The organism is Amycolatopsis roodepoortensis (genome assembly GCF_014873915.1).
GTDB classification, from domain to species: Bacteria; Actinomycetota; Actinomycetes; order Mycobacteriales; family Pseudonocardiaceae; genus Amycolatopsis; species Amycolatopsis roodepoortensis.
Genome location: NZ_JADBEJ010000001.1, coordinates 1,250,935 through 1,308,605, shown reverse-complemented (window position 1 = coordinate 1,308,605; position 57,671 = coordinate 1,250,935). Strand labels below are relative to the sequence as shown.

44 protein-coding genes and 2 tRNA genes (2 of these 46 only partly in view) are annotated in these 57,671 nt (G+C 70.2%); 15 read left to right on the top strand and 31 right to left on the bottom strand.

Features of this window, described 5'->3' with window-relative positions; genetic code table 11:
* Positions 1-965, bottom strand: the 5' portion of a protein-coding gene (locus tag H4W30_RS06075) for a TerC/Alx family metal homeostasis membrane protein (RefSeq protein WP_192741873.1). The gene continues 19 nt to the left of window position 1, outside the view; only the first 965 of its 984 coding nucleotides appear in the window; its start codon is at positions 963-965; its stop codon lies off the left edge, out of view.
* Positions 966-1,367: 402 nt separating this feature from the next.
* On the opposite strand from H4W30_RS06075, the gene H4W30_RS06070 reads away from it, so the two are divergent.
* Entirely contained in the window at positions 1,368-1,820 is a 453-nt protein-coding gene (locus tag H4W30_RS06070; protein WP_192741872.1) for an SRPBCC family protein, read from the top strand.
* Here the strand turns inward: H4W30_RS06070 and H4W30_RS06065 are convergent.
* Genes H4W30_RS06065 through H4W30_RS06045 form a run of 5 tightly spaced genes read right to left on the bottom strand, consistent with a single transcriptional unit; the run spans position 1,777 to position 5,716 of the window.
* Complete coding sequence (locus H4W30_RS06065; protein WP_192741871.1) at positions 1,777-2,217, bottom strand: MarR family winged helix-turn-helix transcriptional regulator; 441 nt, start codon at positions 2,215-2,217, stop codon at positions 1,777-1,779. The genes H4W30_RS06070 and H4W30_RS06065 overlap by 44 nt on opposite strands.
* Entirely contained in the window at positions 2,214-2,588 is a 375-nt protein-coding gene (locus H4W30_RS06060) for a hypothetical protein (RefSeq protein ID WP_192741870.1), read from the bottom strand. Before H4W30_RS06060 ends, H4W30_RS06065 begins: the two co-directional genes overlap by 4 nt.
* Positions 2,589-2,616: 28 nt before the next feature.
* The gene (locus tag H4W30_RS06055) at positions 2,617-3,843 is read right to left on the bottom strand and encodes a glycosyltransferase (protein WP_192741869.1); all 1,227 of its coding nucleotides are present in this window, start codon (positions 3,841-3,843) and stop codon (positions 2,617-2,619) included.
* Positions 3,840-4,673, bottom strand: a complete 834-nt coding sequence (locus tag H4W30_RS06050; RefSeq protein ID WP_192741868.1) for an SDR family NAD(P)-dependent oxidoreductase — start codon at positions 4,671-4,673, stop codon at positions 3,840-3,842. Before H4W30_RS06050 ends, H4W30_RS06055 begins: the two co-directional genes overlap by 4 nt.
* Entirely contained in the window at positions 4,670-5,716 is a 1,047-nt protein-coding gene (locus H4W30_RS06045) for an alpha/beta hydrolase (RefSeq protein ID WP_192741867.1), read from the bottom strand. The genes H4W30_RS06050 and H4W30_RS06045 overlap by 4 nt, the downstream gene beginning before the upstream one ends.
* A 447-nt stretch (positions 5,717-6,163) precedes the next feature.
* On the opposite strand from H4W30_RS06045, the gene H4W30_RS06040 reads away from it, so the two are divergent.
* Genes H4W30_RS06040 through H4W30_RS06025 form a run of 4 tightly spaced genes read left to right on the top strand, consistent with a single transcriptional unit; the run spans position 6,164 to position 14,253 of the window.
* Positions 6,164-6,814: a hypothetical protein gene (locus H4W30_RS06040; RefSeq protein WP_192741866.1), complete on the top strand. Its 651-nt coding sequence runs from the start codon at positions 6,164-6,166 to the stop codon at positions 6,812-6,814.
* A gap of 37 nt (positions 6,815-6,851) precedes the next feature.
* Positions 6,852-8,573 carry a fatty acyl-AMP ligase gene (locus H4W30_RS06035; protein WP_192741865.1) on the top strand — a complete coding sequence of 574 codons (1,722 nt, stop codon included), beginning with the start codon at positions 6,852-6,854 and terminating at the stop codon, positions 8,571-8,573.
* Entirely contained in the window at positions 8,570-12,766 is a 4,197-nt protein-coding gene (locus H4W30_RS06030; RefSeq protein WP_192741864.1) for a type I polyketide synthase, read from the top strand. Before H4W30_RS06035 ends, H4W30_RS06030 begins: the two co-directional genes overlap by 4 nt.
* Complete coding sequence (locus H4W30_RS06025; protein WP_192741863.1) at positions 12,763-14,253, top strand: MFS transporter; 1,491 nt, start codon at positions 12,763-12,765, stop codon at positions 14,251-14,253. Before H4W30_RS06030 ends, H4W30_RS06025 begins: the two co-directional genes overlap by 4 nt.
* Here the strand turns inward: H4W30_RS06025 and H4W30_RS06020 are convergent.
* Positions 14,228-14,647 (bottom strand): VOC family protein, encoded by a 420-nt coding sequence (locus H4W30_RS06020; RefSeq protein ID WP_192741862.1) that lies wholly within the window; start codon positions 14,645-14,647, stop codon positions 14,228-14,230. The two genes, H4W30_RS06025 and H4W30_RS06020, sit on opposite strands and share 26 nt — an antisense overlap.
* Positions 14,648-14,735: 88 nt before the next feature.
* Here H4W30_RS06020 and H4W30_RS06015 point away from each other — a divergent pair, with 88 nt between their 5' ends.
* Complete coding sequence (locus H4W30_RS06015; RefSeq protein WP_192741861.1) at positions 14,736-15,338, top strand: TetR/AcrR family transcriptional regulator; 603 nt, start codon at positions 14,736-14,738, stop codon at positions 15,336-15,338.
* A 352-nt stretch (positions 15,339-15,690) separates the two neighbouring features.
* On the opposite strand, the gene H4W30_RS06010 is transcribed toward H4W30_RS06015, so the two are convergent.
* The 7 genes from H4W30_RS06010 to H4W30_RS05980 form a co-directional block, all read right to left on the bottom strand.
* A tRNA-Val gene (locus tag H4W30_RS06010) sits at positions 15,691-15,762 on the bottom strand.
* A gap of 35 nt (positions 15,763-15,797) precedes the next feature.
* Positions 15,798-15,872, bottom strand: a tRNA-Val gene (locus tag H4W30_RS06005).
* Positions 15,873-15,951: 79 nt separating this feature from the next.
* The gene (locus tag H4W30_RS06000; RefSeq protein ID WP_192741860.1) at positions 15,952-17,796 is read right to left on the bottom strand and encodes a serine/threonine-protein kinase; all 1,845 of its coding nucleotides are present in this window, start codon (positions 17,794-17,796) and stop codon (positions 15,952-15,954) included.
* Between the two features lie 9 nt (positions 17,797-17,805).
* Positions 17,806-19,689, bottom strand: coding sequence for a serine/threonine-protein kinase (locus H4W30_RS05995; RefSeq protein WP_192741859.1), 1,884 nt, complete (start codon positions 19,687-19,689; stop codon positions 17,806-17,808).
* Between the two features lie 50 nt (positions 19,690-19,739).
* Positions 19,740-21,956: a heavy metal translocating P-type ATPase gene (locus H4W30_RS05990; RefSeq protein WP_192741858.1), complete on the bottom strand. Its 2,217-nt coding sequence runs from the start codon at positions 21,954-21,956 to the stop codon at positions 19,740-19,742.
* Positions 21,957-22,300: 344 nt separating this feature from the next.
* Complete coding sequence (locus H4W30_RS05985) at positions 22,301-23,422, bottom strand: DUF6801 domain-containing protein (RefSeq protein WP_192741857.1); 1,122 nt, start codon at positions 23,420-23,422, stop codon at positions 22,301-22,303.
* 73 nt (positions 23,423-23,495) lie between these two features.
* Positions 23,496-24,725 (bottom strand): DUF6801 domain-containing protein, encoded by a 1,230-nt coding sequence (locus H4W30_RS05980; RefSeq protein WP_192741856.1) that lies wholly within the window; start codon positions 24,723-24,725, stop codon positions 23,496-23,498.
* A 488-nt stretch (positions 24,726-25,213) separates the two neighbouring features.
* On the opposite strand from H4W30_RS05980, the gene H4W30_RS05975 reads away from it, so the two are divergent.
* The 3 genes from H4W30_RS05975 to H4W30_RS05965 all read left to right on the top strand — a co-directional run bounded on the left by H4W30_RS05975 (position 25,214) and on the right by H4W30_RS05965 (position 27,671).
* The gene (locus H4W30_RS05975) at positions 25,214-25,786 is read left to right on the top strand and encodes a hypothetical protein (RefSeq protein ID WP_192741855.1); all 573 of its coding nucleotides are present in this window, start codon (positions 25,214-25,216) and stop codon (positions 25,784-25,786) included.
* Positions 25,787-25,909: 123 nt separating this feature from the next.
* Complete coding sequence (locus H4W30_RS05970) at positions 25,910-27,124, top strand: lipase family protein (protein WP_192741854.1); 1,215 nt, start codon at positions 25,910-25,912, stop codon at positions 27,122-27,124.
* Positions 27,125-27,131: 7 nt separating this feature from the next.
* Positions 27,132-27,671 carry a GtrA family protein gene (locus tag H4W30_RS05965; RefSeq protein WP_318780534.1) on the top strand — a complete coding sequence of 180 codons (540 nt, stop codon included), beginning with the start codon at positions 27,132-27,134 and terminating at the stop codon, positions 27,669-27,671.
* Here H4W30_RS05965 and H4W30_RS05960 read toward each other — a convergent pair.
* A complete protein-coding gene (locus H4W30_RS05960; RefSeq protein ID WP_192741853.1) occupies positions 27,611-28,807 on the bottom strand; it encodes a helix-turn-helix domain-containing protein in 1,197 nt (398 codons plus the stop codon). The genes H4W30_RS05965 and H4W30_RS05960 overlap by 61 nt on opposite strands.
* A gap of 313 nt (positions 28,808-29,120) precedes the next feature.
* Between H4W30_RS05960 and H4W30_RS05955 the strand changes: the two genes are divergently transcribed.
* From H4W30_RS05955 to H4W30_RS05940, 4 genes are all read left to right on the top strand, one after another.
* Complete coding sequence (locus tag H4W30_RS05955) at positions 29,121-30,341, top strand: helix-turn-helix domain-containing protein (RefSeq protein WP_192741852.1); 1,221 nt, start codon at positions 29,121-29,123, stop codon at positions 30,339-30,341.
* A gap of 338 nt (positions 30,342-30,679) precedes the next feature.
* Positions 30,680-31,669: an alpha/beta fold hydrolase gene (locus H4W30_RS05950; RefSeq protein WP_192741851.1), complete on the top strand. Its 990-nt coding sequence runs from the start codon at positions 30,680-30,682 to the stop codon at positions 31,667-31,669.
* A 338-nt stretch (positions 31,670-32,007) separates the two neighbouring features.
* Positions 32,008-33,198 (top strand): helix-turn-helix domain-containing protein, encoded by a 1,191-nt coding sequence (locus H4W30_RS05945; RefSeq protein WP_192742450.1) that lies wholly within the window; start codon positions 32,008-32,010, stop codon positions 33,196-33,198.
* A 36-nt stretch (positions 33,199-33,234) separates the two neighbouring features.
* Complete coding sequence (locus H4W30_RS05940; protein WP_192741850.1) at positions 33,235-34,479, top strand: helix-turn-helix domain-containing protein; 1,245 nt, start codon at positions 33,235-33,237, stop codon at positions 34,477-34,479.
* A gap of 385 nt (positions 34,480-34,864) precedes the next feature.
* Here H4W30_RS05940 and H4W30_RS05935 read toward each other — a convergent pair whose 3' ends face one another.
* The 11 genes from H4W30_RS05935 to H4W30_RS05885 are packed head-to-tail and all read right to left on the bottom strand — an operon-like array spanning position 34,865 to position 44,771.
* Positions 34,865-35,506, bottom strand: a complete 642-nt coding sequence (locus H4W30_RS05935; RefSeq protein ID WP_192741849.1) for a hypothetical protein — start codon at positions 35,504-35,506, stop codon at positions 34,865-34,867.
* Positions 35,507-35,517: 11 nt separating this feature from the next.
* Positions 35,518-36,021: a hypothetical protein gene (locus H4W30_RS05930; RefSeq protein ID WP_192741848.1), complete on the bottom strand. Its 504-nt coding sequence runs from the start codon at positions 36,019-36,021 to the stop codon at positions 35,518-35,520.
* 5 nt (positions 36,022-36,026) lie between these two features.
* Positions 36,027-37,127 carry an MCE family protein gene (locus H4W30_RS05925; RefSeq protein ID WP_192741847.1) on the bottom strand — a complete coding sequence of 367 codons (1,101 nt, stop codon included), beginning with the start codon at positions 37,125-37,127 and terminating at the stop codon, positions 36,027-36,029.
* The gene (locus H4W30_RS05920) at positions 37,127-38,104 is read right to left on the bottom strand and encodes an MCE family protein (RefSeq protein ID WP_192741846.1); all 978 of its coding nucleotides are present in this window, start codon (positions 38,102-38,104) and stop codon (positions 37,127-37,129) included. The genes H4W30_RS05925 and H4W30_RS05920 overlap by 1 nt, the downstream gene beginning before the upstream one ends.
* Positions 38,101-39,105 (bottom strand): MCE family protein, encoded by a 1,005-nt coding sequence (locus H4W30_RS05915; protein ID WP_192741845.1) that lies wholly within the window; start codon positions 39,103-39,105, stop codon positions 38,101-38,103. Before H4W30_RS05915 ends, H4W30_RS05920 begins: the two co-directional genes overlap by 4 nt.
* Entirely contained in the window at positions 39,105-40,115 is a 1,011-nt protein-coding gene (locus H4W30_RS05910) for an MCE family protein (protein WP_318780533.1), read from the bottom strand. The genes H4W30_RS05915 and H4W30_RS05910 overlap by 1 nt, the downstream gene beginning before the upstream one ends.
* On the bottom strand, positions 40,112-41,125 hold the full coding sequence (locus H4W30_RS05905) for an MCE family protein (RefSeq protein WP_126734319.1): 1,014 nt from the start codon (positions 41,123-41,125) through the stop codon (positions 40,112-40,114). The genes H4W30_RS05910 and H4W30_RS05905 overlap by 4 nt, the downstream gene beginning before the upstream one ends.
* Positions 41,122-42,345 carry an MCE family protein gene (locus H4W30_RS05900; RefSeq protein ID WP_192741844.1) on the bottom strand — a complete coding sequence of 408 codons (1,224 nt, stop codon included), beginning with the start codon at positions 42,343-42,345 and terminating at the stop codon, positions 41,122-41,124. The genes H4W30_RS05905 and H4W30_RS05900 overlap by 4 nt, the downstream gene beginning before the upstream one ends.
* Entirely contained in the window at positions 42,342-43,181 is an 840-nt protein-coding gene (locus H4W30_RS05895) for an MlaE family ABC transporter permease (RefSeq protein ID WP_192741843.1), read from the bottom strand. The genes H4W30_RS05900 and H4W30_RS05895 overlap by 4 nt, the downstream gene beginning before the upstream one ends.
* A 4-nt stretch (positions 43,182-43,185) precedes the next feature.
* Positions 43,186-43,989 (bottom strand): MlaE family ABC transporter permease, encoded by an 804-nt coding sequence (locus H4W30_RS05890; RefSeq protein ID WP_125796979.1) that lies wholly within the window; start codon positions 43,987-43,989, stop codon positions 43,186-43,188.
* 2 nt (positions 43,990-43,991) lie between these two features.
* Entirely contained in the window at positions 43,992-44,771 is a 780-nt protein-coding gene (locus H4W30_RS05885) for a hypothetical protein (protein ID WP_192741842.1), read from the bottom strand.
* Between the two features lie 238 nt (positions 44,772-45,009).
* Here H4W30_RS05885 and H4W30_RS05880 point away from each other — a divergent pair, with 238 nt between their 5' ends.
* Complete coding sequence (locus tag H4W30_RS05880; RefSeq protein ID WP_192741841.1) at positions 45,010-45,954, top strand: ATP-binding cassette domain-containing protein; 945 nt, start codon at positions 45,010-45,012, stop codon at positions 45,952-45,954.
* A complete protein-coding gene (locus H4W30_RS05875) occupies positions 45,951-46,805 on the top strand; it encodes an ABC transporter permease (RefSeq protein WP_192741840.1) in 855 nt (284 codons plus the stop codon). Before H4W30_RS05880 ends, H4W30_RS05875 begins: the two co-directional genes overlap by 4 nt.
* Before the next feature lie 129 nt (positions 46,806-46,934).
* On the opposite strand, the gene H4W30_RS05870 is transcribed toward H4W30_RS05875, so the two are convergent.
* The 5 genes in view from H4W30_RS05870 to H4W30_RS05850 are tightly spaced (at most 17 nt apart) and all read right to left on the bottom strand, a layout consistent with a single transcriptional unit that may run on beyond the window.
* Positions 46,935-48,065, bottom strand: coding sequence for a glycosyltransferase (locus H4W30_RS05870; RefSeq protein ID WP_192741839.1), 1,131 nt, complete (start codon positions 48,063-48,065; stop codon positions 46,935-46,937).
* Positions 48,062-48,847, bottom strand: coding sequence for an alpha/beta fold hydrolase (locus tag H4W30_RS05865; protein WP_192741838.1), 786 nt, complete (start codon positions 48,845-48,847; stop codon positions 48,062-48,064). The genes H4W30_RS05870 and H4W30_RS05865 overlap by 4 nt, the downstream gene beginning before the upstream one ends.
* 4 nt (positions 48,848-48,851) lie before the next feature.
* On the bottom strand, positions 48,852-49,151 hold the full coding sequence (locus H4W30_RS05860; protein ID WP_126734326.1) for a phosphopantetheine-binding protein: 300 nt from the start codon (positions 49,149-49,151) through the stop codon (positions 48,852-48,854).
* Positions 49,152-49,168: 17 nt separating this feature from the next.
* Positions 49,169-53,191, bottom strand: coding sequence for a beta-ketoacyl synthase N-terminal-like domain-containing protein (locus H4W30_RS44465; RefSeq protein WP_192742448.1), 4,023 nt, complete (start codon positions 53,189-53,191; stop codon positions 49,169-49,171).
* On the bottom strand, positions 53,188-57,671 hold the 3' portion of the coding sequence (locus H4W30_RS05850; RefSeq protein WP_192741837.1) for a type I polyketide synthase. The gene runs 1,804 nt beyond the window's last position; only the last 4,484 of its 6,288 coding nucleotides appear in the window; the start codon falls outside the window, past its right edge; its stop codon occupies positions 53,188-53,190. The genes H4W30_RS44465 and H4W30_RS05850 overlap by 4 nt, the downstream gene beginning before the upstream one ends.

Genomic DNA, 57,671 nt, shown 5'->3' with positions numbered 1-57,671 from the left:
GCGGCTTCACGGCGGCGCGCGTACAGGCTGGTGAACGACACCGTGACCAGGACGGCGACGATCACGCCCAGCGAGGCCGGGGTCGGGACCTGCGGCACCGACGGCCAGATCCCGTGTGCCCAGTGCAGGACCAGTTTCACCCCGATGAACGCGAGGATGATGGCGAGGCCGTGGTTCAGGTGGACCAGCTTCGCGAGCGCCGTGTGGAGCACGAAGTACAAGGCGCGCAAGCCCATCAGTGCGAAGGCGTTGGTGGCGAACACGAGGTACGGGTCTTCGGTGATGCCGTAGACCGCGGGCACCGAATCGACCGCGAACACCACGTCGGTGGCGAACACCGCGACGACGACGACCGCCAGCGGGGTGAGCGCGCGGCGGCCGTGTTCACGCACGGTGAGCCGGGTGCCGCGATAGTCGTCGGTGACCGGCATCAGCCGTCGCAGGAGCCGGACCGACCGCAGTTTCGACAGATCCAACTCGTCCTTGCCGCCGGACATGGCCTCGCGCAGGATCTTGAGCGCCGAGACGAACAGGATCACGCCGAACACGAGGAACGCCCAGGTGCCAGCCGACAGCATCGCGGCACCGGCCGCGATGAACACACCGCGAAGCACCAGCGCGCCCACGATGCCGTAGAGCAGCACCCGCTGCTGCACTTCCGCGGGAACCGCGAAGGCGGCGAGCAGCAGCATGAAGACGAACAGGTTGTCGACCGACAGGGACTTCTCGACGACGAAGCCCGTCATGAACTCCAGCGCCTGGCCGCCCCCGTACTCGAGCCACAGCCAGAGCCCGAACACGACCGGGAGCGCGAGGTAGAAGGCCGACCAGCCGGCGGCCTCCCGCATCGACACCTCGTGCGGGCGACGGGTCACGGCGAAATCGGCGACGAGCAGCGCGAGCAGGACGGCGATGCTGATCGCCCACAACCCCGGCGATCCCACGGTTGCCACGGACTCGGGCATGGAGCCTCCTCGAACTCGAAGTTCGAGGTCTCCTTCACCCCTGCGGGGCGGTCTCCCGGGGACACCAGCGGAGCGTCCGTATTGACCGGGCAGACCCTTGGGAAGTACTCCCCTCGCCGGTCCAGTATCGCACTTGGTAAAGAGTTATTAAAGGTTGGGTCAAGCCAGGCCCTCCTCGACACTCCGCGATCCCGTCATGCGCCAAGCCGCAACTCGCGTGCTTCCAGGCGTAACTCGCGTGATTGGAGGCGTAACTCGTCCGCCGGCGCGTGTTACGCCTCCAATCACGCGAGTTACGCCTTCAATCACGCGAGTCGCGCCTTACGGCTTGACACGGCCACTACAGTTCAACCAGTACGTTGATTAACCTCTTGGTTGATTGCCCCTGCGGAAGAGAATTCGATGACCGACCTGACGATCACCCGCGTCCTCGACGCTCCCCGCGAGCTTGTTTTCCGTATGTGGACCGACCCGGACCACCTCGCGCACTGGTGGGGCCCGGTCGGGTTCACCGCCACGTCCTGCACCGTCAACCTCGCCGAGGGCGGCAAGTGGCGCACGTGCATGAGCGACGGCGAAACGGAGTTCTGGGCCTCGGGTGTCTATCACGAGATCGTCCCGCCGGAACGGCTCGTCTTCAGCTTCGCGTGGGAGGAACCGGAAGGCTCCCGCGGGCACGACACCCTCGTCACGGTCGTCCTCTCCGATCTCGACGGCAAGACCGAAATGGCGTTTCACCAGGCGATCTTCGAGACCGTGGCGGAACGCGACAGCCACAGCGAAGGTTGGCAGTCCTGTTTCGGCCGCCTCGTCACCCACCTCGGGGAGCATGCATCCGATGGGAGCGGTCGATGAGATCGCCCATGGCCGCCTGAAACTCGCTTCGCCGCTTCTCGCTCCACCCGGCGGTGAGCTGATCGAAAACCTGTTCCTGCCAACGGTGGGCCTGGTCGAGCATGGACCGGCCCGCCGCGGTCAATGACACCTCGCGCCGGCGCCCATCGTTCCGCGAGGCCTCCATGGACAGGTAACCCGCCTCGATCGCGGCCTTGACCAGCCGCGATGCGCCGCTCTGGTCGAGGCCGATCTCGACGGCGATCGCGTTCACCGTCGTCTCGGTCCCGTGCTCGGCGAGGGAGTGGACCGCCTCGCCGACGAGGACGAGACGGCCCTGGTCCGCGACGGCCGCCGTCCGGCGCGACCAGTGCCGCACGAAGGCGAACAGGGCCTGCCCCGGACCTTGGGCGCTCATTCGGTGGCCGCCATCTCACGGCAGATGCAGGCCAGTTCGAGCGCGGACTTCAGATCGGACAGCCGGAGCGCCGCGGTGACCTTGCCGCCGCCCACTCGGAACACGGTCGCCACCCGGGTCGATCCCGCGCTTTCGGGCCAGGTCGCGTCCTCCTCCACCACCATCAGGCGATCGCTGACCGGATGCCACGAGCGCGGCTTCAGCTTGATCCCCGAGCGATCCACCCAGTCGGCGAACTGCGCGGACGTGATCGGCCCGGCACCCTTCGGCCCGAGGACCACGACAGGATCCCCGACGGCGTCCGCCGATCGCCTCAGGTCACCTTCGTTGACGCTCTCGTGCCATTCGTTGATCGCCGCCTCGAGTTCCATGACTCAACTATATGCAAATCGCATAGACTTAGCCCACCGATCGCAGCACCTGCCGCGCCCGCGCGACCCCGTCCTCCTCCCGCAGCCGCCCGGCGACGTACTGGGCACCGCGCCGGAACAGCAGGTTGCCGGACAGTTCCAGCAGGCGCGCGGTCAATGAGTCCGCCGTGAGATCCCGCAGCGGCAACGGCCGCGGCCCCGCACCGAGCCGGAACACCCGGTCACCCCAGTACGGCTGATCGGAGAAAACCGGGCAGATCAGCGAAGGCGCGCCCGCGCGCAACGCGGCCGCGGTCGTGCCCGCGCCGCCGTGGTGCACCACCGCCGCCGTGCGCGGGAACAGCCACGCGTGCGGAACGTCCCCGATCGTCAGCAGGTCGTCGTCCTCGGCCGCGGCATCGGTACCGAGCAGGCCGCGCAACCCCGCCCGCCGCAGCGCCGTGCGGACGGCGGCGAACGTCCGTTCCGTCTCCGACGGCCGCATGCTGCCGAAGCCGACGTACACCGGAGGCGGCCCGGACGCGAGGAAATCCCGCAGTCGCGGGTCCGGCCGCCACGCGGCGGGCGTGTCGAGAAACCAGTACCCGGTGACGTGCACCCTCGACGGCCAATCCTTCGGCCGCGGCACGATCGCGTCGGAAAAACCGCACAGTACGGGGGTTTCCGATCGCCGCGGCCCACGGAGGCCGGCCGCGGGCAGGCTCAGTGACCGCTCGCGCCACCGGTCCACCTCCGGCCTCAGCACCTGCCACGCGACGGTGTCGACGGCGTGGAAACTCAGCCACCTGCCGCACGGCCCGGCCTTGGCGGCCCACGGCGCCAGCGGATGCGCGAACGCCCGCGTCGGCACGCTGGGCTGGTAGTGCAGTTCGACGTCGGGGACGCCGAGCGAGGCACCCAGGTGCGCGCCGAGGAAGCCGAGCGTCGGAGCGAGAACGAGGTCGGCGCCGGCCGCTCCCTCGTGGACGTCGGCGAGCAGACGCTCCATCACCGGGGCCAGCGCGCCGCGCAGCCCGCGCAGGAAGGCCGCGGGTGTGCGTCCCTCGGTCCATTCGCGGCCACCGGCCGAGCCGAGGATCTCGCTCGGGTCGGCGGAAAGCGGCGCGAAATCCAGGCCGTGCGAGGTCACCAGCGTCCGGAACCGCTCGGCCGCCAGCACGCGGACCCGATCACCGTCGAGACCGCGCCCCAATGCGATACATGGCTGGACATCGCCGCGAGAACCCGGAGCGACGATCACGACGAGCCGGGTCATCGCTTCGCCGCCGTCAACCGGTAGCGAAGGCGGAACGGCAACTTCGCCAGAACCGCCGCGACATGCGCGTCCCTCCCGACCAGGTACCGCGGCGCGACCCGCCGGGCGGTCAGCGCGTGGACGACGATTCGCGCCGCCCGCTCGGGCGGCAGACCGTTCCGCGCGGACCGCTCCGCACTGCGTTCGGCCTCGTCCAGTTGCGCCGCATACCTTTCCCGCGCGGCTTCCGGCAGGGCGGCACGCACCTCTTCGGCGGCGACGCGGGCGCGCGGCCAGATCGACGTGGCGACGGCACCGGGCTCGACGAGGACGACGCCGATCCCCGACGGCGCCAGCTCGGCGCGCAGGCTGTCGGTCAAACCGACCAGGGCGAACTTCGACGTGTGATACGGCCCGACCATCGGCCCGGCGATCCGCCCGCCCATCGACCCGACCGTCACCACCCTGGCGGCGGACGCGGCACGCAGCGCGGGCAACATCGCCTGGGTGACGGCCAGCTGGCCGGTGACGTTGACCTCCAGCTGCTGCCGGAAATCCTCGAGCGGGACGTGTTCCAGCGGTCCCGGCCGGGCCATCCCCGCGTTGTTCACCAGACCGCGCAGCGGGCCCGCCGCCGCGACCTTCTCCCCGCACGCCGCGATCGACGCCACGTCGCGGAGATCCATGCGCAGCACGGTGACCGCTTCGCCGAAAGTGCGCACGAGGTCCGTTTCGTCCGCGTCGGTGCGCACACCGGCCCAGACGTGGGAGCCCCGCCGGACGAGTTCGGCCACGCACGCCCGGCCGATCCCGCTCGAGGCCCCGGTGACCACAAAGGACGGACGGGTCACGACGCCTCCCCGGCTTTCACCGGCGCCGAAAGCGCCCTCAGCATCCTCGGCCAGGTCTTGTGCAACTGGTCCTGCCAATACGCCCAGTGGTGCGTGCCCGGGCCGTAGAAGTCCGTCATGACCGGGACGCCCAGCCGGTTCAGCCGGTCCGCCATCGCGGTGGTCTGGCCGGAGCACAGGAATTCGAGCAGCATCGCGCCGGGCAGCACGTCGATCGGGAGTTTCCCGTCGAACGGCCCCGGCAGGCCGTTGCCCGTGGACAGATACAACTCGGTGCCGCGGAGGCGGTCGGCGTTCACCAGGGGATCGTGGGCGTCCCAGCGGGACGACTCGCGCCGCCGGTCGCCCCAGAGCGCTTCGGGGTCTTGCCGGGCCGAGGCGACGATCGCGCTGGTCAGCAGCTCGCCGTACGGGCCGGTGGGATTGAGATTGCCGCTGAACGACCCGGCGAACCGGAACACCCCTGGCCGCCGGGCGGCGAGTTCCACCGCGCCGTACCCGCCGAGCGAGAGCCCCGCCGCGACCCGCCGCCCATCCCCTCGATAACCACGGTCGATCAGCTGCGGGATCTCGAACGCGGTGAACGTCTCCCACTGGTTGAGCACGACGTCCTTGCCGTAATTCCACCAGTCGGAAAAGAACCCGGCGGATCCGGAGCCCGGCATCACCACCAGCGCTCCGGCGTCGTCGGCGAGTTTCCGGATGTCGGTGTTGGCGGTCCAGCCGCGGTAGTCCTGGAGGCGCGTCTCCCCGGCGAGCAGGTACACCGCCGGCCACTTCCGCTCCGGTTCGGCTTCCCACCGCGACGGCAGGATCAACCGGACCATCGCATAGCTCCCGACGCCGACCGAGCGCACGGTGAGATCCAGCATCCGCGGGTCACCGTCCACAGTGGTCTGGGCGACGACGTGCGAGCCGTCGTCGGCACGGACGTCCGGGACGCCACTCTCGGCCCGCGCGGGTGCCGAGACGACGCTCGGCAGCAAGCCCGCCGCGACCGCCAGCGACGCGACGGCGCTCAGCCGCCTCGAAGTAGTGCGCATACGTAATCCTTTGTCCCGGTCGTTCGATCGAATTCGAAAATGTGACGGCGATTACCCGAGAAAGAAAGTCGGAGGTGGCGACACGTTAAGCGGACGGACCCCTTCCGCGCAATTGTCCTGCCCACAATCCGGGAGGACAATATGAATGCCAGGGAAACAAGAAATGCCTCCACCTCCCCCATCAGGGTGACCCGTCGCTCACGGACAGTGAAGAACTGTGGCACGGGAGTACCAGACCTGCGCGCACACCAGCGGAAAGTCCGAAACTCCCAGGTCACACCCTGTACACGAAGGACATTTACGTTCTCTTGACACCTTCCGGTATTCGATTTCCCGTCGTAGCCTTCGTCGTGCCGCCCGGGTTCGGCGTTCCCTGACGCGACCCCGGCGCCCGCGTCCCACCGAAGGGACCACACCTCCCCACGGACCCTTCCGAAAGGGCTATTCATGACTGCCCGAATTCGCGCACTCGTCGTGTCCGCCGCAGCGGTCGCGACCATTTCCGGTGCTCCCGGAGAATCGATTCAGGCGGCGCCCGCTTCCACTGTTCCGCCCGCCGCCCTGCTGCCTCCGGAAACCGTCCCGGCCGCGTCGACGCGTGACGGATTCGACGTGGCCTCCGCACTGTCCACCCCGGGCCGCCGAGAGAGCAGGGTCGACGTCGGTGGTTGCGAGGACGTCGTCCACGGCAGGCTGGTCGGCGACGGCGCCGCCGGCCAGGGCTTCCAGTCCGCCGTTCCCGGCGGCCAGGTCTCCGAACTGGTCGCCCGCATGACGAACCCGCCCGATCTGGCGGCGTGGGCCGCACAGGCCGGGCGGTGCTCGAAGGTGACGGTCGACGACGCGGCCGGTACCGCGGTGTCGACCGTCACCGTCCACCCCGCTCCCGCCGTTCCGGGAGCGAAAACCCTTTCCTACGAACAACTTCTGACGCTTCCCGGCCAGCCCCCCGAGCTGCCGGGGCTGCGTCTGCGCACCGTCGCCATCGCCGCCGACGACGTGCTGGTCGTGCTTCGTGACGCCGGAACGACCGGCCTCGATCTCGACGCCCTCGCCGTCGACGCCTGGCGGCACGCCGCCGGTCCGCTCGGCCGCTGATCCACCGCACCTCCCGCCGAACCCCCGAGGAGACGTCATGTCCCTGGCCCCCGGAAACACCCTCCCCGCCTGCCTCCGGCATTGGGCGGACACCGACGGCGACCGGCCCGCGCTGACCTTCGCCGACTTCTCGGCCGATCGCGCCGGACGCCGGAAGACGCTGAGCTGGAAGCAACTCCAGGAGCGTGTCGACGCCGTCGCGGCGGCGCTGCCCGTCCGGCCCGGTGACCGGGTGGCGGTGCTGTGCCCGCAGAGCGCCGACTACGTCGTCGCGTTCCTCGGTGCGATCACCGCGGGCGCGATCGCCGTGCCGCTGTTCGATCCCGGGCTGCCCGGGCACGCCGGACGGCTCGCCGCGGTGCTGACCGACTGCTCCCCCACCGCGGTGATCACCACCGCCGCGGCCGAGGACGCGGTCCGCGAGTTCCTGGCGGGCCTGCCCGGCGGCGAGCGCGTCGCCGTGGTCACGGCCGACAAGCCCACCGCGGGCCCCGGCCGCGCCTGGCCCGCCCCGGCTCCAGCACCGGACGACGTGGCGTACTTGCAGTACACGTCCGGTTCGACCCGCAGTCCGGCCGGAGTGGTGCTGACCCACGCGAACGTGCTCGCCAACGTCGGTCAGGCGGTGCGAGGCCTCGGCATCGACCCGTCGGGGACCACCGTCTCGTGGTTGCCGCTGTTCCACGACATGGGTCTCGTGCTCGGCCTGATCACCCCGCTGGCCATGGGCATGCGGTCGGTGCTGATGGACCCGCTGGCCTTCATCGAGCGCCCGGTCCGCTGGCTGGAGTTGCTCGGCGACCACAACGCGAGCTGGAGCGCCGCACCGAACTTCGCGTTCCACTACGCCGCGAGCCGGGTGCGCGAGGAGGACCGCGCCAAGCTCCGTCTCGACCGCGTCGCCGCGATCGTCAACGGCGCCGAGCCGATCAACCCCGGAGTGCTCGACCGGTTCCACGACACCTTCGCCGAGGTCGGATACACCCCGGACAAGACGCGGCCCGCGTATGGGCTGGCCGAGGCGACCGTCTTCGTCACCACCGGCCCCGGCGTCCCTCCGCGGGTGACCACGTTCGACCGCGCCGCGCTGGGGGCGGGAACGGCGCGGCAGGCGGAAAACGGTCTCCGGCTGGTCGCCTGCGGAGTCCCGGTGGGGCAGCACGTCGCGCTGGTCGACCCGGAAACCGGTGTCGCGCTCGAAGACGGCGCGGTCGGCGAGATCTGGGTCCACGGCCCCAACGTCGGCACCGGCTACTGGCAGAAACCCTTGGAGAGCACCGAAACCTTCGGCGCCCGGCTGACCGGTGACCACGGGGAACTGCCGACGGGTCCCTGGCTGCGCACCGGTGACCTCGGCGTCCGGTACGACGGCGAGGTCTACATCGCGGGCCGGATCAAGGATCTGCTCATCGTCGACGGCCGCAACCACTACCCGCAGGACGTCGAAGCGACCGCGGCTTCCGCCGATCGCGACATCCGCCCCGGCAGTGTCGCCGCGTTCGCCGTCGAAGGCACCGACACCGAATCCGCGGTCGTCGTCGCCGAGCACCGCGGACACGGCACGCTGACCGCGGAGGACGAACGGGCACTCGAAGCATCGATCCGGCGGCTCGTTTCCGACGCGCACGGCCTCGCGCTGCGTGACGTCGTACTCGTCCCGGCGGGCCTGGTCCCGCGGACCTCCAGCGGGAAGATCGCGCGGAGCGCCTGCCGCGACCGCTACCTCGCCGGTGATTACGGAAAGGCCTTGGTGCGATGAGAAACCCGACGTTCGACGCCCCGGCGCTGCGCCGCTGGCTGCTCGACACCGTCGCCGGGCACACCGGCGTCGACGCGGCCCGGCTCGAAGCCGACCGCCCGCTCAGCGACTACGGCCTGTCCTCCCGTCAGGCCGTCGGTATCGCCGCCGACCTCGAAGATCTGCTCGGCACCCCGCTCCCGGCCACCCTGCTGTGGGAAAGCCCGACCATCGACCACCTGGCCCGCTCGCTCACCGGCGGCACGGAGCCCGAACCGGAGCGGACGGGCACGGACCGTCGCCGGACCGACCCGATCGCCGTCGTCGGCCTCGGCTGCCGCTGGCCGGGCGCGGACGGTCTCGACGAGTTCTGGGATCTGCTCCGCAGCGGACGGGACGCCGTCCGGACCGCGCCGCCGGGCCGGTGGGACGCCGAGGCGGCCCCGATCGTGGGCGGATTCCTCGACGACGTCGCCGGTTTCGACGCCGACCACTTCGGCATCACTCCACGCGAAGCGTCCACAATGGACCCGCAACAGCGGATGCTGCTGGAGGTCGCCTGGGCAGCGCTCGAACACGCCGGCATCGCCCCGGCCTCCCTGCGCGGCAGCCGGACCGGCGTGTTCACCGGGATCTCGACCCACGACTACGGGCATCTCACGATGGCGAGCGGCGGCGTCGACCTCTGGACCGCCACCGGCGCGGCCGGGAGTATCGCGGCCAACCGGCTCTCCTACGTCTACGACCTGCGCGGGCCGAGCATGGCGGTGGACACCGCCTGCTCGTCGTCACTGGTCGCGGTGCACCACGCGATGCGCGCGCTGCGCGACGGCGAGGCGGATCTGGCCTTGGCGGGCGGGGTGAACCTCATGCTGCTGCCCGGGCCGACCGCCGCGTTCGCCGCCGCCGGACTGCTCGCCGGGGACGGGCGGTGCAAGACGTTCGCCGCGGAGGCCGACGGCATCGCGCGTGCCGAGGGCTGCGGCGTCGTCGTGCTCAAACGGCTGACGGACGCCGAGTACGACGGTGACCGGGTGCTGGCGGTGATCCGCTCCACCGCGGTGAACTCCGACGGCCGGTCACAGGGCATGGCGGCGCCGAACCCCATCGCCCAGCAGGACATGCTGCGCACGGCGTACCACGGCGCCCGGCTCGATCCGTCCACTGTGGACTACGTGGAGGCGCACGGCACCGGCACGTTGCTCGGCGACCCGATCGAGGCGCGCTCGCTCGGCGCCGTGCTGGGCAAGGACCGCCCGGCCGACGCCCCGCTGCTGATCGGCTCGGTGAAGACGAACATCGCGCACGCGGAGGCGGCCGCGGGGATCGCCGGGCTGATCAAGGTCGTCCTCGCGATGACCAGGGACGAATTGCCGCCCCAGCTGCACTTCTCCGCCCCCAATCCGCACATCCCGTTCGACGACCTGCGTCTGAAGGTGGTGACCGAGCCGACGCCGTGGCCGCGCCGGTCCGGTCGCGCCACGGCCGGCGTGTCCGCGTTCGGCTTCGGCGGGACCAACGCGCACGTCGTCCTCGAACAGGCGCCGCCGTTGGAACCGGCGCCGGACCGCGCCGACGTCCGGATCGGGCTGCTGTCCGCCCGCACCCGCGACCGACTCGCCGAACGCGCGACTCAGCTGGCGGACTGGCTGGAATCCATGCCGTCGCTTTCCCTGGCCGACGTCACCCACACGTTGTCCCGGCGCGACAACGGCGGGCCACATCGCGCCGCCGTCGTCGCCGGTGACACCACCGAACTGGCGGCACTGCTGCGGGCCATCGGTTCCGGTGCCGATCCACTTCCCGCGGGCGCCGTCACCGGCACCACCGTGAGCACCGACGGGCCGGTCTTCGTGTTCTCCGGTCACGGCTCGCAGTGGCCGGGCATGGGGCAAGGGTTGTTGCGCGCCGAACCCGCGTTCGCCGCGCAGGTCGACAAGCTGCACGACCTGTTCACCGAGCACACCGGCCGCTCGCTGCGCGCACTGCTCACCAGCGGGGATCCCTTGTCCCTGCCGGAAACCCAGACGGCCATCTTCGGGACGCAGATCGCGCTGGCCGCCCAGTGGGAGGCACTCGGGGTCCGGCCCTCGGCCATCGTCGGGCACTCGCTCGGGTCCGCGGCCGCCGCCGTCGTGAGCGGCGTGCTCACCCCCGACGAGGCCGTTCACCTGGTCGCGACGCGCGCCCGGCTTCTGGGCAGCCTCGGCCCGGGTGGCGCGATGGCGGCGGTCGAGTTGGCGCCGGAGGAACTGGACCTGTACCCGGATATCGAACTCGCCGTCGAATCCGCGCCGGGGCAGCTGACCGTGGCCGGGGACGCGACCGTGCTCGATCTCCTCGTCGCGGAACTCGAGGCCGCCGGGCTGACCGCGCGGCGGCTGCCGGTCGAGGTCGCAGGGCACTCCGCCCGGGTCGATCCGGTGCTGCCCGCGCTCCGGGAGGCGCTCGCCGAACTGGGCGGCCGCCGTCCGACGGTGCCTTGGTACGACACGGTACTCGCCGATCCGCGGGAACTGCCGGACTTCGACGCCGGGTACTGGGCCGCGCATCTGCGCCGTCCCGTGCGGTTCCGGCAAGCGGTCGCAACCGCCGCCGCGGACGGGCACCGGGTCTTCCTGGAGGTGTCGCCGCATCCGATCCTGCGGGGCTCGGTGACCAGGACCCTCGAAGCCGAGGGGATCCACGACGCTGTCGTCACCGGAACGCTGCGGCGGGGCCAGGACGAGGTCCGCACGCTGGGCGCCGCCGCGGCCGAGTTGTACTGCGCGGGCACCCGGATCACCACCGCCGATCCGGACGACGGCGCCCGGCTGGTCGACGTCCCGCCGATGCCGTGGCGGCACGAACGCCATTGGTACACCACCGCCGAAGCACCGCCGTCGTTCGCGGCACGCACGCCGGAACCCGAACCGGTGCGCACGGCCGGGGGCGACCGGCTGACGGAGATCGTCGCCGCCGTCATAGGGCTGCGACCCGATCGGCTCGACGCCGATGTCCCGCTGGTGGAGCTCGGGCTGGATTCCCTGATGGCGAACCGGATCAAGGAAGCCGTTCGCCGCGAGTTCGGTACGGAACCCGACTCCGTCAGCGTGCTCCGCGGCGCCACCCTCGCCGATCTAAGCCGCGACCTAGCGCCCCGCGAAAACGAGCAACCACTGCCGTCTCGGGGCCGCGCCTGGGACGCGGCGGATCGCCTCGTCCTGCGTCTTTGGCAGGAGCACACCGGGGCCGAAGCGACCGGCACCCACGTCCGGCTGACCGAGACGGAAACACCGGACCGGCTGGCCGAACTACTCGCCCAGGGGCTCAGCACCGAACTCGACACGCCGGTCACCGCCGCCGAACTCCGGCGGCACGACTCGCTCGCGGCCATCGCCGACGTCGCCCGCGCCATCCTCGACACGCGGGAGGAGCGCGGGCCGGTGCACGTCCTCGCTCCCGGCGAAGCGGGCGTCGCGCCGCTGCTGCTCTTCCACCCCGGCGGCAGCACCTGCACCGTGTACCGCCCGCTGTTGGAGCGGTTGCCTTCCGGTGTGCCGTGCGTCGGGTTCGAACGCGTCCCCGGGGTCAGCATCGAGGAACGGGTCGAGCAGTTGCTGCCGTTGGTGCGGGCGCAGCGTCGCGACCGGCCGTACCGGCTGGCGGGCTGGTCGTTCGGCGGGGCGCTGGCCTACGGCGTCGCCGCGCGGCTCGCCGAAGAGGGTGAAGAGGTCGAGTTCGTCGCGCTGATCGACACCATGCTCCCGCTTCCGGAACCGGATCTCGACCCGAGGGCGTCGTCCGCCCGGCGGTTCCTGCGGTTCACCGGCTACGTCGAAGGGACCTACGGCCGCGAAGTCCGGCTAGGCCACGAGGAGCTGGCTCCGCTGCCCGAAGAGGAACAGATCGAGCTGACCATGCGGCGGGTCGCCGAGGCGGGCCTGCTCAGCCCCGGGGTGCTCCGGCACCAGCGGCAGTCCTTTTTGGACACACTGGCGGCCGAACGCGGTACGCCGCGCCGTTACGACGGACGGGTCGTGCTCTACCGGGCGACCGAGCAGTACGCGGCCGGGCTGGCGATGGAACCCCGGTATTCGCGTACCGACCTCGCGGCGGGCTGGGCGGAGCTGTGCCCGGGACTGGAGATCGTGCCGGTCGAGGCGCATCACCTGTCGGTCGTCGACCCGCCGCACGTCGATGTCGTGGCGCGGCATCTGGCGGGACTCCTGTGACCACGGCCCGGGCCGAGCGAGCGGTCGACCGCGCCTGGCCGCTGCTGGCGGTACTCGGCGCCGGGCTCTTCCTCGTGGCGGTCGACGCGACCGTGCTGCACGTCGCGTTGCCCGACCTCGTCCGGCAGCTGCGGCCCGGCGCGTCGGCTCAGGTGTGGATCGTGGCGATCTACCCGCTGACCGCCGCGCCGCTGCTGCTGCCGTTCGGCACCCTCGGCGACCGGTACGGACGGCGGCGCGTGCTGGTCACCGGGTACGTCGTGTTCGGGATCGCGTCGCTCGGCTGCGCTTTCGCGCCGAACGTCCCGGCGTTGCTGGCGTTCCGCGCGTTGCTCGGCTGTGGCGGCGCGATGATCATGCCGGTGACGATGTCGCTGCTGCGCGAACTGTTCCCGGAGCAGCGGCATCGTCGCACGGCGATCGCGGTGTGCAGCGGGATCGCGGGCACCGGGTCGGTGTTCGGGCCGATCCTCGGCGGCGTGCTCGTCGAGGCGTGGGGCTGGCGGGCGACGTTCCTGCTGAATCCGCCGGTGATCCTGCCGGCGGTGGTGCTGGCGCTGCTGTGGCTCCCCCGGAATCCGCCGGGCCGTGGCCCGTGGGACGCGCTCAGCGCCGCCCTCGCCGCGGGCGGCGTCCTCGGGATCGCTTTCGCCGTCGGGCATCCGGGCTCCTGGACCACGGCCGTCGCCTCGGGCGCGACCGGCTGTGTCCTCATCGGACTGTTCCTGCGCCGCCAGCGGCGGACCGATCCGCCGCTGCTGGACCTCACCCTGTTCCGGCGGCCGGGCGTACGGGCCGCGGTGGGCGGGGTGCTGCTGGTGATGAGCACGCTCGTCGGACTGGGCCTGCTTTTCGCCCAGTACCTGCAGGTGGTGCTCGGGCTTTCGCCCACCGCGGCGGCGAGCCGGCTTCTCCTGGTACTGGGCGCTTCGGCCGTCGGCAGTGTCGTGACCCCTTCATTGCTGGGCCGCTTCGGCAACGCGCGGGTCCGCACGGCCGGGTTCGCCGTCGCGGCGGTGTCGTTGCTGGTCCCGGCGGCGGGATCGGCCGCTCTCACGTCACCGGTACTCCTGGGCGTGGGGCTGACCGGGCTGGGCCTCGGGATGGCGCTCGCGCTCACGTCGAGCACCGACACCCTGCTTTCAGCGACCTCGGCGGACCAGGCGGGCGGCGCCGCGGCGGTGGAGAAGACGGGCTACGAACTGGGCGCCGGCTTCGGGACGACAGTATTCGGCTCCCTGGCCGCCGCGGTGTACGCGGGGCACTTGGCCGTCCCATCCGGCGTGCCGGAACCGGCGCGGGTGCTCGCCCTGTCAGGACCGGCCCAGGCGGAGACGGCCGCGTCGGGTCTCTCCTCGCAGTTAGCCGACGAATTGCTGGCCGCCGCGAAGGCCGCCTGTACCACGGGGTTGCAGGTGTCGGCGGCCGTCGCTTGTGGGCTGTTCGTGGTGGCGGTCGTCGTCAGCTCGGGCGAGCCTCGTCGGTGAACTGCTCGGCGAACTCGCCGGTCGGCGGGATCTCCTGGATCACGTCGATCAGCACGCCGTTGGGGTCGGCGACGATGAAGTGCCGCTGCCCGAAGTCCTCGCTGCGCAGGGAAAGCGCCTCGGGCAGGCCCGCCTCCACGATCAGCCGCCGGTGCTCGGCGTCGACGTCTTCGACCTCGAAGTTCAGCAACAGTCCCTGCACGGGGTTCCCCGCCCCGGCGGGAATGGTCTCGTGCCCGGACGCGAGGACCGCCAGCTCCCATGCGCCACGTTTGAGGCTGACGTACCAGTCGGCTTCGAACGTGGGCTCGAAGCCGAAGTGGTCGCAGTAAAAGTCCCGCGTCTCGGTGATCTTCTCGGTCATGAGAACGGGATAGAAGCTGGTCAGACGCATGATGCCACCTTGCTCGTAAATAATACCGACCGTCGGTTTGTTTCTTTGAAGTTAGCCAACCGACGGTCGGTATGTCAAGATTCGGGCCATGGCCCGCACGAAACAGCAGCAACGCGAAGAGACGATGGAGGCGTTGACCGCCACCGCCCGGCGGCTGTTCGCCGAACACGGGTACGGCAAGGTCGGGCTGGAGACCATCGCGCAGACCGCGGGCGTGAGCAAAGGCGCGCTCTACCACCACTTCAGCAGCAAGGCGGACCTCTTCCGGCACGTGCTCGGCGTCGTACAGCACGACGTCGGCGAACAGATCGCGCGGGCCGCGGACGCCGCGCCGGACTCGTGGGCCGGGCTGCTCGCCGGCTGCCGCGCGTTCCTCGCCGCGGCGACCGATCCGGAGACCCAGCAGATCATGCTGCTGGACGGCCCTTCGGTGGTCGGCTGGCAGGATTGGCGTGAACTGGACGCGGAGTCGTCCGCCCGGCACCTCGCCGAAGCGCTGACCGGCCTGATGAACGACGGTGTCCTGGCGAAGCGGCCCGTCGAACCGTTGGTACGCCTGCTTTCCGGCGCGATGAACGAGGCAGCCGTCTGGCTCGCCCACTCCCCCGACCCGAAGGCCGACCTCGCCGCGACCATGGACACGCTGACGCCGATGATCGAGGCGCTGAGGCTTCCGGCCTCGCTCACCTGAAGTACGTGAAGGCCCCCTTCATGTACTTCACGGGTCCTGCTGGGCGCTGCGCCTCGCCGGAGGGTTGCGAAAGCCACTTTCGCAACGTTGAAGGTTGCGAAAGTGGCTTTCGCAACGTCGGCCGCCGGCCAGACCCGCGGCCGCCCGGCGCCTCTGTCGCGAAAGCCACTTTCGGGACGTCAGACGTCGCGAAAGTGGCTTTCGCGACACCACCCACGCCTTTCCCAAGCCCACCAAGTCCGTGAAGGCCTCCTTGAGGGACCCAGAGTCACTCAAGGAGGCCTTCACGGACCAAGCCTGGCCCCAAAAACGCAAAAACCCCACCCGGAGCCGGGTGGGGCCTTCACTGCGGTGGGCGATACTGGGATCGAACCAGTGACCTCTTCGGTGTGAACGAAGCGCTCTCCCCCTGAGCTAATCGCCCGTGGTACGAACTTCGGTCCACCGGGGAAGCGAACCTGGTGCGCGATACTGGGATTGAACCAGTGACCTCTTCCGTGTCAGGGAAGCGCTCTCCCGCTGAGCTAAACGCGCGTGGTGTTTCGTTCGTACTGGCGATAGCTTAGCGGACCCCGTTTCCGGGCCGTCACAGGGGTTCCCCCTCCGCGAGGACTCAGGGTTTCGGCAGCCTCGAAGCGACCGATCCCGCGATCTCCTTCGCCCGATCGCACGGGCTACCGCTCCCTTCGCGACCCAACAGCCGGACGGCGACGTGTTCGGCTTCGCGGTCCGGCAGCGGACGATGCCGCCAGGTGACGGCGCAGTTCGAGCCGCCGAACTCCCGCATGTCGCCGGTGACACCGCTACCGAGGTCGACCGGCGAACCCTCCGGCGCGTAGGAACCTCTCTGCAATTCGATGGTCAGGGTCTCCCCGCCGCCCAGCCACTCGCAGATCCGCAGCGTCCGCGGGGCCGGCTGCGCGTTGGGCATGGTCTTGGCGAGCACCGCCGGATCGGCGATCGTGCACGGATCGAGCGGGAGCAGGCTCGCCGGATCACCCGCGCGGTCGACCTCGTGCGTGCGCAGCCGGGTGAGCGCGGCGGTCAGCATGTCGTCGGCGGCCTTGCAGGGATCGCCTTCGCGACCGGGATGGGAGACGACGACGCCGAGCCGCCGGTCCGTCGGCAGCTGGACGACCGAATCGCAGCCGCCGCTGATCGTGCTGCGCAGCAACGGAAGCCCTTCGGCCGTTCGGTCCGTCCGGTCGAGGCTGCTGGCGGACACGCCTTCGCCGAGCCGCAGCTCGAAGTCGACGCCCTTGAGACCGGTGTACTTGCAGCGAGCCGGGTAGATGGGGCCCGTCTCCGGTTTCAGGGTGCCGAACTCCTGCACGAACCGGCCCGCGAGCACCTTGCACGGATCCACCAGGCGCAGGCGTTCCGCGCCGAGTGCCTCGCTCGCCGACAGCGAGGTCGTCCCGGGATCTTCCGGTTTGGCGTAGTCAGCGATGGTGAGACCGAGCGCGACCATCCCCGAAACGACGAGCAGGACGACCGCGGCGAGCGAGCCGAACAGGATCTTCTTCGTCCGCGGCGCCATCTTCTTGGGCTGCGGGCGCCAGATCGGCAGCGGCAGGGCCAGCACCGAACGCACTTCGGCGTCCTGCCGCTGGATCCGGGCGTGCACGGCGGGTGGCCAGGGTGCCGCGCCCGGCGGCACCGGGCCGAGGAAGTCGAGGATCTGTTCCGGAGTCGGCCGTCGCGCGGGATCCTTGGCCAGGCAGGGCTCGGCGATCCGCCGGATCTCGTCCGGGACGTCGCTGAAGTCCGCGGCGGCGTGCACGACGTTATACAGCGTCTGCGGCGCGGTCGGCCCGGTGAAGGGTCCGCGTCCGGTCGCGGCCATGATTAGGATCGCGCCGAGCGAGAACACGTCGCTCGCGCCGGTGATCCGTCCGCTGCCCGCCTGTTCGGGGGACATGAACGCGGGCGACCCGATGATCGCGCCCGTTCCGGTGAGATCCTGGGCGTCCTCCGCCACCCGCGCGATGCCGAAGTCGATCACCCTGGGGCCGTCACTCGTCAGGATGATGTTGCTGGGCTTGAGATCCCGGTGGATCAGCCCGGCACGGTGGATCTCGGTCAGCGCCGCGGCGAGCCCGGACGCCAGCAGCCGCACCGACTCGACCGGTAGCGGCCCGGCACCGTCCACGGCCTCCTTCAAGGACGGCCCGGTGACGAAGACCGAGGCGAGCCACGGGGTTTCCGCTTCCGCGTCGGCGTCCATGACGGCGGCGGTGTAGGCGCCGGAGACCAGCCGCGACGTGGCGACCTCGCGCCGGAACCGTTCGCGGAAGCGTGGATCGTGCGCGAACTGGGCGTGCAGCTGTTTGACGGCGACGAGCCTGCCGTCCGGGGCGAGGCCGAGCACGACCCGGCCCATCCCGCCTTCACCGAGCTCGGCGACGATCCGGTACGGGCCGATCTGCCGGGGTTCGCCGGGGTTCAACGGTTTCACTGGTCAGCCCTAGGGTTTCGGAAGTTTCGGCAGCAGCGCCCCGGCGAAGCCCTTCGCCTTTTCACAGGCTTCGTCGGCGGTCATCTTGGTACCACTGGTCCCGACCGTCAGCTCGACGTTCTCCCCGTCGCGTTCGCTGACGGACCGATGCTGCCAGGTCAGCGAGCAGGTGGAACGCGCGATGCCGTCGTCCACCTTGGCCAAGTACACCTTGGCACCGCCGAGATCCAGGGTGGCGACCTGCGTGTAGTACGAGTCCTTCAATTGCGCGGGCGGGTACGCGCGCACGAAGTTCAGGCGGACGCTGCCCGCGGCGTCGTACCGGCATTGGTGCAGATGTTCGCGGATCGTTTCGACGACCGGCCCGATCAGCCGGTCCGTCGTCGCAGGACCGAGGATCGCGCACGGGTCCAGCGGAGCCAGGGTGCCGGCCGGGAGCTCGCGCTCGTGGCCCCCGGCGCGGATCCGCTTGATCGCGTCGGCGAGCGCCGCCTTCACCACCGAGCATGCCTGGTCCTTTGTGGACAGCCGGTTCACGTCGACGCTCAGCTTGGTGTTCGGCAGGCCGCTGACCGGGACGGCGACCGCGCACGTGTCGCCGGACCCTTTGATCCGCAGCGGAAGCCCTTCCAGCTCGCCGCCGGCCTCGCCTTCCACCAGGTCACCGCCGACGCTCAGCTCCAGCCACTCACCCGACGGCGAGGAGTAGGTGCACGAATCGAACTGGATGTCGATCTCCGTGCTCAGCTTGCCGAATCCGGGTACGTCCCGGCCGGCGAGCACCTTGCACAGGTCGACGCGGCGCAGGTTGTCCGGGCCGAGCGGGTCCTGGTTGACCGGGGTGGCGACCGGTTCGTCCGGTTGCGCCGACGAACTCGGCGCGATGGCGGCCGGCGGCGGGTCGTCCCCGGAGAGCGAGACCGCCGCGACGGTGCCGCCGGCCAGCAGCACCACGGCGGCCGCGGCCAATCCCGCGTACAGGCCGCGCCGGGACCGCTTCGGCGGCGGCGGGTTCAGCAGCCGCCGGACCTCGGCCTGCTGCGCCTCGATGAGATGCGACACCACCGGCGGCCACGGGCTGGTCATCGGCGGGACCGGGCCGAGCCGCTCCAGCACCCAGGCCGGTGACGGCCGGTCGGCCGGATTCTTCGCCAGGCACGGCTCGACGATCTGCCGCAGCTCCGGCGCCAGCTGCCGCAGGTCCGGCTGGAGGTGCACGACGTTGTACAAGGTGTGCGGAGTGGACGTCCCGGTGAAGGGGCCGCGTCCGGTCGCGGCCATCACCAGCAGCGCGCCGAAGGAGAACATGTCGCTCGCCGGGGTCAGCGGCTTCCCCTCGGCCTGTTCCGGGGACATGAAACCGGGCGAACCGATGACTGCGCCGGTGTGCGTGAGCTCGGAGTCGCCTTCGACGGCGCGGGCGATGCCGAAGTCGATGACCCGGGGTCCGTCACCGGTGAGGATGACGTTGCTGGGTTTCAGATCGCGGTGGATCAGTCCCGCACGGTGGATGTCACCCAGCGCCAGCGCGAGCCCGGCGGCGAGATGGCGGACGGCCACCGGCGGCAGCGGGCCGGCGGCGGAGACCGCCTCCGACAGCGACGGGCCGGGAACGAACACCGACGCCAGCCACGGTGTCGGCGCGTTCGGGTCGGCGTCCATGACCGGTGCGGTGTACGCGCCGGACACCAGACGGGAGGTTTCGACCTCCCGCCGGAACCGCTCGCGGAAGCCGGGATCGTGCGCGAAACCCGGGTGGACCTGCTTGATCGCGACCAGGCGCCCGTCGGCGGAGATCCCGAGCAGCACCCGGCCCATCCCGCCCTCACCGAGCGCGGCGAACACCCGGTAGCGCCCCACGCCGGTGGGTTCGCCGGTGTTCAACGGCTTCACGAAAGGCCCCCTTGTTCCGAGGGGCGATGGTACAAAACCACCCGCAAGTGTCACGCGGCGCGTCGGAAGTCCTTGAGCCGGAGGCTGTTGGACACGACGAGCACCGACGACAGCGACATCGCCGCCCCAGCGATCAGCGGGTTCAGCAGGCCGAGCGCGGCCAACGGGATCGCGGCGACGTTGTAGCCGAACGCCCAGGCCAGGTTCCCCCGGATGATCCGCAGCGTGCGGTCGGCGAGCCGGATGGCGTCGGGGACCACGCGCAGGTCTTCGCGGACCAGCACCATGTCGGCCGAGCGCACCGCGATGTCGCTACCGTGTGCCATCGCCATGCCGAGATCCGCGGTGGCCAGCGCCGGGCCGTCGTTGATGCCGTCGCCGACCATCGCGACCCGCGCTCCCCCGGCCCGCAGCTCCTCGATGACCGCGGCCTTCTCCGCAGGCAGCACTCCGGCACGCACGTCGGAGACGCCGATCTCGTCCGCGACCACGCGGGCGGCGGCTTCGTTGTCGCCGGTCAGCAGCACGGTCCGCAGGCCGAGCGCGTGGAGAGCCTCGACGGCCGCTCGCGCCGACGGCTTCACGACGTCCCGGATCGCCAGCTGCCCGGCGAGCCCGCCGTCGACCGCGACGAGGATCGACGTGGTGCCGTCCTCCGCCGTGAAATCGTCGGGGACGGCGATCCCGCGTTCGGCGAACAGGCGTGCGTTGCCGACCAGGACCTCCTGCCCCTCGACCTCGCCCTTCGCCCCGAGCCCGGGCAGCGCGCCGAATCCTTCGACCGGGGGAAGGTCCGGCAGTTCCGCCCGCGCCGCGGCCACCACGGCCGCCGCGATCGCGTGCTCCGAACCGGCCTCCACGGCGCCGGCGAACCGCAGCAGCTCGCCGCGGGTGAACCCGTCGGCGGGACGGCACGCGGTGACGGTCATCTTCCCGGTGGTGACGGTGCCGGTCTTGTCCAGCACGACGGTGTCCACCGTGCGGCTCGCCTCGAGCGCGTCCGGCCCCTTGATGAGGATGCCGAGCTGAGCACCTCGGCCGACACCCGCCATGAGCGCGGTCGGCGTCGCCAGCCCGAGCGCGCACGGGCAGGCGATGATGAGGACGGCGACGGCCGCGGCGAACCCTTCGCGGGCGGGTGCCCCGCCGAGCAGCCAGACCGCGAGCGTCAGCGCGGCCACGCCGAGCACGGCGGGGACGAACACCGCGCAGACGCGGTCGACCAGCCGCTGCACCGCAGCCTTGCGGGCCTGCGCGCGTTCGGCCAGCGCGGTCATCTGGGCCAGTTGCGTATGCGTGCCGACCGCGGTCGCGCGGACGACGAGCCTGCCGTCCCGGTTCACCGAAGCGCCGACGACCCGGTCGCCGGTGGCGACTTCCGCGGGCACCGGCTCACCGGTCACCGCGCTCACATCCACAGTGGACAGTCCGTTGCGGACGACACCGTCGGCGGCGATCGACTCGCCCGGCTTGACCACGAACAGGTCCCCGACGGCCAGTTCACCGACCGGGACCATCCGCTCGACGCCGTCCCGCAGCACCCGGACGTCCTTGGCGGCCAAGGCGTCCAGCGCGGCCAGGAGCCCGGCGGCGCTGCGCCTGGACCTGCTCTCGAAATACCGGCCGGCCAGCAGGAAGGTGGTCACCCCGGCGGCGACGTCGAGGTAGATCGCGTCGGCGCCGGCCGCCGTCGGGCCGAAGCCGATCCAGTACCCGGGCTCCGTGCCGCCCGCGAAGGCGGACCAAGCTGACCACGCGAACGACGAGAGCACCCCCAGCGACACCAAGGTGTCCATACTGGACGACCGATGACGGAGGTTCCGCAGCGTGGCGCGGTGGAACGGCAGCGCGGACCAGAACACGACCGGAACGGCCAAGGCGAGGCACAGCAGTTCCCAGCCGGGGAACCGCAGCCGCGGCACCAGCGCGAGGGTGATCGAGAGGTTCCCCAGCGGGATCGCCAGCAGCGCGGCGACGACCAGACGTCGCCGGAGGTCCCGGACCCGGGCGAAGCCGATGTCCGGATCCTCTTCGCCGCGGATTTCCGCCGTGTAGCCGGATTTGCGGACTCGCTCGATGAGGACGTCGTCGTCCAGCGCTTCGGGTACCTGCACGGTGGCGCGCTCGGTCGCGTAGTTCACCGACGCGCGGACGCCGTCCAGCTTGTTCAGCGTGCGTTCCACCCGCGCCGAACAAGCGGCGCAGGTCATCCCCGACACGGTCAGTTCCACCGTGCGGACGGCGGACTCCGGCGCGGAAATCGTCATTTCGTGGCACTCCCAGGATTCACCAGTGGTTCCTCGGTGGCGGAACAGGTGTCCGGGTCGTGTCGCGAGGGAGATTACCGCCGCCGGGAACCGGCGCCGTCCCCGGCCCGACTACTGCGGTGGTGGTGGAAACAGGTGCCGGAGCGCGACTGGTCGTGTCTGGATGGACGACACGCGTGATTGGACGGACGACACACGTGATCCAGCGGACGACACACGGCTGAGCCCGGCCGCGGTCGTGTCGTCCGTCCGATCACACGTGTCGTCCATCGGATCACGCGTGTCGTCCATCCAGTCACGCGAAACCTCTGTAAGCGAGGCCGCGCTCACGACCACCGCGAGCATCAGGCCTGGCGCGGGGTCAGCGTGAGGTCGAAGGTGTTGCCGTCCCCCTGCACCAGGGAGCTCACGTAGGAGGTGAACGCGCCGCAGCCGGTCAGCGGCGCCAGCGAGTAGGTGCCGCGCAGCGCGCCGCCCTTCGCCATGGTGAAACCGTCGCCGGTCCGCAGTTCCGCCGTCGACGGGGCCGACGTCCGGCAACCCGGACCGGTGCTGACCGGCATGCCGACGAGCGTCACCAGCGGGAGAACGGTGGTGAACCGCGATCGCGCGACGAAACCGGTCCCGGCGAGGTCGCCGCCCTGGGGTCCGTCGGCGACGAACTCCACATCGGCCGAGCCCGGCAGGAAGCCGAACAGCCGGAAGTCGGTGTGCGCCTTGTCGAACGCGGGGCCGCCGCTGAACACCGTCGCCGCGGTCGGGCTCAGTTCGAAGGTACCGGTCAGCGGGGCGTCGGCACCGAGTGCCTTGACGCCGGTCTTCCCGGCGATCGCGAACCGATGCCCCGCCGGCTTGTCGCCGAGTTCGAAGGACAGCAGGACCGGATCCTGGCCGGGGTCGAGCGTGCAGTCCGAGGTGAAGGAACCGAGCCCGGTGAAGGAGCCATCGGGCTTCTTCGGGGTGAGGCGCGTGGTGAAGTCGCCGACGGTCAGCGTCGTCTTGCCCGGTTTCGCCAGCGTGATGGTGGGCACGGAGCCGGTCGCCACGGGGCTGAACGTCCCTGACGGCGGGATGTCGGTCTTGGCGACGTTCAGCGGGATGCGCACGGGAAGCGGGTTCGCGTCGCCGTTGACCAGTGTCACGCCGGCCGCCGCGGTGCCCTCGATGGTGGTGGCACCGACGAGGTTGAGCCCGCGCGCCGCCTTGTCCGGCACGGTCACGGTGATGGTCAGCCCGGAGGTGGTGAGCGTGCCGCCGGGCGCCGTCGGCACCTCGAAGTCGGCTTTGATGTTCACGTCGAGCTTCTGCAGCCCGATCAGCGGGAACGGGCAGGTGAACGACAGTTTCTTGTCGACGGGCGTACCGGCGGCCGCGCTGCGGACGGCGACGAACAGCAGGCAGCCGGCGGTGATCAGCACGACGAGGCCCGCCGCGAGCAGCATCCGGACGTTGATGCGAAGGGGCATGGTCGCCTTCCTGGACGGCTCGGAAACGGCACCGGTCCCCGTCACGGAACGCGACGGGGACCGGCTGCCTGACTTACTTCTTGGTGAGGTTCAGATCGAGCGTGTTGCCGTCGCTCTTGGCGAACATGCTGATCATGTCGTTGAACGAACCACAGTTCTGCAGCGCCGACAGCGAGTAGGTGCCGGTGAGCTTCCCGCCCTTGAGCAGGTCGAAGTCCGGACCGGTGGTCATCTCGCTGGTGGACGGGCTGACCGTGCCGCACTTCGGGTCGTTGCTGATGGGGATCCCGAAGATCTGCACGCTCGGCAGGAACACGTTGAACTTGATGTGCGCCTTGAACCCGGTGCCGACGAGTTCACCGGTCTGCTTGCCGACCTGCTCGACCTTGATCTCCGAGCGGCCGTCGACGAACCCGAACAGCTTGAACTGGGTGGACGACGGGTCGAGCTTCAGGTCACCGGTGAACGTCTTCGACGCGAGGTCCACGTCCGCGTCGAAACCACCGTTGATCGCCGCGGTGCTGCCGAGCGACTTCAGCGCGGTCTGTCCCTTGATGCCGAACGCGTACTTGATCCCGCCGCCACCGGGGGTGGTGGTAGTGGGCGTGGTCGGCGTCGTGGTCGGCGTCGTGGGGGTGGTGGTGGGCGTGGTCGGGGTGGTGGGCGTGGTCGTGCCGCCACCGCCGTCACCGATCTTGATCGTGGCCAGGGTGTTGTTCTGGCCGGGATCCTGCTTGCACGGCGCGTCGATCGTGCCGTCCGGCGTGATGCCGGTGACCGAACCGTCGGCCTTGCGCGGGGTGACCTTCAGCCGCAGGTCGCCCACGGTGATCTTCGCCTCGCCGGGCTGGTTGAAGGTCAGCGAAGGCGTCTTGCCCGACGCGTTGACCGTCATCTCGCCCGAGGTGGGGATGTTCTGCTTGGCGATGTCGTTCGGGACGCTGACCGGGAGGTTGAGCCCCGGTGCCGCCACGGTCGCCGCCGCGATGGCCTGGCCTTCCAGCGTGGTCGCACCGATCAGGTTGAGCCCGCTGACCGTGTCCGCGTTGATCGTGGAGACGGCCTTGATGTCGAACGTGCCGGTCGGCTGACCGGTCTTGACCGACAGCGGGAGATCGGTGTTGATCACCACCTTCAGCGACTGCGACCCCACGAGCGGCAGGTCGCAGTGGTAGTTGAGCGGGAGCGAGATGGGATCGGCGACACTGGACTGCGCCCCGACCACGAGTACCGCGGCGGCGAGGCCAACGGCACCGGCAGCGGCGGCGGCGACCGCCTTCTTGGTTCCTCTTCGGTGACTCACGATCGTCCTTCCGTGGTATCAACGATGATACGAAACGGCGTACAATTCCCCAGAGCAATGAATATCGGCCCGGGAGAATTCTCCGGGTAGCGACGATGTCTGACGGATCGCAACCGAACAGTAAACTAACGACGCGTCCGCACCGCTATCAAGTGCTTCACCGGAAAAATCGACCCGCCGCCGGTAAATTGTCACGCGGACACGGTAGAACCGGGTGGTTCCTAGTAGCGACACATGGGTTTCCCCAGTTCAGAGCCAGGCGGACGCGCCAGTGGAACCGCTGACGCGGGTGACAATCATGCCACTGAAAACTATCTCGCGCGTGCCAATCACCCTTTTCCAGGGCACCGCCGCCTTGCCTGCCGTAATCTTTCGTGAGTAACCTCGCGGTTCAGCAAGCCGGTCACCGCCGACCATCGCGGAATCGCGCTCGTCGCGGGCGGGACAGGCCCTCTTTCGCCGAATTCGACGGGGAAATCATGAAAAGAATGCGCCGCACGGCAGCGCGAATCGCGTTCGCCACCGTCTCCGTGACCGCCACGGCGGTCCTGCTGAGCGCCTGCGGGTCCGACGAACCCGCCGACGCCGGCAAGCACGCCGACCCGGCCGCGCTCGCCTGGGTGGACAAGGTGTGCTCGGGCGTCGCGACGGGATCGGCGAAGCTGTCCAAGCCGCCCGCGTTCGACCCCGCCGACCCGCAGGGGACCAAGACCGCCATGGTCGGCTTCCTGAACTCGCTCTCCGCCGCCCTCGACGACATGGCCGGCGGGATCCGGAACGCCGGCGTGCCGCCGGTCCCGGATGGACAGTCCGCTGTGGACAAGGCCACCACCACGCTCGGCGAGACCAAGTCGAAGGTGTCCGCCACCCTGACCCGGATGCAGGACGCGAGGGTCACCGACCAGGCGAGCCTGCAGAAGGTGGTCGCCGACGCGGACAGCACGATGAGCGGCTTGAGCGAGCCGGAAGGCCCGATCAAGCATCTGCGCGCCAACCCCGAACTGGAGCTCGCGTTCGCCGAGTCCACGACCTGCCGCCAGGTCTACGGCGGCAACGCCTGAGCAGCGCACCTCGAACCCCGGGCCGGGTGCCGCGAAAGCCACGTTCGGGACACCTGATGTCCCGAAAGTGGCTTTCGCGACGTTCCGCCCGTCAACCTGCCCACCCGCTCTGGAGGCCCGGCCGTGCCGACCCCGTTCCCCCGCCCGTCCCGCCGGACGCTCGCCGTCGCGCTCGCGATCGTCCTGTCCGCCGGTCTCCTGACCGTGCTGAGCGGAAGCCCGGCGAGTTCCGCCGCCCCGGCGGCGTCCGACGACGCGTTCTACACCCCGCCGTCCCCGCTTCCCGCGGGCAAACCGGGTGACATCATCCGCTCGCGTATCTCGAAAGCCGGTCCGCGTAAGGATTCCGTCAACGCGTGGCAGGTGATGTACCTGTCGACGGACGCCCTCGGGCGGCCGGACGCGGTGACCGGGACCGTGCTGGTACCGAAGAACGTGGACCCGGCGAAGGCACCGATCGTCTCGTTCGGCGCCGGTACGCACGGCCCCGCCTTCCACTGCACGCCGTCGAAGATGATCGACATCGGCGCGTTCTACGAGCAGTCCGGCCTCGACGACGCGCTCGACGCCGGATTCGCCGTCGCGCTCACCGATTACGAGGGCTATCGCCAGGATCCGAAGACGACGTACGTGGTCGGGCGGTCGGAAGGACCGGCGATGATCGACGCGGTCCGCGCCGCGCAGCGCCTGCCGGAGGCGAAGCTGTCCACCGACGCCAAGGTGCTCTTCCGCGGGTACTCGCAGGGCGGCGGGGCGGCGGCCTGGGCAGGCGAACTGCAACCCGCGTACGCGCCGGAGCTGAATCTCGTCGGGGTCGCCGCCGGCGGCGTGCCCGCCGACCTCGTCCAGGTCACCCTGCAACTCGACGGGAAGTTCGGTTTCGGCGTCTTCGCCTACGCCCTCATCGGCCTCGACCACGCCTATCCCGAATTGAAACTGGACTCGTTCCTCAGCGACAACGGCCGCGTGAAGCTGGCGGAAATGCAGAAGAGCGCTTGCACGTTCGAGCTGCTCACCACGTACGCGAACCAGAAGATCGCCGACTACACGACCAGCGCCGGTTACGTACGGCCGGAATGGGTGAAGCGGCTCAACGAGAACAAGCTCGGCGGCACTCCGCCCAAGGTCCCGGTGCTCCTCTACCACGCCACCCAGGACCAGCTCGTCCAGTTCGCCCAGGCCGACGCGCTGCACAAGGCCTACTGCGCCGCCGGGGTCAAGACGACGTGGAAGACCTTCGACACCGACCACATCACGGCGGTCTACACCGGCAACGCCGACGTGCTCGCCTTCCTCAAGGACCGGGTCGCGGGCGCCCCGGCGACGTCGAACTGCTGAGCGGGCGGTGCTCGGAACCGCCCCGGAATCCTTTGTGGACGACGGTGCGCGGACCGGCGGGCGGCGTGAGCTGCTCCGGTTCGCCACCGTCGGCCTCGCCGCTTTCGGGCTCACGCTCGGGGTCAACTACGGGCTGAAACTCTCCGTCCTGCCCGGGAAACCGGTCACGGCGCTCGCGATCGCGACCGTCGTGGCGACCGTCTTCGCGTATCTGCTGTCCCGGCGCTGGGCTTTCCACACCCGCGGCGGCAGACGCGGATTCCCGGAAGCGGTGCTGTTCTTCACCGTGAACGTGATCGCCGTGACGATCAACCTGTGCCCGCCGCTGATCTCGCGCTACGTCCTGCGGCTCGAGGTGCCCGAAGTCAGTTTCCTCGTCCAGGAGATCGCCGACTTCGTCAGCGGGATGCTGCTGGGCACGGCGGCGGGTTCGGCGTTCCGCTGGTGGGGCTACCGCCGCTGGGTGTTCCCTGTGGCGGGAGCGCGTCAGACGTCGGCAGGGCGCAGCCGTTCCGCTCGCAACGCCAGCTCGATCCGCAGCCGCTGATCCGGATCGTCCAGCCGTTCGCCGAAGAGTTCCGTGAGCCGCCGCAGCCGCGCCCGCACCGTCTGCGGATGCACGGCGAGCCGCCGGGCGATCTCGGGCGCGCTCCCCCGCGTCTGCACCTGCGTGAGCAGGGTCGCCGCCAGTTCGTCGTGCTGGCGCGGCGCCAGCCCCGACAACGGTTCGAGCGCCTCGCCGGCCAGCCGGTCGAGCAGGAATTCGTCGGCGAGCAACAGCAGTGTGGTGATGTGCTCCTCGCACCACAGCACCGGTCCGACCGTCGTGATCATCCCCCGCCGGGTGAGTTCGGACGCGCGCCGCGCGATGCGGAACGACTCGGCGGCCTGCCCGGCCGGGACGGACACCCCGACCGTCGCCGACCAGCCGGACGGCAGTTCCCGCAGGCCACCGAGGTCTGCCTCCGGACAGGCGACCAGCGCGCCGGGCACGTCGGAGACGAGGTCGACCGGAACCGCCGGGGGCAGCAGGCCCGGCGGGAACGAGGGCGCGCCGGGCGCCGCGGTGAAGACGACCGCGGTGATCCGCTCGGGGATCCGCCAGCCGATCGCGACGGCGAGGGCGCCCGCGTCGGCCTGGCTGTACCCGGAGCCACCGGTCAGCAGCCGGAACAGCCTGGCCCGCTGCTCCGCGGGTCCCGTCGCCTCGGCTTGGGCGGCGTTGTATCCGTCCGTCAGCGCCATCGTCACCTCGACGACGTCACCGAACAGGCACTCCGCGGCGCCGTAGAGGACGTCACCCGGCAACTGGAGCCGGCGGCCGATCGCGGCGATCGAGCGCCACAGCACCCGGCTCGAGACCCGGAACGCCGCCTGCGCGGCCTCCCGGCTGAGCCCTTGCTGGAACGCGATCCGGCCCTGCGCGCGGAAATCCGCCAGCAGGTCGTTCTGCAGGAGTTCGGGGACGCCGACCCGGTCGATGGCGCGTTCGATACTGCGCCTGGTCAGCTCGACGGCCGCGGCACGGGCCTCGCCGTCGCTGAACACTTCGGCGCATTCGCTGATCTCGGACACCACGGCGTCGACGCAGTGCCGGGCGATCGCCGGGATCCGCGGGCGGACGGCGTCACCGAGTTCCCTCGGGAGGCGTTCCCACAACACACCGACGGGCTGCCAGCTCACGTGTGCGATCCCCCGCTGTGAAGTAGGCCGACGATTACGGGCACCCATTCCCTTTCGTCCGCGCGCCACCGGCGCACTCGAATGCACGGAGCGTAGAACCGCCGACACATCCGTGTCAAAAGACGTCACACCGAAACGCCCGCTCGTTGTCACGCGGCTGAGCGTCGCGACTTTCCGTTGCAAATTCAACGTCACATTCGGGGTACACGCCGTCCGCCGATCCAGTACAAACGGCCCGCACCGTTCCCGTCGATCCGACGCGGTTATGCAAACGGATTCATGTTTCCTTCCGGCGTTCGAAGAAAATCAAAGGGTGGTCCTGGTGGTGGAGTACCGCGGTTTCGGCATGCTGGCGGCGTTGCCGCGTTCGCTCGGCGAAGAACTGCGTCCGTATACCGGTCACGCCGCGGCCGCCATGGTCAAACAGGTGCAGCGTTCGGTCACCGCGTATTCGCAGCCGTTGCGCGGTGTCTTCGGCCGCGTCCTGGTCGTCTCCTGCGAACGGGCGGTGCGGCACTACGTCGAGTGCATCGGCGACCCGGACGTACCCCACGACCAGTGGATCGACTTCTACCGTATGCGCGGGCGGATCGAATTCACCGAGGGCCGCAGCCTGGAACCGTTGCACGACAGCGTGACCGTCGGCGCACGGGCGGCATGGCGGGCGATGCGGCCCATCGTGCGCGGACTCGGCGTCGGCTCCGACGTCATCGCGCTCGCGGCCGAGTCCGTCTTCGTCTACGTCGACGAACTGTGCGCCACGACGATCGAGGGGTATCAGGAGGCGGAAGCCAGGGCGGCGGGCGCGATCCCGCTCCGGCGCCGTCGCCTGCTCGAACTGATCGCCCAGGCGCCGGAAGGGTCCGCGTGCAGCATCGCCAGCCTCGCCGACGGCGCCGGCTGGCGGGTTCCGGGAGCTGCGGCCATGGTCGCGCTGCGGCGCGCTCCCGGCGCAGCGGACTTCCCGGTCCACCTCCTGGACACGACCGTGCTGGCCGACCTCGACACGGCCGAGCCTTACCTGCTCACCGCGGATCCGGACACCGATCTCGCCCCGCTGAAGGACGCACTGGACGGCTGGCGCGTGGCGGTCTCCCCCGTCGTGCCGCTCGCCGATGCCCCGGCCGCCCTCCGCACCGCCCGCCGCGCGCTACTGCTGAGCAGCGACGACGCGCCCGGCCCGGTCATCTGGTGCCGGGATCACCTCGCCACGCTGTGGCTGCTCGCCGAGGACTTCCTCGGCGCCGAACTCGCCAAGCAGAGCCTCGACCCGTTCACCTCGCTGAGCGGGAAACAGCAGGAGCGGCTCAGCGAAACCCTGCTGGCGTGGCTGGAGACGCGTGGTGGCGCGCCGGAGATCGCACAGCGGCTCGGCGTGCATCCGCAGACCGTGCGGAACCGCCTCCGTCAATTGGAGGAACTGTTCGGCGACCGCCTCAAGGACGCCGACGACCGGCTGAACATGCAGCTCGCGCTCCGCGCGCAACGGCTCATGCGCGCCCACCGCCGCGACGAAGGGCCGCCAGGGAACTGACCCGCCGGACCCGGCGTTCCGGTGGCCGCACGGTGGGGAGTACCCAGCGGAGGCCGCGGCGGGCGCGTTTCGCCCTCGGCTGATCGACGTGGAAGTCCGCCCGGCAGGCCATCGCGTTCTCCGTCGTTACGGGTGTTTACCGACGCTTTCCTGAATACCGGGACGGCAGGGAAAAGTCGATGCGCAATTGCCGGTACCGCATGGTTTTGGCATCCGGGTCGGGGTCGACGGAGGCATTCTTGTCACCCGGGTGGCAATTGCCGGACGTGTCCGGCGACACGCTGACGCACCCGGCGTTCTACACGTTATTTTGACGCCTGACAACGGAAAGGCGGGACATGGCCCTCGAAGCGCGCACACTGACCCTGCACGGGCGGGAAATCCGGCTGCGGGAATACGTTCCGTCCACAAAGGACGCTGTGGGTGAACCACTCGTGCTGCTGCACGGGATCTCGGGCAGCAGCGAGACCTGGGTCCCGCTGCTCGACCATTTCGAGCGGACCGGGTTCGGACGTCACGTCCTCGCTCCCGATCTGCCCGGCCACGGTGATTCGGCCGCCCCCCGGGCCGATTACGGCCTCGGCGCGATGGCCAGCGTGGTCCGCGACGTCCTCGCGCTCACCCGGAACCGGCACGCGACCATCGTCGGACACTCCCTCGGCGGCGGGATCGCGATGCAGTTCGCCTACCAGTTCCCCGAGATGTGCGCCCGGCTGGTGCTCGTGGACAGCGGCGGGCTCGGCCCGCAGGTGTCCCCGGTACTGCGCGCGACGGCGCTGCCCGGGGCCAGCGCGACACTCATCCTCGCGGTCAACCCGGCCACCGTCGCGATCGCCCGCGGGATCGCCGCCGCCTGCCGCTCGTTCGGCGGAAAGCTCTCTCCCGAGACCCGGGAGCTGATCCGTCACTTCGCGTCACTGGCCGACCCGGGCAGGCGGCGGGCGTTCCTGTCCATCGCGCGCAGCATGATCGACCTCAGGGGTCAGCGCGCGAGCGCGATCGACAAGCTCTATCTCGCCCGGGAGGTGCCCACCCTCGTCGTCTGGGGCGCGCGCGACCCGCTCATCCCGGTCGCCCACGGCCGCGCGACCGCCGAAGTGCTGCCGGACAGCCGATTGACGGTGTTCGAAAATGCGAAACACTTTCCACATGTGGCCGACCCGGCCCGGTTCGGCGACGAACTCGGACGCTTCCTCACCGGGACCGCGCCGGCCCGATTGACCCTGGACGAGGTCGTCGAGGTGCTCATCCGCGCCAGCGAGGCGGCGGAAGCGCCCGGAAACGCCCCGGAAAAATTGTCATCCGGACGCCATCTCAAGCCTGCCTAAATGTCACTCGTCATCGGATCGGACCACCCGTTCGGGTGTAGTCCATCCAGGTGGCCGATCAAGCTCCCGTCAGCCGTTGACAGTGCCCCCGGGCGATTTTATGTTGCGTGAGCCACAAAATCTGGATCGGCTTCACCGTTGAAGAGGCTGATTTTGTTGCCAGCAAGGATAAAAACATGACCGACTTGGATACCGGATACTCGCGGCACGATCTGCGGACCGCACGACCCGAACCCGGCGTGCGCCACCCCGCCACCCCGCTCCGCCAGCCACCGGGTCCGGTCCAGCGACCGCGCGCCTTCACGCCGGCACCGAGAACCCCAGTGGAGAACCGACCTGTGCGCAGCACCGGTGCGAATGGACTGTGGGCGTCACTGCCCAGAGACCTTGGCGAGCGGTTCCGGCCGCGGGCCGACCCCTTGGCACGAGCCATCCTGCAGGAGGTGCAACGAGCCGTTCCCGAATACGCGCAGCCGTTGGAAGGCGCGTTCGGACAGATCATCACGCAGGGTATCCGGCAGGCGATCCTGCACTGCCTCGATACCGTCGGTCAGGGGACGGCGCCGCTCGACAAATGGTCGGCGGTGTTCCGCAACCTCGGGAAGGTCGAATTCAACGAGGGACGCAGCCTCGACTGTCTGCAGACGGCCTACCGGGTCGGCGGTCGCGTCGCGTGGCGGCACGTTTCGGAATTCGGGCAGGCGATCGGAGCGGACGCCGATCTCCTGTGCACCGCGGCCGAAGCGATTTTCGCTTACGTGGACGAGATTTCCGCACTGTCCATCGAGGGCTACACGGCCGCGCAGGAGCGGGCCGCGGGCACCAGGGCCAGACGCAGGCGCCGGCTGCTCGAACTGATGCTTTCCGATCCCCCGGCGTCACCGCAGTCGATCGCGTCCCACGCCGCCAACGCGCAGTGGGCGCTGCCTGCCGAGATCACGGTCGTCGCGCTGGAGCGACGGCTCGGCCCGCTGGACCCCGACAGCGCCGACCTGGACGCCGACATCCTCGTCGACTTCGAGGGTCCCAAACCCTGCCTGGTCACCGGCGACCCGGACAAGCACCTGAAGGATCTCGCCGAACGGCTCCCCGGCTGGCGCGCGGTGATCGGCCCGGCCGTGCGGCTCACCGAAGCGCCGCGCTCGCTGATGTGGGCCCGCCGCACGCTGCGGCTGGTCCAGCGCGGGGTGCTTCCGGACAATCCGGTCACGCGGTACAGCGATCACCTGTCCACCCTGTGGCTGCTCGCGGACGAGTTCCTGGTCCGTGAACTGTGCACGCGCAGCCTCGCCCCGTTCGACGACCTCACCCCCAAACAGCGGGCACGGCTCGGCGAGACGTTGCTGATCTGGCTGCAATCCCGGGGCAGCGCTCCGGAGATCGCGAAGAAACTCAAGGTCCACCCCCAGACCGTCCGGTATCGCATGCACCAGCTCATCGATCTCTTCGGCGACCGGTTGAACAACGCCGACGACCGGCTCGACATGGAGATCGCCCTGCGTGCGGAGGCCCTGCTCGCCGAGGACTGACCGATCAGCGTTTCCCACTCACGACGAGGTGACGAGGTGACCCGACCGCAGGACGCCCGCAGCGGGGTCGAGGCGACGTACGGACCGCTGCTCACGCCTGCCCGGCCGGGTGGGCCGGGTGGGCGCCCGGTCCAGCTCTGGGCGCTGCTGCCGAGAGAACTGGCGACGGTGTTCAGGCCGGTGCTGGCCGACGTGGCCGGGGAGGTGGTCCGCGAGATCCAGCGGACCATCCCCGACTACGCGCGACCACTGGACGGCGCGTTCGGGAAGGCGCTCAAGACCGGCGTCCAGATGGCGTTCCTGCAGTTCGTGGAGCGGATCGGGAACCCGGACGCGCCGTCGGAGGACCGCCGGAGCGTGTTCCTGAGCCTGGGTGTCCAGGAGTTCCACCAGGGCCGCAACGTCGACGTCCTCCAGGCGGCGTACCGCGTCGGCGCCAGGGTGACGTGGCGCCGGGTGGCCGAAGCCGGCCGCCGCGCGGGAGTTCCTTCGGCGACGCTGTGCCTGCTCGCGGAGGCCATCTTCGCTTACATCGACGAACTGTCGGCGCTGTCGGTCGAGGGTCACGCGGAAGCACGGGAAAAGGCCGCCGGCGCACTGGAGCGCCGGCGGCACCGCCTGATGGAACTCTTGCTCGCCGAGCCGCCGTCACCGCCCGAGGTCGTCAAACACGCTGCCGACCTCGCCCGCTGGCCACTACCGGACCGGCTCGTCGCCGTCGCCCTCGACCGGCCGTCGGACGAAGCACCGGCGGCCGCGCCGAGCGCGCTGGCCGACTTCGAGAGCGCCACCCCCTGCCTCCTCATGCCCGCGCCGGAACCGGAGGAACGGGACCGATTCGCCGAAGAACTGGCCGGCTGGCGGGCCGCGATCGGCCCCGCCGTCCCGCCCGTTTTCGCGGCACGCTCGCTACGGGCCGCACGCGAAGCCCTGCGGCTCGTCGACTCCGGCGCGCTCGCCGACGAGCCCGTGACGTGGTGCGTCGACCATCTTTCGCGCCTGTGGCTGCTCAAGGAACCGTTCCTGGCCACCGAACTCGTCCGGGAACGGCTCGGGCCGCTGGCCAGCCTGACCGGGAAGCAGCATTCACGGCTGGCGGGGACGCTGCTGGCGTGGCTGGAGACCTGCGGGAACGTGCGCGAGGTGGCGGAACGGCTGGCCGTGCACCCGCAGACGGTGCGGTCGCGTGCCCAGGAACTGGAGGCGCTGTTCGCGGACGGGCTGCGGGATCCTGAGCGGCGGTTCGAGATGATCCTGGCGCTGCGGGCCGCCCCTTCGTGAGGCTTTGCGCGTGAAGGCCCCCTTCCCTCGGCTGAGCCGAGGGAAGGGGGCCTTCACGCGCTGGCGCGACCTTATGGAGCGCGCGGGTGGTGTCGCGAAAGCCACTTTCGGGATCCCTCCAGCCAGGCACGACACCCGGCCGTGTGCTGGAGGTACGGGAAAGTCACTCACGGGAGCGGTCGAGGGACCCTGGTTGCGTTGAGTGAGGGCTCACAGCAGGCTCATGCCGGACCGTGTGGATTTCGGGTCACCTAACGCACCAAAATCCACACAGTTGTCGCCATGCCCGTCAGACGGTCTGCACGCACCCCTCAATTACCAGCGGGCGCCATGGCTCCCTTTCCCGAGTGCATGAAGGCCCTTCATGTACCTCAGCTCCCCGACGTCAGGCGGCGGCCAAAGCCGTCACTCGCCACTTCCCCTCAGCCCGTTCCGCGCTGACGCTCAGCTGTGCCGCACCGGTACTGCGTTGCCCGTCCCCGCGCACGCCGGTCTGGTCCAGGAACACCAGCAGCGACGCCCGGTCCCCGTCGAGGACCTTCACCCCCGAGACCACCGCCGTCGAGGTCACGACCAGTTTCTGGTCCGCCGCCAGCCCGCGGACCTGCGCGAACAGCTGGTCGTACTGCCCCAGCGCCGGCCCGGTGAGGACCTCTTTCGCGGCTTTCTCGCTCTTGGCTGGGTCGTCAAAGCGATAGGAGAAAACCGTGCCGAGCGCCTTGCCGATCTGGTCGCTCACCTCCGCGGTGGTGGCGACGTCGGTCAGCGCCGTGTTGTGCGCCAGCACCGCCGTGGTGTCCCGCGCCTCGACGGCGAACCACCCCGCGAGGCCCGCCATCACCAGCGCGACCGCGCCGAACACCATCGCTCCCCGCCGCCGCACCGGAGCGACGACGGCCGGCGCCTCCTCAAGGACTTCCTCGGGAACGTCCTCGGCGGGCACTTCGAGAACCTTTGTGCTCCCGCCCATCTTCCCGGCGACCTTCACCGCGCGCCGCGGCGGTTTGACGGCTCGTTTCGTGGTCATCCCGTCCTCCGTCAGGGCTTTCCGGTGTCGGTCACCGGCACCTGGCCGAGCGACGTGACGCGCCACCCGTCCGGTGTCCGGTTCAGGCCGGCGCGGAACCGGTTGTGCTTGGTCACCGCCTCCCCGCCTTCGGGCCGCACCTCGAGTTCGACCGAAGCGATCACCTCGGCCGTTCCGCCGCCACTGTCCACTTCGGTCACCGCGGCGTCGACGACCCGGCCGGTGGTGACGGTCTTCGCCTGGCCGATCCGGCCGAGACCGCCTTCGCGGTCGCGCGCCAGTTCATCGTGCAACGCGCCGCCGGACAGGTTCAGCCAGTTCTGGTAACCCTGTTCCGCCTGCCGGTAGTCCAAAGTGGTCAGAGCGGCGACGGCCTGCCTGCCCACCTGCAATGCCTCTTCGCGGACCGTCGCCCGCGCGACGCCTTCGTCGTGGCTCGCGTCCCACCACGAGTAACCGAACCAAGCCGCCAAGGCCGTGGTGGCAGCGGCGAGGAACGCGGCGATTCGTGTCATGGCCTTCACCTTCCCGGCACGTTCTGCGAGCCGCGCACGTTCGTGGGGTTGCCCTTGGGCAGGGCACAGCGCGCCGCGGTGTTCAACGGACGCGGAGTCGTGTCGAGTCCGTCGCGGTAAGCGGTCCCGTAACCGGTGACGCACGGCGGCGGATCGAAGAACGTCAGCGAGAGACCGACGCGCGCGCCGTCCGGTCCCATGATCGCGTGTCCCGCGGCGACCGCCTTGGGCGCGGTGACCAGCAGCTGCTCGATGCCGTCCTGACGCGTTTCCAGCACGTCCGCGGTGGTCAGCAGGTTGGCCAGCAGGATGCCGAGACTCGGGCCGGTCTCCCGCAGGAGCGTGCTGACCTCGTTCGCGGCCGCCGGGACGGCCGGGATCAGCCGCCGCAGATCGCCGTCCGAGTTCTTCAGCGTCGCGGCGAGCAGTTTCGCGTTGGCACCGAACGAGCGGATCGCGTCCGCCTGCGAAACCTGGGTGTCGAGCACGGTCTGCGCGTCGGTCACGAACCGAGTCAGCGGGCCGACATGCGCGCTCGCCTCTTGCACGAACTCGATCCCCCGCCCGACGAGCTGATCCAGCGCCGGTCCGGCGTCGGACGTCGCCTTGTACAGCTCGTCGACCACGGTCCGCAGCGCCGGCTTCGGCACCGAGTTGGCGAAAGAGTCCACACTGGACAGGACGACGTCCACCGGCAACGGGATCTTCGTGTCCGCCTCGGCGATCACCGAACCGTCCCGGAGCATGGCTCCGTTGTCGCGGCGAGGCCGCAGGTCGACGTACTGCTCGCCGACGGCGGACCGGTTGGCGACGACGGCTTCGGTGTCCGCGGGCACCTCCGGGCCGCCCGGCTCGATCTCGAGATCGACCTCCATACCGGAGGCGGTCAGCCGCAGTTCACCGACCCGGCCGATCGGCACGCCCCGATAGGTGACTTCGGCGTTGCTGAAGATGCCGCCACCGGTGGCGAGCCGCACTTTGACGGTGTACCCGCGATCGAGCACCAGTTTGTCCAGCCCCGCGTACGTCGCGCCGACGTACGCCACGCCGAGGACCGCGATGGTCACGAAGACCACCAGCTGGACGCGGACGAATCTGGTCAGCATCAGCGGCCACCACTGTTCTTGAAGGTCAGGAATGTGTTCAGGTAGTCGCCGCGGATGGCTTCCAGCGCCGCGTCGGGGAACGGGAAGGTGAAGATCATCTCCATCGCCTTCGGCAGCTTGTCCCCGGAGTCGGCCAGCTTCCGCAGCAGCGGTTCGAGCGCCTTGAGGTCGGCGACGAGGTCGTCCTTGCTGCGGTTCACCGTGTCGACCGCGACCGAGGTGAGCCCGTCCAGCGACTTGAGCATCCCGACCAACGCCTGACGCTGCTGGTTCAGCACCTCGATCCCGGGGGTGAGCCCGTTCAGCGTCGCCTTGATCTCCTCGGTGTTCGCGTTCAGCGTCGCCGCGAGCTTGTTGACGCTCTCGATGGCGCGGGTGATCTCGGCCTTGTGCTCGTCGAGACCGCGCACGAACTTGTCCAAATTGGACAACAGGCTCCGCGCGGCGCTTTCCTTGCCGCCGAGCGCGTCGTTGAGTTCACGGGTGATGTTCTGCACCTGCGCGACGCCGCCACCGTTGAGCAGCAGGGAAAGCGCGCCGAACACCTCCTCGATCTCCGGCGTCAGCGACGAGCCGGCCAGCGGGATCACCGCGCCGTCGATCAGCCGCCCGGTCGGCGTCCCCTCGGGCGGCGGCGCGAGCTCGACGAACTTCTCGCCGAGGATGCTCGCCTGCCGCAGCCGTGCGACGGAGTTGGCGGGCAGGTTCACGTCCCCGTTGATGAGCAGGCCGACCACCGCGCTGCGACCGTCGGGCGCCAGCTCGACGGTCCGCACCTGGCCGACCGGGACGTCGTTGACCTTCACCCCGGACTGCGGCACGAGATCCAGCACGTTCGTGAAACTCGCCGTGACGTGGATCGGGCGCTCTCCCAGCGCGGCCCCGCCCGGCAGCGGGATGTCGTAGACGTCGACACCGCCGCTGCAACCGGTGGCGGCCAGCACGAGGACCAGGACCGCGGCGAGCCGGGTTTTCATTTCGCCCCCGAGAATTCGGTGAGGTTCCCCCGGCCGTCCAGCGTTCCCGCGCCCTGGTTGTACGCGCCGAGCACGTTCGCCAGCGCGTTCGGCGCGGCGTCGAGCGCTTCGCTGAGCGATGCCTTCTGTTGACTGAGCAGTTTGGTGATCTCGGCGAGTTTGTCCACATCGGACTTCACCTTGCCCCGGTTGTCCTTGATGAACCCCTGCACCACGCTGAGCGCTTCGGTCAGTTCGGTCATCGCGCCGGAGAACTGGTCCCGCTGATCGGCAAGGATCTTGCTGAGCGACGAGATCTGCTGGATCGCCTGTTTCACCTTGTCGTCGTTCGACGCGAGCATCGCGGTGAACTTGCTGATGTTGTCGACCGAGTTGAACAGGTCGTCCTTGGAATCGCTCGCGGTCCTGGCGAACTCGCCGAGGTTCTTGATCGCCTCGCCGAGCTTGCCGCCGTTGCCGTCGAGGTACTCCGCGGCCTTGGTCAGGACGTCGCTGACCGCGCCGTCCCGGTTGGCGCCCTTCGGCCCCAGCGCGGTCATCAGCTGGTTGAGGCTGCCCAGGAGTTCGTCGACCTCCACCGGGGTGACGGTGCGCTCGGGCGGGATCCGCCCGTCGTCGCCCAGTTCCGGCCCGCCGACGTACACCGGGGTGAGCTGCACGTACCGGTCGGCGACCAGGCTCGGCGTGATCACGACGGCGCCGACGTCGGCGGGCAGTTTGACGTCCGGCCGGACCGTCATGGTCACCTCGACATTCGTGCCGCGCGGTTCGACCTTGGTCACCGAACCGATCGGGACGCCGAGCACCCGGACCTCGGTGTTCGGGTAGACCCCGACGGTCGCGGTGAAGAACCCGGTCAGGACGCGGTCGGCCTGCCTGGTCAGCAGCGGCCAGGCGGCCGTCACGAGGAGCCCGGCGACGACTGCGAGCGCGAGCCGTCGCACCCAGGCCCGCCGCCGGGCCTGCGCCCCGAGATCCGACAACGTGAAGTGGCGCCCCATCAGCGTCCCCCCTTCCTCGAAGGCATGCAGCTGCCCGGCGTGCCGCCGGTCGGGACGAGCCCGCAGATGTAGGTGTCGATCCAGCGGCCGTTGCCGACCGCGTTGCCGAGCAGGCGGTAGAAGGGCCCGGCCAGCCGCAGGCTCTCGTCGAGCTTGTCCTGGTTACGAAGCAGCACGGTGGCGACGCGATCGAGCTGGTCGAGCGCCGGGCCGAGCGTCTTCTGGTTGTCCGCCACCAGTCCCTTGAGCTGGATCGACAGGTTCTTCACCCCGCTGAACAGCTTCGCGATGGCGTCCTTGCGCGCGTTCAGCTCCGTCAGCAGCGTGTTGCCGTCACGGATCAACGCCTCGATCTGTTGCGAGCGGTCCCCGAGCGTCTTCGACACCTTGTTCGTGTTCTCGAACAGCTTCACCAGCTCCTGGTCACGGGAGGCCAGCGTCTTGGACAGCGCGGTGATGCCGTCGAACGCGGTCCGGACCTCCTGCGGGGTGGAGGCGCCGAGCGTTTCCGACAGGGTCCCGAACGCCTTCGCCAGCTGGTCGGTGTCGATCGCGCCCACCGTGTTCGCGAGGTCGTTGAACACCGTCGTGACGTCGTACGGCGAGCTCGTGCGCTGGACCGGGATCGGCTCGTCCGGATCCAGCTCCGCGTTGCCGACCGGGTCGAGGACCAGGTTCTTCTGCCCCAGCAGCGTCTTGATCTTGATCGCGGCGGTCGTGCGGTTGCCGATCCAGGTGTCCTTGACCCGGAACAGCACCTTGACCCGGCCACCGTCCAGCTGGACGTCGGATACCTCACCGACCTTGACCCCGGCCACGCGGACCTCGTCGTTGCGTTTGAGGCCGGCGGCTTCGGTGAACTCGGCCGCGTACGTGGTCCCGCCGCCGACCAGCGGGAGATCGTCGGAGAAGAAGGTCGCCGAGCCCGCCACCGCCATCAGCAGTGCCGTGACGGCGCCGACGACGATCGGGTTGCGGCTGCGGAAGGGTTTGATCCTCGGCGCTTTCACCGGCACCGTCCCTGGGTCAGCGGGATACCGACCGGCGGGCCGCCCGGGGCGGGCGGCGCGTCGGACTTCACCGAGCACAGGTAGAAGTTGAACCACGAGCCGTACGAGACCATCGAGCCGATGCGGTCCAGCTTCTTCGGCAGGTTCGCCAGGAACTGCTCGAACACCGGCGTGTTGTCGGCGAGGTTCTTCGACAGGTCACCGAGAGTGTTTATGCTGTCCTTCAACGGCGCTCGGCCGTCCTGGAGCAGATCCGCGGTGGCGGTGGTGAGCTCGCCGAGCCCGCCGATCGCCTGCCCGATCGGTTTCGCGTCACCGGCGAGCCCGGAGACCAGCTGCGCGGTGACGTCGACGAGTTTGTCGAACTGGTCGCCCTGGGAATTGAGCGTGTCGAGCACCGTGTTGAGGTTCCCGACCACCTGGCCGATCACCTCGTCCTTGCCCGCCAGCGTGTTCGTGAGGGACGCGGTGTGTTCGAGCAGGCTGTCGATGGTGCTCCCCTCCCCCTGCAGCACCTGGACGATCTCGAACGACAGCTGGTTGACGTCGCTCGGCGAAAGCGCCTGGAACAACGGCTTGAACCCGTTGAACAACGCGGTCAGATCCAGTGCCGGCTGCGTCCGCTCCGGCGGGATCAACGCGCCCTCGTCGAGCACCGCCGGCCCGTCCGGGCCGGGGTCGATCGAGAGGTACCGCTGGCCGACGAGGTTGCGGTACCTGATGGTGACGGTGGCCCCGGCGGTGAGGCGGCGCTTGTTCTCGATCGAGAACCGCACGTCCGCCAGCCGCCGTTCGACCACGCCGACCGAATCCACCTGGCCGATGCGGACGCCGGACATCCGGACCTCGTCACCGGGGTTGACCGACGTGGCGTCGGTGAACCTGGCGGTGTAGCCGACCGTCGTGCCGACCCCGGAGTTGGCGATGGTGATGGCCAGGATCCCGGTCGCCACCACGGTGACCACGAAGAAGACCAGGCCCTTGAACGCCGGTCCCGCGATACCCCTCATCGGACGGTCACCTCCGTACCACGCAGGGCCGGGCCCACGAGCACGCTGCTCCAGTCCGGGACCTCGGCCGGCTTCATCCCGAGCGACGGCGCCAGCAGCTCGGCGACCAGCCCCCGCTCCCCCTTCGAATTGGCCGGGCCGAGGTCCCCATCGGCGGCGAAAGTCACCGCCGCCGAAGTCCCGCCGCCGCCGTAGCAGCGCGGCCCGCCCTTCTGGTCGAACCTCGGATCGTCCCGGCCCGGCACGTATTTGTCGCGCGGGTCGTGGACGGACAACGTCACGTGCAGCCCCGGCTCCCCGGTGCCCTTGCCCAAGGCCTTCTCCATCACCGGCTTGAGCCGGTTCACCGCGTCGAACAGGCAAGGGAACTCGGGCGAATAGCGGGACAGCAGTTCGAGCGTCGGCCTGCTCTTCACGCTGACCCCGATGATGTTGTCCTTGTTCTGCACCAGGAACTTGTTCAGGTCGCCGCTCGCGGTGGTGACGCTGGCATACAGCTTGTCGAGATCCGCCCGAGTGTCCACAATGGTCTTCGCGGTGGTGGAGAGATCCGAGAGCGCCTTGAGGATGTCCGGCGCCGCGCCGGTGTACAGGTCCGCCACGTCGGCGAGACCGGTGACGTCGGCCTTGAACTGCGGCATCAGCGGATTCACCTGGTTGAGCAGGTCGTTGAGCTGGACGATGCTGTCCCCCAAGGACTTTCCGCGGTTGTCGAGCGCGAGCGAGATCGCGCCCAGTGAGCTGTTCAGCTTCTGCGGCTGCACCGCCCGCAACAGCGGCAGCAGATCACCGAGGACGCGTTCCAGTTCGATCGCGTTGGAAGACCGGTCCTGGCCGATGACGTCGCCGTCCCGCAGCGAACCTCCCGCCGGCCGCTCCGGGAGCACGAGATTGACATAGCGCTCGCCGAACACCGTCTTCGGCAGCAACCGCGCCGAGACGTTGCGCGGCAGCTGATCGATCTTCGCCGGGTCGATGGCGAGGTCGATCTCCGCGCCCTCCGCGGTGCCTCGCACCGCCCTGACCTCGCCGAACGGGACGCCGCGGACCTTGACCTCGGCGGGCGGGGCTAGCTGGTTGCCGACGCGGTCGGTCTTGAGCGTGACCAGTTCCGCGCGTTCGAAGTCCTTGTTGAAGATGGCGACGGCCAGCCAGCCGAGCAGCACCAGGATGACGAGGAAGACCACCCCCGCCGCCTGCGTCCTTGCACGCGTGCTCATCCGGACACCTTCACGGTCGTGGTGGCGCCCCAGATCGCCAGGCTGAGGAAGAGGTCCAGCACGCTGATCAGCACGATCGACGTCCGCACGGCGCGGCCGACCGCGACCCCTACGCCCGCCGGGCCGCCTGCGGCGCGATAGCCGTAGAAACAGTGCGTGAGGATGACGCCGACGCTGAAGACGAGGACCTTGGCGAAGGACCACAGCACGTCTTCAGGCGGTAGGAACAGGGAGAAGTAGTGGTCGTAGGTCCCGCCGGACTGTCCGAAGAAGACGACCGTCGTCACCCGTGAGCCGAGATAGGAGATCAGCAGGCCGATCACGTAGAGCGGGATGATCGCGATGAACCCCGCGACGATCCGGGTGGTGACGAGGTAGGGCATGCTGCGCACGGCCATCACTTCGAGCGCGTCGATCTCTTCGGAGATCCGCATGGCGCCCAGTTGCGCGGTGAACCCGGCGCCGACCGTCGCGGACAACGCGAGCCCCGCCGAGAGCGGCGCGATCTCGCGGGTGTTGAAGTACGCGGTGAGGAAGCCGGTCATCGCGGAGATGTTGATCTGGTTCAGCGCGCTGAAACCCTGCAGCCCCACCGTGATCCCGGTGAACACGCACAGGCCGACCATCACGCCGACGGTGCCGCCGATCACCGCCAGGGCCCCGCTGCCGAAGGTCACTTCCGCGAGCAGACGCACCACTTCCCGGAAGTAGCGGGTGACCGCCATCGGGATCGCCAGAAGCGCGCGGATATAGAACAGCAACTGGTCGCCCAGCTCGAAAAGACTGTTGCCGGGGCGTTTGAATGCCTCGCGGGCCCGTTCGGGGACGCTGGTCACGGGATCAGGTTCCCTTCGCCGGGACGAGCTGCAGGTACAGCGCGGTCAGGATCGTGTTGACGAAGAACAGGAGCAGGAACGTGATCACCACCGACTGGTTGACGACGTCGCCCACGCCTTTGGGGCCGCCCTTGGGATTCAGGCCCCGGTAGGCCGCGACGACGCCGGCGAGGAAACCGAAGATGAACGCCTTGATCGAGCTGACCACGAGGTCGGGCAGCTGGGCCAGCGCGTTGAAGCTCGCGAGGTACGCGCCCGGCGTCCCGCCCTGCACGATGACGTTGAAGAAGTAGCCGCCGAGGACGCCGACGACGCTGACCAAACCGTTCAGCAGGACCGAAACACCGATGGCCGCCTGCACACGGGGCACGATCAGCCGGTGGATCGGCGAGACACCGAGCACCTCCATCGCGTCGATCTCCTCGCGGATGGAGCGCGCGCCCAGATCCGCGCAGATCGCCGAACCGCCCGCGCCCGCGATGATCAGGGTGGTCACGATCGGGCTGGCCTGCTGCACGACGGCGAGGACGCTCGCGGCGCCGTTGAACTGCTGTGCGCCGATCTGGCTCGTGAGCGAACCCAGTTGCAGCGAGATGACCGCGCCGAACGGGATCGACACGAGGATCGCGGGCGTGATCGACACGCTCGCGATGAACCAGAACTGCTGGATGAACTCGCGGACCTGCACCGGGCGGCGGAACATCGCGAGGACGACGTCGATCCCCATGGCGCACATACGGCCGAACTCGCGCAGGCCGGCGGCGGCCTTCTCCGGCGCTCGGGCGAGCAGGGCGACTGGATTGGCCATCGTCAGGCTCCACATCCGTTGGGGGGCGGGCCATCGCCGACGCATCGCAGCCGGAGGTTGGTGACCAGGGTGTTGCCGGGGCCGGACACCAGCCCGGTCAGCAACGGGCTCAGATCCTCACGCACCCCGCAGCCGGCGAATCCCGGTGTCGTGAAGGTGCTCGTGACCTTCACCGGCGGGGCGGGGAACGCGAGCGGCACCAGCGCTTTGATGTTCACCGCGACCGATTGCGCGGTCCGGCAGTTCGGGCCGACGTCGAGGACCTTGCCGTCCACTTTGGCGTTCGAGAGTTTGATGAACACCTTGTTCGTGACGTCGGTGATCGCGCAGATGTTGGTGCCGACCTCCTTGCAGTCTCCGGTGGCGCCTGTCTTCACGAGGACCGTGCCGGTGGCATCGCCGTCCGGGATGAGTGCGACATCGCCGGTGGCGGGCATGAAGCGGAAGGACACGAAATAGCTCGACGTCGGCGGGATCGAGAGTTTGCCGGTGATCGGCACCTGGCCGGTGAAGCCGAGGATCTTGCCGTCGAACCGGCCCTGCGGGAACGTGATGTCCGAACCGAGTTTCGCGACGCGACTGGTCGTGGGCTGTTGTTCGTCGCCGACGTAGAAACCGAACGTCAGTCCGGCCTGGGCGATGGCGGGCTCCTGAGCGAGGGCTTCTCGTGTCTGCTGTGTCCGCGCGGGGTCGGCGGAAGCGGAAGCCAAGGAAAGCGCCCCCAGCCCCAGCACGGCCGGGAGCAGGAAGGCGCGCAGAACGCGCCCGGTCAGCACTGACATACGGGCTTCCTCATTTCGACTTATCCGGCCGAACGGCCAACTGGAGCAGCACGCTACTGACGGAATGCCAGGGGGACAAGTAATCCGGGAATGGCGGCTCCGCGCGGGGAAAAGATTGTAATGGGCGTAACTGTTTTGCCTTGGGTCTCGTGAGTGGTAATGACGGTTCTAACCGTCCTTGCTACTCACGAGGCTCTGGGCATTGCGGCCGCACCGAAACGCCCGCTACGTTCGGCGAATGGAGCAGGCTGCCATCGAGGTGTCCGGCCTCGCCAAGCACTACGGTGAGGTGACGGCCCTCGCCGGCGTCGATCTCCGGGTCGGCCGCGGCACCGTGCTCGCGGTGCTCGGCCACAACGGCGCGGGCAAGACGACGCTGATCGACATCCTGAGCACGCGCGTCAAACCGGACGGCGGCAGCGCCAAGGTGTGCGGTTTCGACGTCGTGCGCGCCGGGCATCACGTCCGGCGGCGGATCGGGGTCACCGGCCAGTTCGCGGCGGTCGACGACGCGCTCTCCGGCCGCGGCAACCTCGAACTCGTCGCCAGGCTGCTGGGCGCGAACCGGCGACAGGCCAGGGCCCGCGCGGCCGAACTGCTCGCCATGTTCGGCCTCGACGCCGCCGCCGACCGTCCCGCGCGGACGTACTCCGGCGGCATGCGACGGCGGCTCGACCTGGCCGCCGGGCTCGTCGGCTCCCCCGACGTCCTCTTCCTCGACGAACCGACGACCGGCCTCGACCCGCTCAGCCGCGCGGGGCTGTGGGACGGCGTCGAACGGCTCGCCGCACGCGGCACCACCGTCGTGCTCACCACGCAGTACCTCGAGGAGGCGGACAGACTGGCGGATCACGTCATCGTGCTGGGGCTGGGGCACGTCACCGTCTCCGGGCGGCCATCGGAGCTGAAGTCCAGGCTCGGGGAACGGACGGCGACCCTGGCCTTCGGCACCGACCTCGCCGCCCGCCGGGCCCTGTCCGCGATACACCGGCTCGGCATGAGCTGCACGACGTCGGCGTCCGGGCTGGTGATCGGGGTCGCGCTGGCCGGGCCCGCGGACATCACGGTGCTGGTGCGCGCGCTCGACGCGGCGGGCGCGCCGATGAAGGACCTCACCGTCGCCGAGCCGACACTCGACGACGTCTACCTTTCGCTGCACCGGAATCCGGCGGTCGCGCCATGACCGAGGCACGGCACCGCGCGCCGTCACCACCGGTACTGGGTGACCCGTCGACCTGGCCGCCGAGCACGTTCGCCACCCAGGTCCGAGTGCTCGCCGCCCGGTCGCTGAAGACGGCTTTCGGCGACCGGCGGCTGGTCTTCTTCGGGCTGCTGCAACCGATCGTGCTGCTCCTGCTGTTCAGCCAGGTCTTCAACGGCGTCAGCACGCTGCCCGGCGTCGCGGCTTACCAGGGTTACGTGAACTTCCTCGTCCCGGCGACGCTGGTGAACATCGCGATGACGACGGCGATGAGTTCGGGAGCCGGCCTGCTCGCGGAGATCTACAGTGGATTCACCGGACGTCTCCGCTGCATGCCCATCAGCCTTTCGGCCGTCCTGGTCGCGCGCACCATCTCCGATTCCGCCCGGCTCGCCGTGCAACTGCTGGTGACCGCTCTCGCCAGCGTGGTGCTGCTCGGTTTCCGGCCGACCGGCGGCGTTTTCGGCGTCACCGCGGCCTTGTTGCTCACGCTCGTCGTCGGCTGGTGCTTGAGCTGGATCTTCGTCGCCATCACGACCTGGCTGCGCAAGGCCGAAACGCTGCAGATGGCGTCGTTCGTGGTCATGTTCCCGCTGATGTTCTCCTCCAGCGCGTACATGCCGCTCGAAACGATGCCGACGTGGCTGCGGGTGGTCTCGGCGCTCAACCCGCTGACCTACGCGATCGACGCCACCCGCGCGCTCGCGTTGGGCCGGCCTTCTGGCTGGTCGGTCCCCATTTCGCTCGCGATCGCCGCCGTGGCGGCCGCGGCCGGTGGGTGGATCGCGGCCCGGACGTTCCGGTCGCCGCGAGGCGTCACCCCGATGGCCTGAACCCCGTATCTCGCGTGATTGAAGGCGTAACTCGCGTGATTGCGGGCGTAACACGCGTGATTGGAGGCGTATCTCGCGAGTTACGCCTTCAATCACGCGAGTTGCGAGTTCAAGCACGCGAGTTACGCGTCAGCGCGACAGGGCTTCCAGGTGGTCCACGGCCGCCACGACTCCCCCGGCAGCGGCGAACGAGGCCCGCACCCGGGCGGCCGCGGCGGCGTAGGCAGGCTCGGTCAACACCTCGGTGACCGTGTCGCGGATGTCAGGTGCCTTCACCCGGTCGAAGCGCAGCCGAAGCCCGGCACCGGCGGCCTCGACCTGCTGCGCCAGCATCGACTGGTCGTCCCGGATCGGCGCGATCACCAGCGGCAACCCCGAAGCGAGGGTCTCGCTGACGGTGTTGTGCCCACCATGGCAGATCACCGCCGCCGCCTTGCGCACCAGGTCCGCCTGCGGGATCCGCTTGACCACCAGCACTTCGTCGCTGAGCAGCTCACCGGTGGGGTCGACGACGAGACCTTGGACCTCCGGCATCCCGGCCAACGCGTCGACGCATTCGGACAGGAAACGGCGGCCGAGCGCAGCGTTGGCGGTGCCGAGGGTGGCGAGGACGAGCGGTCGGCCGTCGAGCCGGTCCCACGAGAAGCCCACCGGAGGCGCGGGGGCCAGCGCCGGGCCAACGAACCGGACCGTGCCCACGTCGGCGATCGGCCCGGTCAGGGACACGGTGGTGAACGCCAGAATGAGCTCCGGCGAGAACCGCAGGTCCCCGCAGGACACCTTGTGCCGCGCGCGCAGCCCGTCCTGCAGTCCGTCGACCCAGGCGGCGATCTTCGGCATGGCGCCCAGCGGATTCCCGAGTTCGGTGGACGTCGACGCCGACGTCACCCACGGCAGGTCGCGACGGCTCGCCACGAGGGCGCCCGCGAAGGCCTGCTGGTCGGCGACGACGACGTCGGGCCGGAACTCGGCCACCGCCTTCTCGACTCCTGGCACCATCGCGTCCGCGAGCGGAACCAGATACTGCTCCCACAGGTATTTCAGCGCCGCGAACCCGCGCAGGCCCCCGGGACGACGTCCGACGGCGAACTCCAGCGCGTCCCCGGCCGCGTACACCCGGCCCGTCCGGGTGAGCTCGGACGTCGTGGGTTCCGGACCGCACCAGGCGACGTCGTGGCCGCGCCCCACCAGCTCGGCGGCCACCGCGCGCAGCGGCGCCACGTGCCCGGTGAGCGGCGGGACGACCAGCAGGAACCTCATCCGCGTGGCCTCCCGTGCCGCGAGATCCAGTTCAGCAGCAGCTCCCGGACCTCCCGGTGCTGCTCGACCAGCACCGAATGCCCTTGGCCCTCGAACACGTGCAGTTCGCCGCGGGGCAGCACCGACGTCAACGCGGTGAGATCGTCGGCCTGATAACCGTGACTGCCCAAAATGGACAGTACGGGGCAGTCGATCCCGGCCACCTGGTCGAGGGTCAGCAACGGACCGAGCGGGACTTCTTCGGCCATCGACGTGGACATGATCCGCTCGGCCGCCATCCGCGCCAGCCGCCGGTGATGCGCGCTGTAGTTGGCCTCGATCCAGTCGAAGCTCTCCTCGACCTTCAGAAAGCGCACGGTGTGTTCGAGGATCTGCGCCATCTTGCCCGCCCACAGCTCGGTGGCGGGCTCCGACTCGATGCACACGATGCTGCGCACCCGGTCCGGTTTCGCCACGGCGTAGCTGTAGGCGAGGGTGCCGCCGAAACTGTTGCCCACCAGGTGCACCGGCCGGTCGAGGTCGAGCTGGTCGAGCAGGTCGTCGAGGTCGGCGACGAAGTCCGCGATCGTGTACCCGCGTTCGGGGCGTTCGGTCTTGCCGTGCCCGCGCAGGTCGTAGCTGACCACGTCCACCCCGGCGGCGGCGACCGGCGGCGCGAGCGTGAGGTAGAAGCTCGCGAGGCTGTCGGTGCCCATACCGTGCAGGAACACCACGGTCTCCGTGCCCCCGCCGGGCACGAGCTGCACGTTGGTGCGCAGCCCGTTGACGGTCATCGTCGGCATCGCCTCACCCCCGTTCGCCGAGGCGGGCGGCCACGTAGTCGGCGATGTCGCCCACCCGGAGCCCGATCACGTCGTCGAGATCCTTCTCCGCCAGGAACTCCGCGAGGTTGACGTCCTCGCCGAAGAACTCGGCGAGGATGCTCGCGAAGGTCACCAGGTCGATGCTCTCCAGCCCGAGATCCTCGTGGAAGGTGGTCCGCGGGGTGATCTCGATGCCGAGGACGTCGACGTCCCCGACCAGTTCTCGCAGCAACTCCGCCACGGTGCCGAAGACCGACGCAGGGCTCTGCTGTTCGACCGTCATGCTCTTACTCCTTGCTCTCACCCGCGGTTCCAGGCCACCACGTGCCCGGGGATTCCGGCGAATTCCGCCCCGATACCGATTTCCTCGGCGAGCCCGCCCAGCTCGCCTTCCTCCCGGATCGCGATCCTGGGCGGCGTCGCCCCCGGTTCACGCACGAGGGCGACCGCGACCTCTCCCGTGGACGCGACGGCCACGTCCAGCGGTGGCACCGTCCGGCCGTGGAGCCCGCTCACCCTGGTCCCGTCGGCGCTCACCCGCAGTTCCGCCGGGTACACGCCGTCCAGGCCGGGTTTCGCGCGGACCGCGTCCTTGATCGCGATCCGTTCCAGCAGCCAGCCGCGCTGCCGCCGGGGCGCGCAGGCGGCGAACTCGGCACGTTCCGCCGCGCCGAGGTAGATGCCGGCGTAGATGTCCCGCGCGGCCGGGCTCGGCCACCGGTCGGTGACCAGCGTCCAGCCGCCATGGTGGTCCTCGGAAAGCCGATGCCGGTCCGGGAAGGCGTACACCCGGTGGGCGGCCCGGTCGCACGGGAACCGGATGTCCCGCCACTGCTCGATCCGGGCCAGCACGGCGCCGTCCAGCACGAGTTCCGCGTCCATTTCCAGCACGTCCGGCCGCGGCAGCCGGACCCGCACCACGCACCGCAGCCGGGTGCCCGGCGGCGGTTCCGGCGCGTACCAGGTGATCCGGCCCATCGACGTCGGGAACGCCAGCAGCGCGTCCGCCTTGGTGGCCATCAGCCAGCAGCCCAGCAGCTGGCCGACGTTGTCCAGCAGCGCACCGGGTGCCGCGGGCACGACGAGGTCGCCGCGGATATGCCGTTCGCCGAGTCCGATGAGCCTGTCGAGCCCCTGGTACGCGGGACCGTGGAACATCTCGCGGCGGGTGTAGATCTCGGCGGCGGTCAGCGGCGGCGCGGTTTCCGGCCCCGGCGGCGAAGACGGCTGAGGAGCCGCCGGATACCGCTGCGCCAGATGGACGTCCATACTGGCATGCGGTCCTATTTGGACACTGATCCGGTCACCCTCTCGCGTCATCGAAATCGGCACGCGCACGGCGGGGGCGGCGATCAACCACCGGGAGAACGCCGCGTTGCTCACCCCGGTCGCGACCGTACCCGGCCAGGCGCGCTCCGCTTCCCGGCAGGCCAGGTCGACCAGCGTCGTCGCCGGCACGGTGGGACGGAAGTCGGCTTCGTCGGGCCAGCCCTCGCGCTGGCGGAAGAACCGGTGGTCCACCAGATACGGCATCGTCGCCAGCGATACGTCCACAGTGGACTCGAAGGTGCGCCGCGCGGCCGCATTGGCGACACTCGCCGCCGCTTGCCGCGTTTCGGCCAGCAGCGCGGTGAACTCCGCGACGATCGCGTCCGGCACGCCGTCGACCAGCTCGGGAACCGCACCGTCGAACATGCCCTTGACGTCACCCTCGACCGAGAGCAGCGTGCCCGCGGTGTCGATGCGGGTGCGGCGCGGCTCCAGCGCCTCGAACGCGGGCCGCCCGCCCTCCACCCAGAACGCGGTGGCGACCCTGTGCAACTGCGCGAGGCCGGGCCTCGTCCCGGACGACGCCGGGATGACCAGATGCGGCCGCGAGCCCAACGTGTCCGACACGAACGAACCGAGCTGACCGGCACCAGCCTGCACGAAGACCCGCGCGCCATCGGCGTAGAGCGCGTCGACGAGTTCCCGGAACCGGACCTTGCGCACCAGGTGCGCCAGGTACAGCTCACGGACCTCCACCGGATCCGCGGGATACGGCCGCGCCGTGGTCGCCGACCAGACCGGGACCCGCGGCGGCTTCAGGTCCAGTTCCGCCGCGAGCCGGGTGAACGGGCCGAGCCGGGACCGCATCAGCGGGGTGTGGAACCCGGACCGGAACGGCAGTGTCCTGGCGACGACGCCGTGCTGCGTGCACAGCTTGGCGAGCCGGGCGGCGGCGGCCGGATCCCCGCAGACGATCGTCTGCCGTGGCGCGTTCTCGTGCGAGATCATCAGCTCCGGTTCGGCCGCGAGCAACGACTCGGCCCGCTCGGCCGAGCAGCCGAGGACGAGGAATTCGGCGTCCGGCAGCGTGAATCCCTGCGGCCAGTACCGCTCCAGCATGTCCTCTGTGGACAACCCCGGGTACATCCCCGCCGCCTGCATCGCGGTCCATTCGCCGACACTGTGCCCGGCGAGCAGATCCGGTTTGATGGCCAGCCGCTTCAGCGCGGCGTCGAGCAGCAACCCGACCTGGGACACGCTCGAAGCGCGCGAAAGCACGCTCGTCGTCGACCACTCCGGCCGGTCCAGGCCGAAGTGCCTGGCGACGTCGGCGCACCGTGGTTCCGCGTCCGCTTCGAGCCCCGGGTAGACGAACGCGGTCTTCGCCCCGGGCTGCTCCAGCAACGGCGCGGTCGTACACCAGATGTCGTTGGGGCCGTGCCATGACCCGCCCTCGGCCGCGACCTTGGCGAGCACCCTCCGCGCGACTTCGAGCCGCTTCTCGTCGGGCCGCACGATCCCGATCCGGCACGGGCCGTGCCCACCGGATTCCGGCTCCGGGCGGTCGAGCAGAGCGCGCAACTCCCCGGGCGTGGGCGCCGCGAGCAGCAGGACACGCTCGGGTTCCTCGGTCACCTTGGCCCGGCGCGGCCGCGCGGGCGCCGGGTCGGCCTCCTCCAGCACCACGTGCGCGTTGACGCCGCCGAAACCGAAGGCGTTGACCGCCGCCCGGCGCGGCACGTCTCCCGAACGCCAGCGCTCGGCGGTGGCCAGGGTACGGAATCGCGTCTTGTCCAGGAGAGGGCTCGGATCGGCGCAGTTCAGGGTCGGCGGCAAGGTCGCGTGATGCAGCGCGAGTGCCGCCTTGACCAGCCCGGCGGCCCCGGCGGTCGGCATGGTGTGCCCGATCATCGCCTTCACCGCGCCGATCGCGGCGCGGGGTCCGTCCGGCGGGCCGAACACCTCGGCAAGGGTGGCCAGCTCGGCCGCGTCCCCCGTCGGCGTCGCGGTCCCGTGCGCCTCCAGCAGGCCGAGCGCGCCGGGCACGGTGGGATCGAGCCCCGCCGACGCCCACGCGCGGCGTAGAGCCAGCGTCTGACCGGCGACGGCCGGGCTGAGCAGGCTCGCGCCCTTCCCGTCGCTCGACGTCCCCGAACCGCGCAGCACCGCGTAGACCCGGTCGCCGTCGCGGCGTGCGTCGTAGAACCGCTTCAGCACGACGATCGCGGTGCCCTCGCCGATCAGCAGCCCGTCCGCGTCCCGCGAGAACGGGCTGATCCGCTGGCTCGGCGACAGGGCACCGAGCTGGGTGAACATCGACCAGAGCGTGTCGTCGTGGCAGTGGTGCACGCCGCCGGCCAGCACGACGTCACAGCGGCGGCGGGCGAGTTCACCGATCGCCTGGTCCACGGCGAGCAGCGACGACGCGCAGGCCGCGTCCACCGTGTACGCCGGTCCGCCGAAGTCCAGACGGTTGGCGACCCGCGACGCGGCGAGGTTCGGCACCAGCCCGATCGCGGTGTCCGGCCGGAACTCGCCGAGCGGCTCCAGCAGCGCGTCGCGGAGCCTGTCGAGCATCTCCGGACGCGCCGACGGCAGGAGCTCCCGGACGGCGCCGGTGATCTGGCGGACCGACCGGACCCGCTGGTCGAACCGCTGGAGCCCGGGCGAAAGATAGCCGCCTCTGCCGAGGATCACGCCCACGCGTTCGAGGTCCCCGAGCCGTCGCAAGCCACCGGCGTCGTCGACCGCCGAGGCCGCCACGGCCAGCGCGACCAGCTGGTCCGGCTCCATCCCGGCGACGGTGCTGGGCGCGATACCCAGCGCGGTCGCGTCGAAGTCCAGGCTGTCGGCGACGAAGCCGCCACGCCTGCCGTAGGTGCGGTCCGGGGTGCGCCCGTCGCCGTCGTGGAAACTCGGGTCCCAGCGGTGCGGCGGGATCTCGGTGATCGCGTCGGTACCCGAGACGATGTTCTGCCAGTATTCGTCCAAAGTGGACGATCCGGGGAGGAAAACGCCCATCCCGACGATCGCGACCGGCTCCTGATTGTTCACCACAGCGACGCCGTGTACAGCACGGAGCGGACGTCGGCCGGGCCGTAGGCCAGCTCGCGCAGGAGCGCGGCGGTGCCTTCGTCCGGATCGATCAGCGCCACCTCGCGGCGCTCGTACTCGCGAGCCAGCTCGGGCGAGACCATGCCCGCGTGGTCGTCCGAGGGCGCCCACGGTCCCCAGTGGACGGTCAGCGCCCGGCAGCCGGTGCGTTCCGCCCACTGCTCGCCGAGGGTTTCGAGCGCGTCGTTGGCCGCCGCGTAGTCGGTCTGCCCCCGGTTCCCCAGCACCGCGGCGATGCTGCCGAAGAAGGTCACGAACCCGGGCCGCACACCGAAATGCTCCAGTGCGTCGAGCAACGCCCGCGCACCGTCCACTTTGGTCCCGTAGACCGTACGGAACGACTGCTCGTCCTTGTCGGCCATCAGCTTGTCGTCGATCACCCCGGCCGCGTGGACGACGCCGTCGATCCGGCCGTAACGCGTGTGCAGATCCTTGACCACCTGCCGGACGGCGGCGGCGTCGCGCACGTCGAGCGACCGATAAGCGGCGACGCCGCCCGCCGCGCGGATCTGGTCGAGCGTCCGCGCGATTTCGCGCTGGGCCAGCACGGTGCGCACCCGGCGTTCGATATCCGCCAGCGAGCCGCCGCGCGCGGCCAGGGCCGAGCGCATCCCCGGCGCGTCACCGGGAAGGTCCTCGTCGCCGGGTTCGGCGGGCCACGGGGTGCGGCCCGCCAGTTCGATCCGGCAGCCGCTCGCCGCCAGCGCCACCGCAGCCCGCGCGGTGATCCCGCGGGCGCCGCCGATCAGCAACAGCACCGAATCCGCGTCGAGGCCGAGCGCCTTGACCTCTCCCCCGCCGGGACCGGCGCCCGCGTAGGCGATCGAACCGAGCGAGCCCGCGGACGGCTCGAACGCCGCACGCCCCGCCGTGTCGTAGCGGACGGCCACCGGACCGTCGGCGATCACCTCTTCCAACACGATCCGCGCGAGGTCCACTGTGGACTCCAGTTCGACCAGCCTGGTCGGCTCGCTCCGCTCCCGCGCCGCCGCGCGAACGAGACCGCGCAGTCCGGCGGTGTGCCCGGCGCCCGGCCTCGCCACCACGACCACCGCACCCTTGGCGCTCTTGAGCAGGCTGAAGATCTGCGGCGCGACGGGTTCTTCGGCGTCCGACAACGGATTCAGCACGACGACGACGTCGGCCTCGTCCCGCTCCCCCGGCACGGCACCCGCGCCGGCGAACACCGCGCGGACCGATTCGGCAAGGTCCTCCTGGTCGGGCTCGGAGCTCACGGCGACCGACTTGCCGTCAACCTTGGCGAGGTCGGGTGTGCCGAGCGGGGCGGACACGCGGTCGAGCAGGTACCGGCCGGGGGCGGATCCGGCGGGTGTCTCGGCGGGGGCCGGCGTCACGGCGGCCGGTTCGAGCCACTTCCGCAGCCGTGCGGCCAGCGCGCTCGCCGTCCGGTCCCGGCTGAGCTGGTCTTGGGCGTCGTCGTGCACCCGGCCGGTGAGGCCGAGCTTCGCGAGCAGCGAGCCCGCGATCTCGGTGCGTTTGATCGAGTCGATGGAAAGGTCCGCTTCGAGGTCGAGATCCGCGTCGATCATCTCCGCCGGATAGCCGGTGCGTTCGCTGATCGCGCCGATCACGGTGGCCAGGACGTCCGTGACCACGGCCTCCGGGGCCGGTTCCGGCTCGGGCACGACGACCGGAGCCTCGACCGGCGGCAGCAGCGCGGGCAGGACCGGAGCCTGCACCGGAGCGAGGGCGAGGGGCGCGGTGCCGAGGTACCCCAGCATCACGTCCCGTTGCGCCGCCAGCATTTCACGGCTGGTGCGGAGGAATTCGACGACGGCCTGGTCACGTCCGGGCGTGGGCTGGTTCATGGTCGTCCTCGGGATTCGTCGGGCGGGCACGAGCCCTTGGGCGGGGATCTCGCCGCCGGGCGCGCGGACGGTCTGGCCGTCCACGGTCCAGGCGGGCTTGGGGAGCGGACCGACACGGACCCGGCCGCGGAAGAGCCGTTCGGTGCGCACGTCGACACCGGTGAGCGCCAGGCGCGCGAGGGCGGTGAGGAACCCGCGCAGCCCCGGCCCGCCGGGGTCGCACGCGATCACGGTGTGCGGCCGGTCGCCGAGGATGTCCTTCACCAGCCTGGAAAGCACCTGTCCCGGGCCCGCCTCCACGAACGTGCGCGCACCCGCCGCGTACATGTCCTCGATCAGTTCCACGAAGCGCACCGGCGAGCCGATCTGGGCGGCCAGCTCGGTGCGGACCGCACCTGCTTCGTACGGCCGGGCGGTGCGGTTCGACCACACCGGCGGGCCAGGCTCACCGATCTCGGCGTTGTCGAGATCGACGGCGAACACGTCGCTCGCCCCGGCCACCAGCGGACTGTGGAAGGCGCAGGCGACCGGGATCCGCTTCGCGCCGATCCCCTGGGCCCGCAGTTCGCGGACCGCCTCCTCGATGGCGGCCGTCGGTCCGGAAAGGACGGTCTGTCCCGGCGCGTTGTGATTGGCCGGTACGACGTCCGGGTGATCGAGGACGGCGGCCAGCTCCTCACGGGAAGCCTTCACCGCGGCCATCGCGCCGGGATCCGCGCCCGCGACTTCGGCGATCGAACGGGCCCTGGCCCGGCTGAGCGCCACCAGGGTCGGCGTGTCGAACGCGCCCGCGACCGACAGCGCGGTCAGCTCACCGTAGCTGTGCCCCGCCAGCAGATCCGGCCGGACGCCGAGGTCGGCGAGCAGCCGGCAGACGGCCGACTCCACGAGCCCGAGCGCGGGTTGCGCGAGACGCGTGTCCTTCAGCGCTTCGTCCTGCGCGGCGCGGGCGTCTTCGGTGAACGCGCGCGGCGGGAACGCCGTCGCCGCAACGTCGGGGGCGAGCCTCAGGACGTCGGCCAGTTCGGGGAAGTGCACGAACAGGTCCGCCAGCATTCCCGTCCGCTGGCTGCCCTGCCCGGGGAACAGGAACGCGATCGCCCCGGCTTCGGTGTCGTCCGCGACCATCCCGCCGTTCTCGGCTGCCTCGCGCAGTTCCGCGACGTCACTCGCGACGACCGCGAGCCGCACCGGCCCCGATCCGCCCCGTTCGGCGGCGAGAGCGGCGATTTCCCGCAGCGGACGACCTTCGTTGGCCGCCAGCAGCTCCCGCAGGGTGGCGCGGGCGGCGTCCACGTCGGCACCGCGGAGCAGGACCAGCTCGGCGTCCCAGTCACGCGGGCCGTGCCGCCGTCCCGGCGGGACACCCGGGGCGGCGAGCACCGCGTGGAAATTGGTCCCACCGAACCCGAACGCGCTCACTCCGGCGAACTCGCGTCCGCGCGGAACCGGCGTCGGCCGGGCGCCGGTGGAGAAGGTGAAGGGACTGCGCTCGGCGTCCCAGGCGGGGTTCGGCCTGCTCAGATGCAGCGTGGGCGGCACGACCTCGTGCCACAGCGCCAGCGCCGCCTTCATCAGGCCCGCCAGCCCCGCGGCGCATTTCGTGTGCCCGATCTGGCTCTTCACCGAACCCAGCGCGCACGTGCCCGGTTCGGCGCCCGCGGCGAGGAAGAACTCGGTGAGCGTGGTCAGTTCGGTGGCGTCGCCGACGACCGTGCCCGTGCCGTGCGCCTCGACCAGCGAGACGTCCGCCGGGGAGACGCCGGCGTCGCGGTAGGCACGCGCGAGGGCTCGCCGCTGCCCCTCGGGACGCGGCGCGGTGAGGCCGAGCGCCTTGCCGTCGCTGGCGGCGCCGACGCCCTTGACCACGGCGTAGACGCGGTCACCGTCGCGTTCGGCGTCGGACCGCCGCTTCAGCACGAGACACGCGACGCCCTCGCCGAGTGCGATGCCGTCCGCCGACGCGTCGAACGGACGGCACCGGCCGGTCGGCGACAGGGCACCCGCCGAGGTGAACATGAGGTAGTCGTTGACGCCGTTGTGCAGATCGACCGCTCCGCACAGGACCATCGAACTCGTCCCCGCCCGCAGCTCCTTCACCGCGAGATCCAGCGCGGCCAGCGAGGAACCGCACGCGGCGTCGACGGTGTAGTTGGCGCCGCCGAGGTCGAGCCGGTTCGCGATGCGGCCGGAGATCACGTTGGCGAGAGTGCCGGGGAACGAATCCTCGGTCAGCTCCGGCAGCTGGGAGAGGAGCTCTTCAGGGACGTCCTCGAGGTAGCTGGGCAGCAGCGCGCGCAGGACTCCGGCGTTCGCCAGGTCTCCCCCGGCCTCGGCGCCGAAGATGACGCTGGTGCGCTCGCGGTCGAAGCCTCCTTCGCCGTAACCGGCGTCTTCGAGGGCGCGGCGCGCGGTCTGCAGGGAGACCAGCTGTGCCGGGTCGATGCTGCCCATCGACTTCGGCGGGATGCCGTAGGCGAGCGGGTCGAAGTCCACCGGCGGCAGGAAACCGCCCCATTTCGACGTCGACTGGTCCGCGTAGACGTCGGTGTCCCAGCGCTGGTCCGGCACCTCGGTGACGGCGTCCGCGC

Coding starts and splice junctions, on each gene's coding strand:
- H4W30_RS06070 (WP_192741872.1), top strand. CDS start 1,368: ATGACCGACCTGACGATCACCCGCGTCCTCGACGCTCCCCGCGAGCTT.
- H4W30_RS06065 (WP_192741871.1), bottom strand. CDS start 2,217: ATGAGCGCCCAAGGTCCGGGGCAGGCCCTGTTCGCCTTCGTGCGGCAC.
- H4W30_RS06060 (WP_192741870.1), bottom strand. CDS start 2,588: ATGGAACTCGAGGCGGCGATCAACGAATGGCACGAGAGCGTCAACGAA.
- H4W30_RS06055 (WP_192741869.1), bottom strand. CDS start 3,843: ATGACCCGGCTCGTCGTGATCGTCGCTCCGGGTTCTCGCGGCGATGTC.
- H4W30_RS06045 (WP_192741867.1), bottom strand. CDS start 5,716: ATGCGCACTACTTCGAGGCGGCTGAGCGCCGTCGCGTCGCTGGCGGTC.
- H4W30_RS06040 (WP_192741866.1), top strand. CDS start 6,164: ATGACTGCCCGAATTCGCGCACTCGTCGTGTCCGCCGCAGCGGTCGCG.
- H4W30_RS06035 (WP_192741865.1), top strand. CDS start 6,852: ATGTCCCTGGCCCCCGGAAACACCCTCCCCGCCTGCCTCCGGCATTGG.
- H4W30_RS06030 (WP_192741864.1), top strand. CDS start 8,570: ATGAGAAACCCGACGTTCGACGCCCCGGCGCTGCGCCGCTGGCTGCTC.
- H4W30_RS06020 (WP_192741862.1), bottom strand. CDS start 14,647: ATGCGTCTGACCAGCTTCTATCCCGTTCTCATGACCGAGAAGATCACC.
- H4W30_RS06015 (WP_192741861.1), top strand. CDS start 14,736: ATGGCCCGCACGAAACAGCAGCAACGCGAAGAGACGATGGAGGCGTTG.
- H4W30_RS05990 (WP_192741858.1), bottom strand. CDS start 21,956: ATGACGATTTCCGCGCCGGAGTCCGCCGTCCGCACGGTGGAACTGACC.
- H4W30_RS05985 (WP_192741857.1), bottom strand. CDS start 23,422: ATGCCCCTTCGCATCAACGTCCGGATGCTGCTCGCGGCGGGCCTCGTC.
- H4W30_RS05975 (WP_192741855.1), top strand. CDS start 25,214: ATGCGCCGCACGGCAGCGCGAATCGCGTTCGCCACCGTCTCCGTGACC.
- H4W30_RS05950 (WP_192741851.1), top strand. CDS start 30,680: ATGGCCCTCGAAGCGCGCACACTGACCCTGCACGGGCGGGAAATCCGG.
- H4W30_RS05935 (WP_192741849.1), bottom strand. CDS start 35,506: ATGACCACGAAACGAGCCGTCAAACCGCCGCGGCGCGCGGTGAAGGTC.
- H4W30_RS05930 (WP_192741848.1), bottom strand. CDS start 36,021: ATGACACGAATCGCCGCGTTCCTCGCCGCTGCCACCACGGCCTTGGCG.
- H4W30_RS05925 (WP_192741847.1), bottom strand. CDS start 37,127: ATGCTGACCAGATTCGTCCGCGTCCAGCTGGTGGTCTTCGTGACCATC.
- H4W30_RS05920 (WP_192741846.1), bottom strand. CDS start 38,104: ATGAAAACCCGGCTCGCCGCGGTCCTGGTCCTCGTGCTGGCCGCCACC.
- H4W30_RS05915 (WP_192741845.1), bottom strand. CDS start 39,105: ATGGGGCGCCACTTCACGTTGTCGGATCTCGGGGCGCAGGCCCGGCGG.
- H4W30_RS05905 (WP_126734319.1), bottom strand. CDS start 41,125: ATGAGGGGTATCGCGGGACCGGCGTTCAAGGGCCTGGTCTTCTTCGTG.
- H4W30_RS05900 (WP_192741844.1), bottom strand. CDS start 42,345: ATGAGCACGCGTGCAAGGACGCAGGCGGCGGGGGTGGTCTTCCTCGTC.
- H4W30_RS05890 (WP_125796979.1), bottom strand. CDS start 43,989: ATGGCCAATCCAGTCGCCCTGCTCGCCCGAGCGCCGGAGAAGGCCGCC.
- H4W30_RS05885 (WP_192741842.1), bottom strand. CDS start 44,771: ATGTCAGTGCTGACCGGGCGCGTTCTGCGCGCCTTCCTGCTCCCGGCC.
- H4W30_RS05880 (WP_192741841.1), top strand. CDS start 45,010: ATGGAGCAGGCTGCCATCGAGGTGTCCGGCCTCGCCAAGCACTACGGT.
- H4W30_RS05875 (WP_192741840.1), top strand. CDS start 45,951: ATGACCGAGGCACGGCACCGCGCGCCGTCACCACCGGTACTGGGTGAC.
- H4W30_RS05870 (WP_192741839.1), bottom strand. CDS start 48,065: ATGAGGTTCCTGCTGGTCGTCCCGCCGCTCACCGGGCACGTGGCGCCG.
- H4W30_RS05865 (WP_192741838.1), bottom strand. CDS start 48,847: ATGCCGACGATGACCGTCAACGGGCTGCGCACCAACGTGCAGCTCGTG.
- H4W30_RS05860 (WP_126734326.1), bottom strand. CDS start 49,151: ATGACGGTCGAACAGCAGAGCCCTGCGTCGGTCTTCGGCACCGTGGCG.